We start from the raw sequence: 57,326 nt of genomic DNA, 5'->3' as shown, positions 1-57,326 counted from the left end.
CAAGGAGCAATTAATTCCTGAAGATGGGTGTTGGTCATAGTGTTTCAATTTCCTTACTGATTTGTGGTTCAGGTAAATCTTGTTGAGCATAAATGTCGGCAAGCTGCTGATCTTTAGCAACCCATAGCTCATTCACATAATGTTGAAAATTAACTTTAAATACGTCATCGCTTTGATAGCTGCCCTGCATATTGTCATTAATGGGCGTTACGTCTATTGAAACATAAATAGAATCTAGCTCACCTTTTAGCAAGTTACGACAAACGTGATCTGTCTTACCGCTGTATACTAAACTTGTATTAAGCATGGCATCAAATTGATCGGCTAATACTTCAAGCGCAAAAGCAATGCCACCCGCTTTGGGCTTTAATAAATGCTTAAAAGGACTTTGTTGCAGATTATGTTTGGCTGGCGTATAGCGTGTACCTTCAACAAAATTAATGATGGTAGTAGGATGATGACGAAAATTACGACAGCTACGCTTCGTGCGCTCTACATCCAACCCTTTCAACTTTGGATTTTTAGCAAGCTGCGCTTTGCTTACCCGTTTCATAAACGGCATACCCATAGCCCACGCACCAGTGCCAATAAAAGGCATGTACTTTAACCCGTCTTTTAAAAAGAACTTAGGGGCAGGCAATGCATGTAATGAGCTAAGTACAGTTATATCTAACCAACTCGCGTGGTTACAAATAAGTAAATACCAACTTTTTGAGTTTAAGTCGCCACTTATATCAACCACAATGTTAGGGCAACCTAACCAAAGCCCTAAACGGTTGCCGTTACACCAACCTCGGTAAGCGCTGTGTAATATAGAGTTAACCACAGGCAAAGGCAGTAATAACTTAATAAGGCCCAGTACAAATACTAGCGAGCCAAAAAGTATCATGTTAGAAAACAATACGCAGCCTACAATTAAGCCGTTAAGCCAATTTGGTAACCACTTTTTTAGCATAACTGTAAGCTCATATTTTTACCTTTTACTTATGGGTTTTTTCGAGCGATTGTAGTGTTTGCTCTTTGTTTTCCCATAAGCGGTTTAACTCGCTTTGAAAGCGAACTCTAAATTCAGAATCACCGGTGTAGTCACCAATAAGCTCTTCGCTTACCGGCCTTACTTCCACGTGTACGTTGATATTTTTTACCTTACCACCAGCAAAATCCATAAAAGTAGGAATACCATCTGGGTACTGAATGGTAACGTTAACCACTTTAGTAATTTGCTCGCCCATTGCTTGCATTACAAAAGCAATACCGCCCGCTTTTGGTTTTAATAAATGTGGGAACGGGCTATTTTGGCGCTCATGCTTTTGCGTAGTAAAACGAGTGCCTTCTACAAAGTTAACCACACTTACAGGCATCTCTTTAAATTTTTCGCAGGCTTTACGTGTGGTTTCTAAATCTTTGCCACGCAGCTTTGGATTCTTTTTTAATTGGCTTTTACTCGTGCGAGTCATAAACGGAAAATCAAGCGCCCACCAACATAAACCTAAAATAGGCACGTAAATAAGCTCTTTTTTCAAAAAGAAGTTTAAAAATGGAATTTTACGATTAAACACGCGCTGTAATACTAAAATATCGACCCAGCTTTGGTGATTTGCAATTACTAGGTACCAATCTTTTAATTTAAGGTCTTCAAGGCCAGTTACATTAAGTTTAGTTGGCGTGAATAACGCTTGATTTAAGCTATTAAAGGTAACCCAAATAGTTGCAAATTGCTTAGCTGCCCAGCTCATAAGCTTTTGTAGAGGCTTAATAGGGATAAGCTTTATAAGCCCACAAACAAAAATAGGCACAAACCAAAAAAGTGTGTTTATTGTGTAAAAAATAATACTAAATACACTGCGAATAACTGACATTACTTCCATTCCTTTAAACATTGCGCAGCCACTAATACTGCGCTTTCAGTTGCTTACAAATTAATCTTCAAAATAGGTATAGCCTTCAAGGCCTGCATTAAGCTCAGCCAAATAACCTTCTTTACACTGCGCTGATACATCAAGTTTATTAACTTGGTACGCAAAGTTGTCAGCTAAAATGGCGCTATCATAGTCAACAAACTTTAATACATCCTTAACGCTATCACCTTTTATGGCATTGGTTAACACATAACCTTCATCGTTAAGCTCTACATGCACCGAATCGGTATCGCCAAATAGGTTATGTAAATCACCTAAAATTTCTTGATACGCGCCCACCATAAACATAGCAATATGATATTGCTCGCCATGTTTATATTCAGGGATGGGTAAGCTCGTTTCAATGCCTGCACCTTCAACGTATTCGCGAATTTGCCCGTCAGAGTCACAGGTAATATCTTGAATAATCGCACGCTGAGTTAATGGTTGAGTTAAATTTTCGATTGGCATAACCGGAAACAACTGCTGAATACCCCATACATCAGGTAATGACTGAAATAATGAAAAGTTAACAAACAGTTTATCCGCAAGCTTTTCGTTTAAATCGTCGAGGACTTCACGGTGCGCGCGCGCATTATTACTAAGTGATGCACGTACACGATGTAAAATAGTAAAGTAAAGCTGCTCTATTTTTGCCCACTCTAGCATGCTTACTAAGCCATGCACGTACTGATCGTGCGCTTCGCTAAATAAGTGCATCGCATCGTGATAAATCTCAAGTGCCATACGCGGGTTTAAACGCTGCAAACACTGCCACATTTCATCAAGCACTAATGCGCTATTTTCAAGCGGTGGCTCTGGATTTAAATGATTAGGCGCTTTTTCTACGTCAATTACATCGGTAATTAATACCGCATGGTGAGCTGTTAAAGCACGGCCCGATTCGGTGATAATAGCCGGATGCGTAAGGTTATGTTGGTCACACACTTCTGCAAATGCATTCACTACATTACGTGCATACTCTTCTACGGTGTAGTTCATTGAACACGCGCTACGCGAGCCAGAGCCCTCGTAATCAACGCCTAAACCGCCGCCCACATCTACTGTATTTAGCGGTACATTTAATTGTGTAAGCTCAGCAAAGTGGCGTGCACATTCACGCAAAGCACGGTGAATATCACGAATGTTGGCAATTTGAGAACCAATATGAAAATGCACCATTTGCATTAAATGCAATTTGTTATGTTTTTTAAGTACTTCAACAGCGCTAAGCACTTGCCCAGCAGTTAAACCAAATTTACCTTTTTCGCCGCCCGTGTTTTGCCATTTGCCTTTACCTACTGAATTTAGGCGAATACGAATACCTATAGCAGGCTCAATGCCTAGGTTGTCTATTTCATCTAATAACGTGGTCAGTTCTGAAAGCTTTTCTACCACAATTTTTACATTGTGCCCCATTGCTTGACCAATACACGCTAAGCGTAAAAACTCACTGTCTTTATAACCGTTACACACGATTGTGATTGGCTCTTTTGCTACACCCAAAATGGCCATAAGTTCTGGTTTTGAACCTGCTTCTAGGCCAACAAGCCCACTTGGATGCGCTAATAGCTTACTTACTACAGAGCGTTGCTGATTTACTTTAATAGGGTAAACACAGGTGTATTTACCGTTATATTCACGATTTGCCCGCGCTTGCGTAAACGCGTTAGTAAGGGTGTCTACACGATTTTTTAAAATATCGGTAAAGCGCACTAAAACCGGCAATGTTAAACCTTGTTGTTTAAACTGCTCAGTTAATTGCGTTAAAGAAATGGCCGGTTTTGTTTGGTCGCCATCTGGGTAAGCCACCAGTTCGCCTTGTGCGTTAATATCAAAATAACCATCACTCCAATGAGCAACGTTATAAGTGGCGCGTGCTGTTTCTAAACCCCAGGTCATGGCAACTCTTCTTTAGTCAATTAGGTATAAAGGCGCATTTTAATACGTCACTATCCACTAGGCTAACAAAAATTGAACTTTCACTCACTCCTAACTAACTTTATTCGTCAAATCAGTTAAAATGTCATTGAGCAAAACGCCAAGCACTGGCAGAATTGCCCCTTTTTCATACTCAACCTAAAAAGTGTAATAGTAACTATGGCAAATTTAGATCAAAGTAAGTGGTTTACTGAAATTAGCGACCGTGATGGCAGCGCATTTTCATTACGTATTAATAAAAAGTTAGATGAAAAGCAGTCTCCTTTTCAAAAGGTAGAAATGTTTGAAACCACAGACTTTGGTAATTTAATGATCATCGACGGGTGTACCATGGTGACAACCCGCGAAAACTTCTTTTATCATGAGATGATCAGCCACCCTGCACTTTTAGCGCATCCAAACCCTAAAAACGTGGTTATTATTGGCGGCGGCGACTGCGGTACTTTACGCGAGGTATTAAAACACCCTGGCGTAGAAACTGTAACGCAAATAGATATAGACGAAGTAGTAACGCAAATGTCGTTAAAGTACTTCCCAGAGCTTTGTGAATCTAACAACGACGCCCGTGCAACGGTTATGTTTGACGACGGCATTAAATACATGCGCGAAGCCGCTGGCGAATCTATTGATGTGGTTATTGTTGATGGCACAGATCCGGTAGGCCCAGGTGAAGGTTTATTTAATCATGCGTTTTACACAAGCTGTTTAGATGCACTGCGCCCAGGTGGTATTTTAGTGCAGCAAAGTGAATCGCCACTTATGCATATGCCATTACTAGTTGAAATGCGCGAAGCAATGTTGAGCGTAGGCTTTAACGATTTACAAACACTGCCATTCCCACAACCAATTTACCCAAGTGGTTTGTGGTCGGTAACACTTGCACGTAAAGCAAAAGCATTTGACGGCTTTAGAGAAGACGGCGCAGCACAAATAGCTGAGCAAAGTGAATACTACAATAGCGGTATTCACCATGGTGCACTCGCTACACCTAACTACATGAAACGCGCATTCGATAAAAAATAATACCAATCTGCTTATATATGGGGTCTATTTAACGTTAAGAAAATTACGCTAGAACTAGGCAAAAATTTTTGTATCTAGTTGTTCTAAATAAAAAATTTTTAACGACGTTATAGTGCAATTTAATTCGTTAAATTGATCAAAGATTTATGCAGGTTGGTATAACCTATACCAATTTTATTAAACTAAAAAGGGAGCATGTAAATGCTCCCTTTTTTATACTTTTAAAAACGCCACTGCGCATTTAGCATTATTTGCTGCTGCGAGATTCGTTCATTAAATCCAATTGGCTCTCTATTTTTTGCAACACTTTTAAGTGCAGAACCTTCAACCCCTATTTGTAGTTTATTAGTGAGCTGGTAGCGCCATGTTGCGGTTAAGCCTTCCCCATTACTTGCATTAGGGTCAAACGCGGTTGTGTCGTTGTCAGTAACTTTAAAATAATCATAACGTACTGAAACTCGATGTTTGCCTTCTTTATGGCTCAGCATTAAATAATGGCTATAAAAAGCATTATCAATTAATGCGTTACTGCCCATTTCAGTTTTACCATTAAGTATCTGTGCTATTAAACGTGTTTTACTATTAAACTTATAAAGCCAAGCGGCGCTTGTAAAGCGAGTATCCCAAGCATACTGCCCTGTACTAATATTAAGTGTGGTTGGGTCGCCATTATTGTTGTAATAATAAATTCGAAATTGTGATTTTTTTAAGTAATCCCAATGTACGCCAGCGTAATAGCCAAAACGACCGTCTACTTCTTCAAACGGTAAAACCTGATTAGCCTGCCAACGTAATTCGTATGCATTTAATGCCGCTATAGGCGCAAATTTAATACTTTCGTTAAATGTAGTTTGTCTATCGTGTAATGCAAAACCACGCCACGCAAGTAAAGTACCGGCAGGATCATTGCCTTTAAATGTAGCACCTACAAAACTAAAGCTATGAGCGCTGTTAAAACGTTTTGCTGGGCGCTTAATAGTTACCTCTGCGCCAACAGTGCGTACTTCCTCGCCTATCCAGCTATTAATAGCTGAGTTTGTATAGTTATAAGGAGAAGTCCACCCTATATCAGGATTTTCAAGCGACATAAGTGGGTAAAAACCCCCCACGCGCATGTGCCATTTATAGTTGCTGTTAGATAGCGGCTGATACTTTATATAAGCCTGCGTAAAACCGAGGCCAACGTCAGGATCTTGATTCGCATTTAACACCCCATGAGCCGACCAACTAGATGCTAAATCAACATTAAAATCTAAAATACCTTGGGATAAAATAAGTTCGTCGCTTTTAGTATCGTGCCGATATAGCCCAAGACCGCCCTCTTGGAAGCTACGTATATCGTCCCCCTGCACGGCTCTAATTTGTATCAAGCCTTTTACTTGTGCATACAATGCATTACTAAAACATAAAGCACCGGCTAAAAATGCCAGCCTCATTAAGCGATTAATAGTCATCAAATTCATCCGTAGCAAAGTCAATTTGCTCCGCAATTTCCTGCTTTACTTTATAAGTGATAGGGTTAGTAGCCACAGTAATAGTTTGAGATTCAACCTTACTAATATCACTAAACCCAGAATGCCAAACACTTAACGTGTATTCGCCTGCGTTGGCATTTAAATCAACATTCCCGTTTTCATCAGTAATAGCAAAAATAGTACTGTCTACCACCACAATATAACCTAACATCCAGTCGTGAATGTTACAGCCAAGCTCAACCACACCCGTTTGGTCAAAAGTAATGGGGGCTTTGGGATGCTCTTTATATAGCTTTAATTCGAACGTTTTGGCTTTAGAAAATGAATAAACATGGTGCATGATAGAGTCCGCATTCGGAAACTCCACCTTTGCATTTTTTGGGACAACTAAAATACGCGGCTTAAATTCTCGATTTTGCTGGCTCATAGCATAAGGTGCTTCTGGGGGAATAACGCTAGAGAGGTCTCCTGCAGTTAGCCATACAACAGCGTTGGGTAACGGGTCATTATTAGCATTTTTAATTGTAATGTTTGCTGCAAAAACTCCAGTACTAACACTTAGTAAAAATACACAAAGTAATCTTTTTATCATTTTCCTGACCGCTATTATCAATTTGTTTACATTATAGACCGATTAAGCCACCAAATTCTTTCTATTTTTTAAAACATTGAATACGTATGTAAGCAGTCGTATTAATCACCAACAGTCATTATCCTTAAACGTCACCACCGACTCATCCAAGGACACACCATGAGAATACCAGCACTTGTGCTTTTAGCCTTTGCTAGTAATAGCTACGGACAAACCGTAGAGCTAAAATCGCCAGACACACAAATAACAGTAAGCATCTCTGACGAAAACAACACGCCAAACTACGCAATAAAATTTAAAAACAAAGCGGTTATAAACAAATCTTTACTGGGGTTTGAATTTAAAACACAAGCAGCCTTTAGCAATGGCTTTAAAATAAAAAGCATTGAGCAAAATAGCGTTAATACACAATGGCAACAACCCTGGGGCGAACGCCAAAACGTTGTTGACGAATATAACGAATTAGCCGTTACCTTTACAAAAAATGAGCCAAATAAAGGCACCTATACCATTCGATTTAAAGCATTTGATAGTGGTGTAGGTTTTCGATACGAAGTACCACAACAAGCCGGGTTCGAACATACAGAAATAACCAAAGAGTTGACTGAATTTGCAATAAACAATAGCCATGATGCAACAGCATGGTGGATACCTGCTCGTGGCTGGAACCGCTACGAATATGTTTACAACACTACTCCACTTAACGAAGCTCCACTAGCTCACACACCATTTACGTTTAAAACAAGTGACGGTACTCATATTAGTATTCATGAAGCCGCACTTGTTGATTACGCAGGCATGGTGCTTAATCAACGCCGCTCTGGTACCTTCACTGCCGATTTAACACCGTGGTCAGATGGTGTTGCAGTTAAAAAACAAGGTGCTTTTAAAACACCATGGCGCACCATTCAAATAGCCGACAGCGCTGTTGGCCTAGTTAATTCAGATATAATACTAAACCTAAACGAGCCTAATAAACTCGGTGACGTGTCGTGGGTTAAGCCTGGCAAATACGTGGGTATTTGGTGGGGTATGCATATAAACACGCAAACATGGGGTAGCGGTAAAAAACACGGCGCCACTACGCAAACCACAAAATACTATATGGATTTTGCAGCGCAGTATGGTTTTGATGGCGTACTCGTTGAAGGCTGGAATATTGGTTGGGATGGCGATTGGTATTTTAATGGCGATGTATTTAACTTTACCAAACCGTACGACGACTTTGATATAGCAGCACTGACTCAATACGGCAAAGAAAAAGGCGTACAGCTCATTGGCCACCATGAAACATCAGGCAATGTAAGCAACTACCGTGACCAAATGGAAGATGCTTTTGCCCTTTACGAAAAATCAAACGTAAGCCAAGTAAAAACAGGTTATGTAGCCGATGGCGGAAATATAAAACGTATAGACAAAAACGGTATTGCTCGCCACGAATGGCATGACGGCCAGTTTATGGTTAACGAATACCTTTATAACGTAAAACTTGCGGCTAAGCATAAAATTAGCATTAATACTCACGAGCCAATTAAAGATACAGGCCTGCGCCGTACTTATCCAAACTGGATTGCGCGCGAAGGCGCACGCGGACAAGAGTATAATGCATGGGGTTCACCACCTAACCCACCAGAGCATGTACCAATGCTTGCTTTTACCCGCATGCTTGCAGGACCAATGGACTTTACGCCAGGTATTTTTGATATGAGCTTTAATGGTTTAGGAGGCGATACAAACCGCCCACAAACCACACTAGCCAAACAACTCGCACTTTATGTTGTTTTGTATAGCCCAATTCAAATGGCTGCCGACTTACCTAAAAACTATTTGGCTAAGCCCGATGCGTTTCAATTCATTCAAGACGTACCAACAGATTGGCAGCAAAGTATTGCTATTGATGGTGAAGTAGGCGACTTTATTGTATTCGCTCGTAAAGAACGTAAAAGCACTAAATACTCAGGAAATGATTGGTACCTAGGTGCTGTTACTGACGAAAAGGCTCGTACTATTGAGGTAAAACTCGACTTTTTAGAGCAAGGCAAAAAGTTTGAAGCACAAATTTATAAAGATGGTAAAAGCGCAGAGTGGAAAAACAATCCGTACGATCTAGCTATCGAAAAACGTGTTGTAACTGCAAGCGATAAACTAATGCTTAAATTAGCCACTAGTGGCGGTACAGCTATTCGTTTTAAAGCACTTTAATATAATGGGCCCCCTGAATTTACTATGCAGGGGTTGATACCTTTATTGGCAAGTATACTTGTGCACTTAAACCGCCTTCTGGGCGGTTTTCTAGCTTTACTTTACCGTCGTGCATATCAACAATGCGTTTAATAATAGCAAGGCCTAGGCCACTGCCTTCACTTCCTCGTGCAGCATCGCCTTGTTTAAAAGGCTCAAAAACAGACTCTAATTCGTTTTCAGGAATGCCGGGGCCACTATCGTTTACAGCGATAACTACATATTTTTTGTTTGAATTAAAGTAGCTAAGTACTTCAATATCGCCCTCAGAATAACGCAGCGCATTACCAATCATGTTGGTAATTACACGTTTAATAGCCACAGAGCTTAACGGTATATTGCCTATATTTGGATTACTTTTAAACGTAATAGTACGTTGATGCTGAAGCTCAGAATTGACAACCTCGGCAACTAAAGCATTTATATCTTCGCAGCTTAGCTCATCTGTTTTATGGTGGCGTAAATACTCAATAAACTGATCGATAATCCCGTTCATGTCTTCTATATCGTAAATAATACCTTCACGAAGATAGTCGTCTTCATCAACCATCATTTCGGTGGCTAAACGGATGCGAGTAAGCGGCGTACGTAAATCATGAGACACACCAGCCATTAGTAAACGGCGGTCGTTTTCAAGTGCGGCAATTCCGCGCGACATTTGGTTAAACGCGCGCGTTACTTCTATTACTTCTGTAGATCCTTCTTCTTCTAACTTAGTAGAAAAGTCGCCTTTGCCTACTTTTACTGCGGCTTGTTGCAAAGCTTTTAAAGGCCTATTGAGGTGCCTTGCAAACAGCCATCCACCCAGCACACTCAAAAATCCAATACTTGATAAGTAAAAAGTCAAAAACTCTAAGTTATTCTCTTTAAAACCTTTAAGCGGTACTTTTACCCAATAACCAGGCGCTTGAGGTGCTTCAACCCAATAGATTAACGGATCTGTTTGACTAATACGTACACGAGAATAACCACCAAGTTGCTCAGTCATGCTACGCGATAGCATAGAATACTCGCGGCTTTGCCCAAGCCCTTGACGCATTGCTTCGCGCTGCGTCATTACTTCAATGCCAGTGATTTCAAAAAACTTTGCAGATACTTCGTCGTTTATTTCAACGCCGTCTTCCCAATCAATAAATACCGTTTTAATTTGTTTAGCGAGCATCAAGTTAACTTGCTCAATGGTTGGTTTTACAACGTAAAAACTAACCGTAACATACGACACTATTTGATTGATCAGCAGCAAAGCTGCCACTAAAAATACAGTTTGCCCAAACGCACTACGCGGAAAAAAACCCATATAAATTACTTTTCACCGTCGGGAACAAACACATAACCCAAACCCCAAACGGTTTGAATATAACGCGGATTGGCTGCATCTACTTCGATCATGCGGCGAAGTCGCGACACTTGCACGTCAATACTTCGTTCAAGCGCACTGTAATCACGACCACGCGCTAAGTTCATTAGCTTATCGCGGCTAAGTGGCTCACGCGGATGCGAAACCAGCGCTTTAAGTACTGCAAACTCACCACTAGTAAGTGAAATTGTTTTATCTCCTTCACTCATTTCGCGCGTTGCCAAATTAAGCGTAAATTTACCAAAAGCGATTAAGTTTTCTTCAGCAGCGGGAGCACCAGGTACTTCTTTTGCGCGGCGACGTAAAATTGCTTTAATACGCGCAAGCAATTCTCGAGGATTAAAAGGTTTAGGAATGTAGTCATCAGCGCCAAGCTCAAGACCAATAATACGGTCTACTTCGTCGCCTTTAGCGGTAAGCATTACAATAGGGATTTCGTTTTCTTTTTGACGTAAACGGCGGCAAATAGATAAGCCATCCTCGCCTGGGAGCATTAAATCAAGAACCATTAAGTGAAAGTTTTCACGCTCTAGGAGTCTATCCATTTGCTCCGAATTACCTGCGGTTCTAACAATAAAACCTTGCTCTACTAAGTAACGTTCAAGCAAACTGCGTAAGCGCATATCGTCATCTACAACTAATACTTTTGTGGTTTCGTGTCCCATTATCTCTTTCTTATTTTTATATCCAATTACTAGTTAATATAAATGAAAAACCTAATAATCAAAAATTAATTACCTGCTTAGATTGTTACTGAACATTTCAAAGCTTACTTACGCATACTTTATTACATTTACGCTCGACAAGTTTTGGCAAATTTAATAACGTGCACACCATTAGAGTTAATAAAGAATTCACCATGAAAACAAATTTAATTACCCGCGAAGGTTACTTGCAATTACAACAAGAACACGACCATTTGTGGAATGTTAAGCGCCCTGAAGTCACCAAAATAGTGAGCTGGGCAGCCAGTCTCGGAGACCGCTCTGAAAACGCTGACTATCAGTATAATAAGCGCTTATTACGCCAAATCGACCGCCGGGTACGTTACTTGCGAAAGCGTATTCCTGATTTAAAAATCATCGACTACTCTCCCGTGCAAGATGGGAAAGTATTTTTTGGTGCATGGGTCGAAATAGAAAACGATGAAGGTGATATAAAAAGATTTAAAATTGTAGGCCCAGATGAAATTTATGAGCGCAAAGACTATATATCAATAGATTCGCCGATGGCGCGCGCGCTGATTAAAAAACAAGTAGATGACGATTTTGAAGTACTTACCCCTCAAGGTAAAAAGCAGTGGTATATAAATACTATTGAATATCAAAAATAATTCCTATATCAGTACCTACAAATAAAAACATTGATTCAGATCACATTAACTTTTCATTGTGTAATCTATTTGAGTAGGATATAAGATAGTTAAGCAGGTTATTTTTAACTTGAAATTTTTAAGGTCGTGGTTATGTCAAACGTAGTACAGCGCATATTAAGTAATGCCGTATTGTTTGCACTTTTAATGAGTGTGAGCTTGACGCTGCACGCCCATACCACGCAGGTAAACCTTGATAACGCTAAAATATCTAACCACTTTATTGCTTGCGATACTCCTGACCAAGCGAATCTCGACTTTGACGTCGACTCTCACGCTAATACGATTACCCTTGGGGCGCTTCAACCACTCCCTAATGCCGTACACTCTTTTTACAAGAGCACTAATTTAAACAGACCTTTTAGCACTGCGTACCAACGTGGACCACCTAGCTATTTAATTTAATTCATTATTTTACAATTTAATTAAATTTTATAACTAATAAGGTGACTATTATGTCTAACTTTAAAGAATTACGGACTCAAAATGTATCTCACGGCGTTATTGCAAGCACATTTGCAGATGATCAACCATTAATTGATTTAGCATCTCCTGCATTAAAAATGGTAAACAACTTTACGCAAACAACACCTATTCGCGCTCAGCACGAAACAACAATAACTGAAGCACTTAAACAAGTAAGCGCAAAACAATCAGACTTTGTTTTAGTAACTGACGAGCACCAAAAATTGATTGGTCTAGTTTCTAGTGCTGATTTGCAAAGCTCTAAAATAACTATTATTGCCGAGCGCTTAAATACGCCAAGAGGCGAAGTAAGCTTACGCGATATCATGACACCTATTAGTAAAATCATGGGTGTGAGCATGCAAAGCTTGAGCTACGCATGCATTGGCGATGCGCTACAAACAATGGAGCATCAGGGTACAATGTTCTTATTAGTAACAACGGCAAGCAACGAAATTTGCGGTTTAATTTCAGCACGTCAAATAGCTAAAACATTGCATATCCCTGTAAATATTTCGCCTATTGCTCACTCTTTCAGTGAAGTATTAGAAAACATAGAGCACCCTCACTAGGGCGCTCTTTTAGCTGAATTAATTTACTCCCTGCCCAACCATCTTAAAGCAAGTAAAATAGCTTGCTTTAAGAGCTTTTCATTACTATCTCCTGTGATATTATTCAAGCAATTAACTACGCCAGAAACACGCTTCTGGTCTTATTTTATTGTATAAAAAGGTTTTTGCATGAGCGATATCTCTGCACGTTTAGCCATAGAACTAAACGCACAGCAGCAACAGGTTGTTGCTGCAACAAAGTTACTTGATGAAGGCGCAACTGTTCCTTTTATTGCCCGCTACCGAAAAGAAATTACAGGTGGTTTAGACGACACTCAATTACGCCTTTTAGAACAGCGCTTATCTTACTTACGAGAGCTTGAAGAACGCCGTAGTTTTATTTTATCGACTATCGAATCTCAGAAAAAGTTAACTGCTGAACTAAGTGCCGACATTGCCAATGCACAAAGTAAAACTGAACTCGAAGATTTATACCTACCTTATAAAGCTAAACGCCGCACTAAAGGCCAAATAGCAATTGAAGCAGGTTTAGAGCCACTGGCAGATGCACTATTTAAAGATGCGAATCTTGACCCAGAGCAACAAGCAGCGCAATTTGTGGATGCCGAAAAAGGCTTTGCAGATGTAAAGGCGGTACTTGAAGGCGCTAAATTTATTTTAATGGAGCGCTTTGCAGAAGACGCTAAATTACTCGCTAAATTTAGAAGTCATATTAGCCAAAATGGTGCTATTGAAAGTACAGTGATTAAAGGCCAAGAACAAACAGGTGCAAAATATCGCGATTACTTTGAGCATCAAGAGCTTCTTAAAAAAGTCCCTTCTCACCGTGCACTTGCAATGCTTAGAGCCCGAAATGAAGGCGTGCTTCAGTTAAATGTTAACCCTGAGCCAAGCTCTGAAAACTCAGCGCAACTGTGTGCTCAAATGATTGCCGATCATTATCGTTTAGATATTAAATATAAAGCGGCAAGTCCTTGGTTATTAAATGTTGTGCAATGGGCGTGGAAAATTAAATTAGGCTTACACCTAGAGAATGAATTTTTTGCAGCAATGCGCGAAAAAGCAGAAACTGGCGCCATTGATGTATTTGCTAAAAACTTAAAAGACTTATTAATGGCAGCACCTGCTGGCCCTCGTACTACACTTGGCCTCGATCCTGGTTTACGTACAGGCTGTAAAATTGCCGTTGTTGATAGCACAGGCAAATTGCTAGCGACACAAACTATTTTCCCTCATGCACCACAAAACCACTGGGATAAATCGTTGCGTACGTTAGAGCAACTTTGTCGTCAGCATAAAGTAGAGCTTATTGCGATTGGTAACGGTACAGCATCTCGCGAATCTGATAAGTTAGTTGCTGAACTTATGAAAGCCAATACCGAGCTAAAACTTAATAAAATAATGGTGAGCGAAGCGGGCGCATCAGTTTACTCAGCGTCTGAATTTGCCGCAAATGAATTTCCTGATTTAGATGTTTCTATTCGTGGTGCTGTATCTATTGCACGCCGCCTTCAAGATCCACTTGCTGAACTGGTTAAAATTGAGCCAAAATCAATTGGTGTAGGCCAATATCAACACGATGTATCGCAAAGCCAGTTAGGCCAAAGCCTTATTTCAGTCGTTGAAGACTGTGTAAACTCAGTTGGCGTAGATTTAAACATGGCCTCGGTACCGCTACTTACACGCGTATCGGGTTTAAACAAAACATTAGCGCAAAATATCGTTAATTACCGCGATACTAATGGCGTATTTACCAAGCGTAGTGAGCTTAAAAAGGTTGAGCGTTTAGGACCAAAAGCTTTCGAACAAGCCGCTGGTTTTTTACGTATTAATAATGGCAGCGATCCACTAGATAACTCATCAGTTCACCCTGAAGCCTACCCTATTGTTAAACGTATTTGTGAGCGTAACAGCGTAGATGTAAGCAGCTTAATTGGTAACAGTGACTTTTTAACTAAACTAGCTGCTAACGATTACATTGACGATAAATTTGGTTTACCAACCGTTACCGACATTATTACTGAGCTTGATAAGCCAGGTCGCGATCCGCGTCCTGAATTTAAAACTGCTGAGTTTAAAGCGGGTGTTGAAAAGATTAGCGACTTAAAACCAGGTATGATTTTAGAAGGCGTGGTATCTAACGTTGCTAACTTTGGTGCATTTGTTGATGTAGGTGTACACCAAGATGGCTTAGTACATATTTCAGCAATCACGAATAAATTTATATCAGATCCGCGTGAAGTAGTAAAAGCGGGCGATATTGTAAAAGTGAAAGTAGTTGAAGTAGACGCTGCACGTAAACGCATAAGCTTTACTATGCGTTTAGATGACGATATTGATACAAGCAATAAGTCAGCAGCCCCTGCGACGCAAAAAGCACAAACACGTACTAATAACTCACAATCTCGCGCTGCAAAGCCTAAACGTGACAATGGCAATGCGTTAATGGGTAATGCATTTGCCGATGCGTTCGCTAACGCTAAAACGAAAAAATAAACTTTAATCAAAACTAAAAAAACCGCGTAAGCGGTTTTTTTGTGTTCATTTTACGGAGTTATTAGCCATACGCCGAAAAGCCACTTTCGCTTTGTGGTGAACTCGTCATTTGATAAAAATTAGCAATGCGCCCAGCTCGAGCTTCCACATCGGCATCGCGAGATTCCTCTGTATTCGTATCGCTTTGTGATTCTGCAGTGCTGGTTTCGCTGGCTGAAAGCTTATTACCTTGCTCACCTTCTTCGCTTTGCTCTTCTTCTGGCATCGCAAGCTCAGCTTGAGCCGCTGCTAGCTTTTGCGTAGCATCTGCAGCAATAGAGCGATCAGCTCCCGAAGGCTCTGCAGGCGCTAATGCGGCAGCACGTACGGTTTGCATTTTATCGATAGTGGCTTGCGGATCATTGGGGACTTCAGATACATCAATTTGTACCTCACCACTTACAGCATAGTTGGTGCCATCTGGACCACGTTCATAACCATAGCTCGGCGATCCTGCATGTTGCCCGCCAACAGCAGCATGAGCTTGTTCGTGCACACGTACTTCCGTATCGCGGGTTTTAAGTTCTTTAATTTGCTGTTGTTCTTGTTCGAGTAGTTGCTCTTCTTGCTCAGTATCTTGTTGAGACGCTTCTTGATCGGCACTCTCTGAATTTTCTGAATTGCCTTCGCGCTGCTCAACTGCTTTATCGTCAGCTAGTTTACCGCTGGCATCATAAGTCGATACATCACTATTATTGCCTGGAAGTTTAGCTTTTTCAGCATCGCTTTGTGCTTTGGTTTCAGTATTGCTCGCACTGCTTGAAGCAGGAGCAGGAATAACTTCTCGTAGCTGGTTGTCACGCCGTGCGGTTTCCGTATAAACATTTGCTGTGTTTATATTGATAGACGGAAATGGCGTGACAATATTCATTATTACTAAACTTTAATATCGATTAACGTGCCAAGTACATCATCAGCCGTTTGAATTGATTGCGTGTTTGCCTTAGCGTTAAATTCTTCAACTTTTAAGTTAACAAGCGCTTCATCAACACGAGCTGGTTGTGCTACAGGTGCAGTAATGGCTTCTTCTGGGCGTGCTGCGCTAAGCTGACGTTGCTGCGCTAATTGCGCGTCATCTTGTTGTTCTATACTGGCACGGTTAATCTCAGCACTGGCTTTTTCAATACCTTGGCTAGCCCGATTAAACCCTTCTACACCACTATTAAATACGGATCCGATTGGCATATTAAAATCTCCACCAAATAAACATTGTTTAATTATCGCTCAGGTTATACTCAAAATAAAGCTTTAAACCGCGCTATTATTAGCTCTATTTTAAAGCATTGATTTAACGACAGATAAAAACTCACTTTTATGAGAAATAAATGGCGCATGCGACGCTTTATCTAGCACTTCGTATTCAAACTCAGTATTTAGTGCTGACATTTCACTAATTGCTTTATAAGGCACTAACGCATCAAGTCGGCCAAATACACCTTTAATAGGTACTGGGCAATGTGCAAATAAGTCACGAAGGTCGTCATTTTGTAAAATATCTAAGCCAGCACTTAATGCTTCGCTTTTTGGCGCACTATATTGGTTTAATAATTGTTTAAGTTGCTTTATATCATCACGTGCCGACTCGCTACCCATCGCTTGAATAGCTAAAAAGCGATCTATGGTTTTTTCTCTGTGATTAACTAATTGCTCTTTAAACTGCGTCAATATATTTGCTTTTATTCCAGGCCAATTATCTGCCTCCGCAAAAAAAGGAGTCGATGCAATTAAAATAACTTTTGATACTTTTTCGGGCCAATGCTTTGCAATATAAAGTGCAAATAAACCACCTAACGACCACCCCATTAAAATAGACTGAGGCTTTAACTGCTCACTTAAAATTACTGCGGCATCATGCAAAGTATAAGGGCTTGGGCAAACAAAGCTATTACCAAATCCCGGTAGGTCAAGGCTACTTACATTTCCTGAATATAAAGACTCAAGTTCTGGCTGTACTAATTGCCATACGCCCTGATTCATTCCCCAACCATGTAATAACACTAACTCATTTTGCATATTTGCCTAACCTTTACCAAACTTAGGCTTATCATAACGTTTAAATAGGTGGTTGTAATGCACGGAGTGAATCAATGAAACAAGCCGTTTTAAATTGGTTATTTCCCTCTTATTGCGTGCAATGTCAAAGCCCGATTACGGCTAATTTAGGGTTATGTGATTATTGCCTTGAAGATTTACCGTTATTTGATTTTAGTAAGCATAATAACTTGCTGCATCGGCCCGATATTGTTGAGATGTTTCCTAATTGCGAGTTTGATAAGTTATTTGCCTGCGCTTTTTATCAACCGCCCTTCGAGCATTGGCTTAAACGGCTAAAATTTAATAACCAAATCCATTATAAAAAAGCATTACAGCAAACTATTAAAAAGCAGTTAGCGCAGTTTTTTGAGCAAAGTCCCGTTTTACCAAATATTTTTATTATTTTACCTCTTCATAAAAGCCGGTTCGTAACACGCGGTTTTAATCAGGTCAGCCAAGTATGGCAACCATGCTTAGATAATTACGCGCCACTGAGTAACGTACTTATTCGCAATAAAAAAACACAAGCCCAGTCGGAGCTATCTAAAGCAAAGCGTATTAAAAACTTAAAAAATGCCTTTATTTGTACACAGGATATGGGCGGTAAAACAGTCGCTATTGTTGATGATGTGATGACGACAGGGGCAACATTAAACGCAGCTACTAGTGCACTAAAACAAGCAGGCGCTAAACAAGTGTGGGCTTTTACAACTTGCTTAACGCCTATTTAATTATTAAAAAGTATTATACCAATCCGCAATAATACTTAATCATTTTACGGGGCTAAACGTGTCGCTACCTGAGTTAAAAAATTCTCATTTACGACTGCATGGATGCAGAAGGTAGAGCAATGCAGGAGCAATTGCCGAGAACAACTAAATAGCGAATTTTTTGCCTAGCTATCAACACGTTTTTCCATCCTCAAAATAGATCACTTAATTTAAGCGAATTAGTATTATTCGCCATTTGCACGAAACGTATGGCCAAAAAATAAAGCGTTGCTTAGTAGTCGACTAGTCCCATACCAGTAACCTCTAAATACAGGGTCATCGGTCATGCCTATTACTGTACCTCGTCCGTATGAGTGAGCAATTAAGCCTGCGCCGCCAGCAACTTGCTCAACATTAACGGCATCGGTAAAGCCTGCCAATAATGGATTTTTAGTGTAGGTAAGTACATTTACGAACGGAGCATCGGAAGCTTCTAGCAACCAAGTACTGTTTTTGAATACGGGCAATGTATTACGCTTAAGTGAAAATGTAAGCGGATGAGTTAAATCTACATTAGTATTAAAAATAGCACCTGCAATGCGTTGACGTCCTGCTAAATGATCTTTATCGCCATAACTTAAATCTGTCGTTTTAAATGCACTTGCTACATCTTGTCGTGATAGATAGCTTGCTTTGAGTAATTGCTGATCAGCTAAAAATTTAGCGCCGCCTTTGTGACCCCAAATAACGCCGCCTTTTCTTACCCAGCTTTTAATAGCCACTTTGTCGGCATCAGATAAGCTATTGTAATTGCCATGAGCAAGCACAATATGACTGTAGTCACTTAACTCGAGTGAACTAAAGCGATTCATTTCAACAATTGTTGGTGCAACACCTACAAAGCGATCTAGGTAATACCACACTTCGCCGACTTCGTACTGGCTTGCGCCTTGCCCGCCAATAAGCAGTGCTTTTGGAGCACTAACAACCGCCATTGATCGCGACCCTAAATCGGCTCCTTTGCTTGTTAAACCTGATGTAATAGGTTTGATTGCAATACCAAACTCATTTTGTGCTTTATTTAGCAAGGTAATCCAATCTGTATTTGTTTGTAGTCCAGCCGGTATAATAATACTTCCAGGTTTAAAATTAATTTCTCCTGATGTTGATTTAGCCGTTAATGCTTTTAGCGCTACACGTGCTTTTATACCTTGCTGTAATAAGCTATTTAACATTTTAGGTGCTAAATAATCATCCCACGAAAAACCAAATGCGTAACCTTCGGTGAGTGAAGAAAATGATGGGGTTGCTACTTTTTCCCATGCTTTATCAGCAACCTTTAATCCCCAACTACTTTTAACTTTAGAAAATGGCAAATTAAACGCATGCGCTAATGTCCAGCCAGATACATCGTAAAAAGTATTATCGGCAAAGTTTTTTTGCTCACTAAAAATCGCTTTTACCAAACGATATTGTGGTTGTGCTAATGGTACAAAATAGCTATGTGTACTGAAATTCTTACCATCTGCTTTTAATGATTTAGTAAGTGGGTAAGCGTTAATTTGATGCTGCTTTAACAATTCTAAAAAGTGCATAATACGGGTGTTGTCGCTTGCACCTTCAACAACATAACCTTCAAAGCTTTCATCGCTGGCTAAATCAGTAGCTTGATTGTAAAACTTAGCCTGGTAATCAAGTAATGCTTGGCGGTTATCAACTGCTGCCTTAAAGGTAGATAAACTCGTTAACAGTTGATTTTTAATAGTGAAAGGAAAGCTCAAAGGTCCATTTATGGTGTCTTGAATATGTCCGCGAGAACTTGCTTGTTCAAATAAAATGCCTATGCCGCCATTTACATCTGGGTAAGTTGAGCCTTTCCCATAGTAAAAATCGTCAAAGCTTTCTTCTGTAAAATAAAGTGCATTGTTTTCATCTAAGGTTTTTGCATGATAGTTGGCAATTGTCTTTGTTAAGGTAACATTTTCATCAGGTGTTATAGGGTGCTTACGACTTGGAATACCTGGTTGAAAAAAGTAACTGCTGTTTGGACCCATCTCATGAAAGTCAGTTAAAATATTTGGTTTCCACTGATGAAATTTAGCAATACGTGCACGCGATTCAGGATGCTGTAGCAGTAGCCAATCGCGATTTAAATCAAACCAATAGTGGTTAGTACGGCTGCTAGGCCAGTTTTCAACATGCTCACGGGTTTTAGGGTCACTTGATAAATTCATGCCTCGGTTACTGTTGGCCCAATTAGCAAAACGAGCAAGCCCGTCAGGATTAAGTGAAGGGTCGAGTAAAATAACCGTGTTATTTAATAGCTCATCTATTTCAGTACCTTGTGCAGCAGCTAAATAATAAGCCACCAGCAATGATGAGTTACTACCTGATGACTCATTACCATGAACGCTATAACCCATCCATACAACGGCAGGATCGTCTTGTGCTTTACTACTGTTATTACTTAAGTGTGCTAAGTGAGCTTGGCGTGTCTGCTCTATGCTTGATAACTTATCAGCAGCAGTAATTGTTAGCATTACTAACGGGCGTTGTTCATGCGTGCGGCCAATCACCTCAAAATTTATACGGTCGCTTTTATCAGCAAGTATTTCCATATAACGTACGAGCTGATCGTGTCTCACGTGCCACTCTCCTACTTCATAACCGAGTACTTGCTCAGGAGTAGGAATTGAAGGGTCAAATTTTACATCTTGTTCAAAATAATACGAAAGTGGCTTAGCTACACTTGAAAAGCTAAGCAACACCACCATTAATGTTAATACCAAACGCATATAAATCACTCAAAAAATGTTCGTTGTTTGCACGCTACCATTGCTTAAAATAGATGCCAACTTTTTACGCTCAACACTAGCCGCAACACGATGAGCGGAGTATGATACGCAGTATCCGAGTAATTTAGTCAAGTATAGATGGTTTTATGATTTCTATTTCCGAAACAGCGCAAGCGCATTTTGCTAAACTATTAGCAGATCAATCACAACAAACCAATATTCGTGTGTTTGTTGTAAACCCTGGTTCATCACAAGCGGAATGTGGTGTGTCTTATTGTCCAGAAGACGCTGTAGAAGCGAGCGATATTCGCCTAAACTTTAACGGTTTTGATGCCGTTGTAGATGCTGAAAGTGCTCCATTTTTAGAAGAAGCTGAAATCGATTTTGTTACCGACAAAATGGGTACTCAGTTAACGCTAAAAGCACCAAATGCAAAGGCGCGTAAAATAGGTAACGATGCATCGTTAAACGAACGTGTACAGCACATGCTAGAAACCGAAGTAAATCCACAACTTGCTAACCACGGTGGCCAAGTAAGCCTTGTTGAAATTACAGCTGCAGGTATTGCTATACTTCAGTTTGGTGGTGGTTGTAACGGTTGTTCTATGATCGATGTAACGCTAAAAGAAGGCATTGAAAAAGAAATGATAGCTAAGTTTGAAGAAATCACCGGTGTTGCTGATATAACAGAGCACGAAGCGGGCGATCACTCTTACTATTAGGCCTTCTAAATGCTAAAGCAGCTTATTTATCGCTTAGGGAGCAACCCTAAGCTGAGCTTAAAGCGCTTTTTTCGCGGCTTAGCACTGTTTGTGCTAGCCGTGATATTCATATCTATTGGGTATTACACTCACTACAGCTTACAAATAATTGGCGTTATAATTTTACTCCCCGCATTATTTTTTGCCGGTTGGGGCTACTGCGGTATTTTTGCTAATCGTTTTTCACAAGTTTTAAAAGATATGGGCCCTAAACACCACGACCCCGATCTCTGGAAATAAACCATTTATTTATACCAACCTCCATATATATTTGGGCAATTTATCGAATTAAATCACTCTATAACGTTGTTAAAAATTTTTTATTTAGAACAACTAGATACAAAAATTTTTGCCTAGTTCTAGCGCAATTTCCTTATCGTTAAATAGACCCCATATATAAGCAGATTAGTATTAGTTTAATCCAGTAGCTGATTATTTATTTTTAAGTGGTGATATTTAATTATTAATGTAACCCCGCGCATTAACATAAAACAGCTCATAGCCAGCCATAACCCGTTATTTTGCAAGTCTATAAACACCCAAAACACACCAAAAAAGCCAACTCCAGCTGAAAGTATCATACTGTTACGCATGTTCTTTGCTCGCGTAAGCCCTACAAAAACACCATCAAACAAAAAGCAACTCATGGCCAAAATAGGCAACACTATTAGCCATGGTAAATAGTGTGTTGCCTCTTGAATAACCTCTGGCACATTGGTTAAAAGCTTGATTATACCGCTGCCGAATAATGCAAAAAAAGCGCTATATAAGACGCCAAAAAGCATGCCCCAAAATACACTTATTTTAACCCAAAGCTCTATATTTTTAACGCTTCCTTGGCCTTTAGCTTGCCCTACTTTTGCCTCAGACGCGTAAGCAACGCCATCAAGAGCAAAACTCACCAACATTAGAAAGTTAAGTAAAACAGCATTAGCAGCTAATGTGGTTTCGCCTATACGCGCTGCGTAAAACGTCATAAAACTAAAGCATAATTGCAGTATTAAAGAGCGAATAAATATATCTCTATTCAAACTCAATAATTCAGCCATTTTGCTAATACTCAACCAATTCGGTACATTTAGATCAATGTCTTGTTTTTTAGCTAGTTTAACCACTAAAAACAGTGCAAATACTAAAGCCGTATAATCAGCAATAAGTGAAGCCCACGCAGCGCCTGCAACTGCCCAATCTAAATAAACAACAAAATAAATATCGAGTACTATATTAACGATATTAGTGACGAGTAATAAATAAAATGGGCCTCGACCATAATGCACACCAAGCATCCAACCCAGTAACACTAAATTACACAATGCTGCTGGAGCACTAAAAATACGAATGCTAAAATACTGATACGCTTGGATAAGTACATCGCTATTGGCGGCGGAGAGGTAAGCAATAGCGTGCTTTATTAATGGGGATAACACAATTAATAGCACAGCCACTGCGCTTGCAAGCAATAAGCTTCGTTTAAGTAGAGCGGCAAGTTGGGTTAAATCGTTTTTTCCATATGCTTGTGCCACGAGCCCCGTGGTGCTCATTCTTAAAAAACCAGCCAGCCAAAATAAAATAGATATAACTGCAGAGCCAAGGGCAATACCCGCTAAGTAATGAGCGCTTCCTAAGTGCCCAATTACAGCGGTATCAACAATTCCTAACAACGGCACTGTGATATTTGATAGTATCATCGGACCCGCTAACAACAGCAAGCTTTTATGGTGTGCCTTATTATGTATAAGAAATTGTTTCATTTAGTATTATTTATCCTCATTAGTGTATCTGTGCGGGCTCAAGCAGCCGTTATTTTACAGTATCATCATGTTAGTGAAACCCTACCCGCTGTAACGAGCGTTAGCGCCAATACATTCACTAAACATTTGAGCTATTTAAAAGAGCACAACTTTAACGTTATTCCTCTTAATGAGTTAATAAGCGCACTTCAGCAAGGTGAAACCTTACCTGATAAAACTGTCGCCATCACCTTTGATGATGGTTATAACAATAACTATGAACAAGCCGCGCCTATTTTAGAAAAGTTTGGCTACCCGTACACTATCTTTGTAAATCCTAAATTAATAGACGAGAGCATGAGCTACGTAATGGGGTGGGATAAGCTCAAAGAATTATCTAAAAAAGGGGCATTAATAGCCAATCATAGCGGACAACATGATTACTTACACCTTAAGCTTGAAAACGAAACCGATGCACAATGGCAATCACGTATTAAGCAAGATATTATTAGCTCTCAAAAGCGTATAAAAGAAGAAATAGGCCACGACTATAAATACTTAGCATACCCGTATGGTGAGTTTAATAACGAGCTGCAAGCACTTGTGACAGAGCTTGGTTTTGTGGGTATTGGTCAGCACTCCGGCGCTGTAAATAAAGACTCTAATTTTAGCCGCTTACCGCGTTTTCCTGCATCAGGCTTTTACAGCAAACTAGAAACTCTTATTACTAAGCTTAACTCACGCGCATTTAATATCACCAATTTAACTTATCAAGATAGCGTTACACAACAAAATCCACCCACGCTCACAATTGAATTTAAAATGGGTGACTTTCATAAAAGCCAATTTGCCTGTTACGTATCAAGCGTAGGCCAAGCAGATTTAAAATGGGTAAATAAAAATACAGTCGAAATAACCTCACCAAAGGTGCTTAATAAAGGGCGATCTCGTTTTAATTGTACGGCCCCTTCTATTTCTAGCCCTGGTGATTATTTTTGGTTTTCGCAGCCTTGGGTAATTGAAGCGCCTAAACCTTAACTGCCTGATGTAATAGTCGCTGGGTTATTTTATCCAGCGCAACTATCTCGTCCGTTGCATTTAACTCAGCGGCAGCCTTAGGCATACCCCATACCACCGATGAGTACTCATCTTGAGCCAAGGTATACGCACCGTTTTGTTTTAGTGCAAGTAATCCTTTTGCGCCATCACTCCCCATCCCTGTTAGTATGGCTGCAACTACGTTTTTAGCTCCTGTCTCAACTAATGAGTTAAACAGCACATCTACCGCAGGTTTATGTCTGTTAACCGGCTCGCCATCATCAAGCTGGCAATACAAGCTAACACCTCGCTTTTTAATACTTAAATGAAAACCACCTGGTGCTATATAAGCCCAGCCAGTGCTAAGCTTATCGCCATGTTCAGCCTCTTTCACATTTATCGTGCATGTACGATTCATTCGCTCAGCAAATGAGGCGCTAAACACAGGAGGAATATGCTGAGTAATTACAATGGGCGGGCAATTTTGTGGCATTTTAATAAGTACTTCTTTGATAGCCTCAGTACCACCCGTTGAAGCACCTATCGCAATTACTTTATTAAGTAAAAATTGAGAATGGGTATTAATAGGCTCATTTGTGACGACCGTTTTTTTATAGCTTCTTACTCTTGCTCCAGCAGCTATTCGCACCTTTTGTTGAACAAGTGATGCATATTGGCTCAATTGCTCTCTTACGTTATTAGTAGGCTTAGCTATAAAATCAACAGCCCCTAATTCGAGTGCCTCGAGTGTAATAGGAGAGCCTTTTTGGGTCAGTGTTGAAATCATCACTACTGGCATTGGTCTTAATCGCATTAAGTTTTTTAAAAAACTAATGCCATCCATTTTTGGCATTTCTACGTCGAGCGTTAATACATCAGGATTTAACTTTTTTATCATTTCGCGAGCTTCGTAGGGATCCTCAGCGCTCCCCACTACCGTAATATCTTTAGCTTGCTGTAATATTTCAGTGAGTAAACGCCTAATTAAGGGGGAGTCGTCAATTATTAATACTTTAATCATGCATACTCCTAAAACAGCTCTATATCAGTTACTACTTCTTGCTTTTTAAGGTTTTGTAAGTAACGGACTTCGCGTTTTTCAATCGTATTATTATGTAGGTTTTTAAGTTTTTTCATATGAACTTTACCGGTGTTCGGATGAAAAAATATTTTTCGTGGCCATGGTCCACCCATATCGTGGGCAACTAGATTTAATGCCTCTTCTTTAATATACGCCGCTGCAAAACTAATATTACCCAGCCCTATATCAGTCATCGCACTAATAATTTTACCCCCACCAAAAAGTTTTACTTTTAGGTTACGGCGAGATGCACCATTTTTTAAAACTTCGTTTATAAGATACTCCATAGCCCAATTGCCATACCGACAACTTAAACTATGCGCATTCTTAAGTTCTACTCCCTTTTGAATTGGTAACATAAAGTGATTCATGCCCCCAATCCCTAGTACTTCATCGTAAACACAAGCCGCAATACACGAACCCAGAACTGTAGAGATCAGCTCATTATTTTTAGAAACATAAAACTCACCCGGAAGCACTTTAGCAACAACGCTACCTCGGCCCGAGTCCCAATATCGTTTAATATGTTCAAAGTTAGGTAATACCGGCCTAAACTCTGCGTGCATTTTGTCCCTTTTGGTACATAGTTTTCCCTAAATTTTTAAATTGCGTATGCTCTTTTCCCATACTTTCTGAGTGACCTAAAAACAAATAACCTTGTTCATTTAATATATTGGCGTAACGCTTAAAAAGCTGATCTTTTGTTTCTTTATCAAAGTAAATAACAACATTACGACATAAAATAAGATCAAATGATCCTTTCATTGGCCAATCTTGCAATAAGTTTAAACGCTTGAATGAAATAGACTCTTTTAGCCTATCTTTAACTTTATAGTTTTCACCGTCTTTACTTTTTAAAAACCAACGCTTAAGTTGCACGTCATCTAAGCCGTTAACATTCGCTGCGGTGTAAATACCCTTTTGTGCTTTTGCCAATACATTAGAATCTAAATCGGTTGCTAGTATTTTTACATCCCAATTGCTCGGAAATGCATTATTTAAAGTCATCGCCAAACTGTAGGGCTCTTCTCCTGTTGAGCAACCTGCAGACCAGATTCTTACTCGCTTACTATTTTTATTTGCCTTTAAGAGAGCAGGTACAAGCTCAGATTCTATAAATTCAAAGTGGTGTATTTCACGAAAAAAAGACGTTAAGTTAGTTGTTATTGCATTAATAAAGGCATCAAACTCCTGATCTTTATGGCTATTTAAATACTCTAAATAGGCTTTAAAGTCAGTTAGTTTTCGCTCTCTAATACGTCTTGCTAAGCGTGAATAAACCATCTCTCGCTTATGCTCACCTAATACAATTCCACATGCGCTATAAACTAAACTGGCAATTTCTTTAAAGTCGCGGTCGGTACACAAAAACTCTTTCATTGTTCGCTCTCAATTTAGCCTGCCAAATAATACCTCGCTGTGATTATGTATTCAGCGAGGTATATAAGAAGATTGGTTGTTAAAATTCTTCCCATTCATCAGCAGAGTCTACAAAGTTATCGCCTTTGGGTTTATTACTTACAAAACTGCTTTGCGACTTATGAGATAATTTAGGTGTGCGCATAGTCGGCGAAATCATCGCCATCTCTTGCTGACCTATTGAGAAAAAGTTGAGTAGTTGGCGCATCTCATTAGCTTGCTCAGCCATAGACTCGCCAGCGGCAGAGGCTTGCTCTACTAAGGCGGCATTTTGTTGCGTCATTTCGTCCATCTGTGAGATGGCGGTATTAACTTGTTCAATACCCGCACTTTGTTCCTCAGATGCCTCTGTAATATCAGAAATCATTTGCGTCACTCTTTGTACCGATACAACAATCTCTTTAAGTGTAGCGCCCGACTCATTAACTAATTGAGAGCCATCAGCTACTTTGCCTACACTATCTCTTATTAACTCTTTAATTTCTTTCGCTGCGCCTGCAGAGCGCTGTGCTAAATTACGAACTTCACCTGCAACAACCGCAAAGCCTCGACCTTGTTCACCAGCCCTTGCAGCCTCTACTGCAGCATTAAGCGCTAATAAGTTAGTTTGAAATGCTATTTCGTCAATGACACCAATAATATCTGCAATTTTCTTGCTCGACTCATTAATTGCCGACATGCTCGTAACTGCTCTATTTACAACCTCACCACCTTGAATCGCCTTTTCGCATGTTTCTTCTGCTAAATCGTTTGCCACTTTTGCGTTATCAGCATTTTGGCGAACGGTGCTAGTCATCTCTTCCATGCTCGACGCTGTTTCTTCAAGTGACGAGGCTTGCTCTTCTGTACGTTGGCTTAAATCAGCATTACCTTGAGAGATTTCCTCTGCACCACTGGCTACAAGCGTTGCCGATGAATTAATGCGATTAATCACTTCCGTTAACTTATCTGCCGTAGCATTAGCATCGCGTTTGAGTTTATCAAATGAGCCTTTATATTCTTTTTCAACTCGTTTTGATAAATCACCATTTGCCATCGCATCGAGCATACTGCCCGTGTCAGCAACTGCATCATCAACTATTTTAACTAAGCTATTTAGCCCTTGAGCCAAACGTAAAAAGAATCCTTCCTTGCCTTCTTCCGCGACTCTTATATCTAATTCGCCATTACCAGCAGCGCTAATAAGTTCGGCTATTTCTTTTTCAAGCGCAACCTCATTGGTCCTATCTTCCCACTCAACAATGGTGCCTAAATGCTTTCCATCTTGGCTAATCCAAGGTGAAGCAATCAAGGTGAAAGTGACACCCGCTAAAAGTAATTCGGCTTTATGAGGCTTATCGAGATTTTTTAATAAATCGCGCTGATGATTAGGGTGCTTATGAAAATCATCAACACAGGTGCCAATTAAATTATCAACAGAAAAGCTTGGTAATACAGTTTGTAATTCTTTTTCGCGGACTTTTAGCATTTGCTGAACACGATCGTTCACAAATACTATATTAAGGTCTTCATCAGCAATCATTACGTTCGCTTGGCAAACTTTAAGCGCATTTGCTAAATCGGCTGCTTTGCGAGATGCTTTTTCAAGCTCTTTTTGTTCAGTAATATCAGATGCGTATTTAATCACTTTAAACGGCTTGCCGTTCATATCATAAATTGGGTTATAAGATGCTTGAATCCAAACCTCCTGACCCTGCTTCCCTATTCTTAAATATTCCCCTGAATCAAATTCACCATGACCTAGTTTGGCCCAAAATTCTTTATATTCGATACTATTTGCATGTTCGGGTTCAATAAAAAGCCTATGGTGCTGACCTTTAATCTCGCTAAGTTGATAACCAAGTGCATTTAAAAAGTTATCATTGGCATCAATAATAGTGCCATCTAAATTAAACTCGATAACCGCTTGAGATTTACTTATAGCACTAATTTGCCCTGAAGCTTCTGCTGCTATTAACTTTTGCTCGGTCACGTCGGTGGCAAACTTAACTACTTTTAATACTTGCCCTTGCTCATCAACAATTGGGTTATAAGTTGCTTGGATCCATACCTCAGCTCCACCTTTTGCATTACGCTTAAACTCATCTGAGATAAACTCGCCATTACGCAGGCGTTGCCAAAAGTTCTTATAATCGTTGCCCTGAGCTTCATCTGGGTCAACAAACATAGAGTGATGCTGGCCTTGAACCTCTTCAAGGCGATAGCCCATCGCGTTTAGAAAATTCATATTTGCAGTAATTATTTTTCCGTTAGGTTCAAACTCAATCACCGCTAATGATTTATTCAATGCGTCTACAATTAAATCATTACTTGATTTTGACTGCTTTGGATTACTAAACCATCCCATGCTCATCACCACCTTTAAGTTTATTATTCATTTAGTTTCTATTTGCTAAATATTCATTGTTTTTTGCAGGTCAATTAGCGCTACCATTTTTTCACCAACATTCACCAACCCAGCTACATATTCACAATTATTCGACTCAGATAAACTAGGAACCGCTTTCGCATCTTGCTCCGCAATACTGTAAACATCAGAAACGGCATCAACAGCAACACCTATAATTTTACTACCTAGTTCAAATTCTATTTTAACAACGATAACCACCGTTAATGGCCCATAGTCGACACTTGGTAATCCAAAGCGCAACCGTAAATCAATAATTGGCACTATTGTTCCACGTAAATTAATAACGCCTTTTACAAATTCAGGCGCATTGGGCAGTACTGTAATTTCTTCCCAACTGCGAATTTCTTGTACTGTTAAAATATCAACGCCGTATTCTTCATCAGCCATAATAAAAGTTAAAAACTGTTTTACACCTTGCTGTTGCTGAAGATTTAATTGATTACTTAACTGGCTTTGCTCTGAGCTCATAACGCCTCCAAAGTGGCTTGCGTTTCAATCGTTAATTCTTGGCTACCTGGTTTTTTTAAACCTGAGAGCTTTATTAAGCCGCTAATGTCCACAATCAGCGATACACGCCCATCGCCTAAAATAGTGGCTCCCGATACGCCATCCACCTTATGGTAGTTTGCCTCTAAACTTTTAATAACAACCTGTTGTTGAGACAGTAAATCATCAACTAATAAACCCACCTTTTGGTTATCTGTTTCTACAACAACAAGCAGCGTTTTATCGAGTGATTCAATGGCATTTTTATGATTAAAAATATCGTAGAGCCTTAAAATAGGAATGTATTCGTCCCGAAGCCTCAATACATCAAGGCTTTTACCCACTCGACTCACTTTAGCAATATCAATTTGCAGAGATTCCACAATAGAAATGAGCGGGATAATATAAGTATGCTGAGCCACCTTAACTAATTGCCCATCTAAAATAGCGAGAGTAAGTGGTAATCTAATAGTAAACGTAGAACCAACACCGGCCGCTGAGGTTACTTCTACTGAGCCATTTAATGATTGAATATTTCGCTTAACTACATCCATCCCAACTCCACGACCAGATAAGTCACTTACCTCATCTACTGTCGAAAAGCCGGGCATAAAAATAAGCTCATTTATTTCATCGTCACTGAGATGGTTATCAGCTGAGATTAATTCGTTAGTGATGGCTTTTTCTTTTATTTTTTTTGTATTTAACCCCTGCCCATCATCCATTATTTCAATAACAATGTTTCCACCCTGATGAAATGCATTTAAGGTTACTGTGCCAACGGGATCTTTACCTGCCGCCAGTCTTTGCTCAACAGTTTCTAATCCATGATCAAGTGAGTTCCTCACTAAATGCACCATAGGATCGGATATTTTTTCCATTACTGTTTTATCAAGCTCGGTTTGCTCTCCAATCAACTTTAGCTCAACTTGCTTATTTAGTTTTTGCGCTATATCTCGCACTAATCGAGGAAAACGACTAAATACAAAGTTTATTGGCAGCATACGAATGCGCATCACATTTTCTTGTAAATCACGCGTATTATGGGCAAGTTGCGCTAGACCTTCTTGTAGTAAAGTGATTGTGGCTGGTGTGATTTCTTGTTCGCTAAGCTGATTGAGCATCGCTTGTGTAATAACAAGTTCACCTACCATATTTATTAACGAATCAACTTTATCAATACCAACTCGAATGGAGGTAGACTCTGGTATACTTGCAGGTTTTTTATCTTTATTAGCAGCGGGTTGCTTTGGCTTACTAGGTAGCTCAGCTACTTTTATTAAATCGGATGTTTCAAGCTCAACAGCTTTAGATATCTCACCTTGATTAGGTTGTATTTGCTCATCATTGCCAAATAAGCCTCCGCATAATTCAATTTTTATGTCGGCATCGTCTTCTACCCATTCAAATACTTCTTTTATGGCTTTTTCATCATGGCTAGTATCTAAAAAAATGCGCCAATGTAAAAAGCATTCATCACTACTTAAATCGGTGATTTCTGGAACTTCATCGTAAAATACTGTGGTTTCTAACTCACCTAGCTCTTCAAGCTCACTGATCATATACAGTGGCTCGTTTCCTGTTTTAAATAAATGATGATGGGGTTTAAAGTCTATTTGATAGGTGTTACTACTTGTTTGCTCTTCACAGCTTTGAGGTTTATTCTCTTGTGTTTCGTTTTTCATTCCAAGTACATGTTCAAATTGTACTTTTAACAAATCTGCCTCAGTTAAATCTGGCTCTTGCTCACCTTGAAGTGCAGCAAGTAAAGCGCGCAAGCAATCCACAGCTTTGAGTAATAAATTGACATGCTCGGTACTAAGCTCTCGTTCACCTTGGCGAATTTGATCCAGTAGTGTTTCAAGTACATGAGTAAAGTCAGCAACGGAGCTAAAGCCAAAAGTGCCACTGCCTCCTTTTATTGAGTGAGCAGCTCTAAAAATAGTGTTGATAGTTTCTAAATCTTCCTCACCTGGCACTAAGTTTAATAGCTCAGCCTCCATGGTATCTAGGCCTTCAAAACTCTCTTCAAAGAAAACTTCAAAAAATTGACTTAAATCTATACTCACACTGCGCTCCTTAGCGAATAACTTTTTTAATTACCGCTAGTAGCTGATCGGGATTAAATGGTTTTACAATCCAGCCTGTTGCACCAGCAGCTTTACCCTCTATCTTTTTTTCTAAGCCCGACTCTGTAGTAAGCATTAGTAATGGTGTAAATTTATAACTCGGTAAAGTACGCAGCTCTCGTATTAATGTAATTCCATCCATTATTGGCATGTTTACATCTGAGATCACGGCATCAAAATCTTGTTGCTTGGCAATAGCGAGAGCTTCACTGCCATCTTTAGCTTCGGTTACATCAAACCCGGCAGTTTTTAATGTAAAGCTCACCATTTGACGCATCGATGCTGAATCATCAACCGCTAAAATTCTTTTCATATATACCCCTAACTTTTACTTTCGGTTGTTAAGTATTGGCTTAAGCCAAGTTTATTAATTGTATGCGTTAAGGCCTCGCTACTGCCTACCCATATTATTTTGTGCTGTATAGTAAGTAGGTGTTTTTGTAAGGCGCATAAAAGTTGAATTGAGGCAGTATCAGCAGAAATCACATCGTTAATATCAAGACAGATATCATCGTTGCTATTGAGTTCGTGTAGTAAGTCTTGATGTAGTGTTTCAACTTGCGTAATAGCAAGTTCGCTCGGAAGTTTTAGCATTTAGTAAGTGCATTCCCTGTCAATTCAATTCATAACAAAAGCTTAGCCCTAGTTATTAAAATTGCCATAAAATGCTTAATTAAATTTAACCTGTCGTTAAAATACAAAAAAAGGAGCCTAAAGCTCCTTTAAAATTGGTAAAAAGTAAAAAACTAGTTTTTATAGTAATCAGCTATTTTTTTAAACTCTTCGGTTAAAGTCGTCGCATTAATTAATGGCACACTACCTTGTTTAAATTCTGGTTTAAAAATAGCTCTAACGGCTCCATTTTGATCAACCATAGCGACCGAGGCACTATGATCAACAGCATATTCTGATTCACTACTATCGCTAATGGCGTAAATTAAACCAAGCTCTCGAACAACAGGAAAAAGGTGTTTATGTTCCCCTGATACAGCTAAAAAGTCTGGGTTAAAGTAATCTATATATTGCTTTCGTTTAGCTGGTGTATCGCGTTTTGGATCGACCGATAAAAACCAAATTTGCAGCGGATAATCTGCTTGTAAGTTTTTATAAACAGCATTTAACTTAGCAAGTGTTAATGGACAAATATCTGGACAGCTTGTATAGCCTAAAAATACTAAATTCCACTGTCCTACAAATTGTTGCTTAGTCACTAATTCACCGCGCTGATCGTTTAGCGTAAAATCAGACAGTGGCTTTGCATTTTCGTAAACTAATGCATCTACATCTGGTGGACTATTTTCATTTGAACATGCTGATAAAAACGAAACTAAAATAACAATTAATCCAAGCCATAACTGCTTCATAAAGGGAGCCATTTATCTATAAATAAGATTACAAAGAGTACCATTAAATGAATAATCGAAAAACGAAATAAGTCCATTGCAGTCTCATCATTTCCAGCAATTTTTAAATTGACCGCCTTATATATAAACACGGCATTTAATACACATGCACCTATCAAATAGATTAATCCAGACATACCGATTAAATAAGGTAATACGCAAACAACAGCGAGTAAAACAGAGTAAGCAACGACGCACGTTTTACAAAAATCGATACCATGGGTTACTGGTAACATAGGGATTTTAGCGCGTTCATAATCACTTTTTCGTGCTATAGCCAGCGCCCAAAAGTGTGGTGGGGTCCAGGTAAATATTATCATTACGAGTAACCAAGGGGCTGCTGCCATTTGGTTTGTTTCTGACACCCAACCTAATAATGGAGGCATTGCGCCAGCCAACCCACCTATAACAATATTTTGCGGCGTTGCACGCTTTAAAAATGATGTATAAACAAATGCATAACCTACCAATGCAAATAACGTTAATATAGCGGTTAAGGTATTAGCCCACACCATCAGCATAATAAAACCCGCAACCCCAATAACAGCTGCAAAACTAAGCGCATGTGTTTTACTTAAACGCCCTTTAGCCACAGGGCGATGACGAGTCCGCGCCATTTTTGAGTCTATCTCGCTATCAACCACATGATTAATAACCGCTGCAGCAGCAGAAAGTAGCCCTATACCTAACAAGCTAATAAACTGTACGACCATACCGCGCCCTACATCGGGAGCCAGCGCTAAACCAACCCAAGCTGTTAGCACCAGCATGGCTACCACTTTAAATTTACTAATTGCTAAGTAGTCTTGCAGCAAACTATGAGTACGCGAAATTAGCGATTGAGTATTAACGGGTAGCAGTATTTTTTTATCAATTATAAGTGCCATCATATTTCCCCTTTATGTGCGTGATTTTAGGTAATAACACAACCTAACCATGCTTAATAACAGTATGGCTGCCATCAAGTTATGCGCCAGTGCAACTCCCAACGGAATATGCCAATGTACTAAAATAAGCCCTAAGCTAATTTGGCAAAGCAGAACAAGTAATACACTCACAACGCAATTTTTAATTTTTTTAGAGTACGCTTGGCTGTATATTTTCCACATAATTAACGCCAGAACAATGCAAGTAACGAGTGCCCAAATGCGATGTAATAAATGAATAGACATACGCGCTTGCTGCGATAACACACCAAACTCATAATTACTGTGCTCAAGTGGTAATTGAAATACGCTACTCAATGAAAACGGTTGTGCGTAATTACACAATGGCAAACCACTACAATGTGGAGCGGCGTAATTTGCAGCCAGCCAACCACCAAGTGCAATTTGGATAATTAATACACTGAGCGCTACTAAACTTAAACCGAAATAGCGTTTTGCGCCGCTATCGCCACCCATAATAGGTTTTGCGGTTAGCCGTAAATATAAAAGCGTTATAAGTGACAAAATACTAAAGCCACCTAATAAGTGGCCCATTACAATAAGCGGCTGAAGGTTCATGGTTACTGTCCACATACCAAGAGCAGCCTGAAACACCACTAGTAGAAGTAAAGCCAAAGGCAATTTAACTGGCGTAGTTGGATATTGGCGTTTTAAAAAAGCCAACACAAATAAACCTAAAATAAGTAAGCCTAAAGCACCTGCAAAGTAGCGATGAATCATTTCTTTCCACGCTTTTGCGGTTTCGAACATCATATCGGGGTAGCTTTGAGTTGCTAAGGCTATGTCAGCCTCATGCTTAGGTACCGTTAAAAAACCATAACAACCAGGCCAATCGGGGCACCCTAAACCTGCATCACTTAAGCGGGTGTACGCACCTAAAGCAACTACAATCAAAGCGAGTAATCCTGTTATTAATACTAAGTTTTTATAATTTTTATACATCAGATACTCCAACTTAAGCTCAACTTAGTTAGCTAGAACGAGAATAGTTAAGTAATTTTTTTAGATCTTTTAATAACCCTTTTTGTACTAAACGGTTTTCTTGTGGCTCGACCTTAAAGGGATATTCAAGTACCACTAACCCCATATGATCAATCAAATACAAACTTGCAGGATTTAAACTCTGTTGCTCGGTAATAATTTTCCATGGTAGGTTTTTATTGTCGGGACTTCCCATTACAGCCATATCAACCTTGCCTTGGTTTTTACCAAGTGCCACATATAAATTATTAAGTGCATTGAGTTGTTCGCTGCATGGGGTGTTACATTCGTTTGAATAATTAAGTGCGATAGTCCATTGCTTGGGATTATTTTGCGGCCAATTTTTAAGTTTTATTTCTTGGCTTAAAAACTCGCCATTATTAGTAATTGCAGTAGGCAACCAATCAAACTTTAATGCGCCATATGCCAAAATTAATGGGATAGCGCAGCAGCCCACAAACAACACAAGGGGGTTATTTTTCATTATGTGTCCTTTTTTTACTCGCAAAAATAGCCACAACAGCACATGCAATAGCAATTAAAAACCATTGCACAGCGTAGGCATTATGCTTTTGAGGGCTCATAACAACTGCCTCATAATGAGGTGTTGCAATCTCATCACCAGTACCTTGTCTGTAAGCCATAAAATTAATTAATGATTGCTGGCTTTGAGTGTTCAGCATATTCAAGTCGATAGATTGGATTCTTGTAGGTAAGTCGTTATTTATAGTTTTATCTTCAAGCGTAAAGCTACTTAGGTTATTTTCTTTTATTTGCGCTTTAAGAATAAAAACACCTGTAGGCAGAGTAACCTTTGGCAGTGTATCTCTAGATATAGGCGCTTTTACCCATCCTAAATTAACTAAAATCACTTTTTCTTCGCTGGCTGGCTTTAGTAAAGCAAGTAGGTCGTACCCTACTTGTCCGTTATAAACTTGATTATCTAAAAGCCAATATTGGTTTTGTACAAACCGCCCTTTTAACTCAACCAATACACCTGTTTTGTTCCAGCTATCAGGCAGGTTATGTAATTGAGACCAACTCATCACACCACGAGTCTGTTGCTTAGCAATAGCGGTTAGTTGCTGCTGTTTTTGCTCACCCCGCTCCAACTGCCAAAATCCTAGTCGCACACACACAAGTACAACAACCACAACCATACAAAGTGTGATTAGTGAACTAAGCTTTTGTTTGTGCCATAAAACTAACTGCATAAAGGGTCAACTCAGTGATTATTAAAATTATTATCGTACTGTTGTTAATATTTATACTTTTTAACTTATTTAGAGCATTGTTTATTATGGTGTCAGGGAAAACTGGGGGACGACCTATGTCTCACTTTTTAGGTCGTCGCGTATTGTTTTCGGTCGTTGTTTTAGTTGTTGTTATTGCAGCGCTTAAACTTGGTTTTATTAAAGCAAATAATTCGCCAATAAACGCTACAGCACATATACAAATACAAACAAACACAGCCACACCACATCAACAAAGTGCCAATACCAAGCAGCTGCTTGAAAAGCAAAATGCTTATCTTTAGTAAAGTGCCCTTTTAATATCCGTAAAAATATTACAAATAAAAGTACGGTTCCTAACGTTACATGCATGCCATGAAAACCAGTCAATAAAAAGAACGTATTACCGTAAATGCCCGCATCTAGCGTTAGGTTAAGGTCATTATATGCATGCATGTACTCCTCAACTTGCAGCCCTAAAAAGCAAACGCCCAATAAAATAGTAGCGCCTAAAAAAACTTTAAGTGGAGTGCGTTTATTGTTTTCCATCGCTACGTGGGCAAAATGTAAAGTAACTGAGGAAGTAAGCAGTATTAAGGTATTTATAAGCGGTAAGCCTTGCCAGCCCATAGCTTGAGTAGTTTCACCAGCAGGTGTTGAAACTAGCGGCCAAACAGCTTCGAAAGTTGGCCATAAAACCTCGTTAGTCATTGCATTATTGCCTGCGCCTCCAAGCCAAGGTACCGACAATACGCGTGCATAAAAAAGCGCACCAAAAAAGGCCATAAAAAACATAACTTCAGAAAAAATAAACCAGCTCATACCTTGTCTAAAAGAGCGATCCATTTGTGCTGAGTACAAACCTTGGTCCGATTCATTAATTACATTTTTAAACCAGCTAAACAACATATACACAAGTACAGCAATACCGGCATAAAGCAGATAAACCCCGCTACCACCTTCTTTACCTACACTCATAACAGTCAAGCCTGCCCCTACTGCAATAAAAAACAATGCAACAGCACCTACAATAGGCCATGGGCTTTGCTCAGGTACGTAATAATGCTCATATTCTTGATTCATTTTATTTACTCCTAGTTTCACACTAGTTTAAAAAGCTAGTTGTTACTTGCCACCAGCTGTTCACTAATATCAAATACGGTATAAGATAAAGTTAATTCTTCAATATCGCTCGGCAGTGCGGTATCAACATAAAAAAGTAATTTAAATTCAAGTTCTTCCCCTGCTTTTAGAGGTTGCTGATCAAAGCAAAAACAGGCTATTTTGTGTAAATACTTTGCCGCTTTACCTGGCGAGACTGATGGTACAGCCTGCATTACTTTATCTAGGTTGCTGTTATTTTTAGCACTAAACATTACTTCACGCATTGCACCGGGTTTTACCACTACACTGTATTCTTTTGATTTAACTTCAAACGGTGCACCACTTTGTGCGTGAGTAGTAAAGCTAACGCCGACTTCTCGGTTTTGTACTATTTGTGTACTTTGCTCTGCTTGCTCAAGCGAAGGTTTTCCATTAAGCCCTGTTACATCACAAAACACGTCATACAAAGGTACTAAAGCAAAGGCAAAGGCAAACATGCCTATGCAAATAAGTACCAAACGTTTGAGTAGCGGTGCGTGTGTCATTACTTAATTACCGGCGGCGTAGAAAAAGTATGATATGGCGCTGGAGAGTCAACTTCCCACTCAAGCCCTTCTGCCCCTTCCCATACTTTTGCAGGCACTTTATCACCGCCACGCGCGCATTTAATTACCACAGCTACAAACAACAATTGCGATAAACCAAAGGCAAATCCACCAATACTTATGATTGCGTTAAAGTCGGCAAATTGAAGTGCATAATCGGGAATTCGACGCGGCATACCGGCAAGCCCTACAAAATGCATAGGAAAAAACAGTACGTTCACACTCACCAGCGATAGCCAAAAATGCCATTTAGCTAGCGTGATATTAAACATGTTGCCTGTCCATTTGGGTAGCCAATAATAAGCACCTGCCATTATCGAAAACACAGCCCCTGTTACTAATACATAATGAAAATGCGCCACTACAAAATAAGTATCGTGGTACTGAAAGTCAGCAGGTGTAATTGCCAGCATCAAACCCGAAAAGCCACCTAAGGTAAACAGCACAATAAACGCAATACTAAAAAGCATTGGCACTTCAAAAGTTATTGAGCCTTTCCACATTGTGGCAACCCAATTAAATACTTTTACTCCTGTAGGTACCGATATAAGCATGGTCGCGTACATAAAAAACAACTCGCCAGCGACCGGCATCCCAGTGGTAAACATATGATGAGCCCATACAATAAAGCTCAATAGTGCTATGGAGGATGTGGCGTATACCATTGAGGCATAGCCAAAAAGTTTTTTACGAGAAAAGGTAGGTACTATTGTAGATATAATGCCAAAGGCAGGAAGAATCATTATGTATACTTCGGGATGACCAAAAAACCAAAAAATGTGTTGGAACATCACCGGGTCGCCACCGCCTGCGGCATCAAAAAAGCTGGTCGCAAAATACTTATCGGTAAGTACCATAGTGACAGCTCCTGCAAGCACTGGCATTACCGCTATTAATAAAAAGGCAGTAATTAACCACGTCCATACAAATAAGGGCAACTTCATCCATGTCATGCCTGGGGCACGTAAGTTCACTATGGTTACAATCACATTGATTGCGCCCATTATTGAACTAATCCCCATAATATGTACGGCAAATACAAACAATGCAGTATTATCATTACTGTATGTTGTAGACAGTGGTGCATAAAAAGTCCAACCAAATGCAGGACCCCCACCAGGCATAAATAACGATGCCAATAGGATTAAAAACGCAAACGGTAAAATCCAAAAGCTCCAGTTATTCATTCTTGGCAATGCCATATCTGGCGCGCCAATCATGAGTGGTATCATCCAGTTAGCAAGGCCTGTAAAGGCCGGCATAACCGCACCAAACACCATAATTAAACCATGCACTGTGGTCATTTGATTAAAAAAGTGAGGATCGACCAACTGTAAACCTGGTTGAAATAATTCAGCTCTGATCACCATGGCCATTCCACCACCAATTAAGAACATGGTCAGCGAAAAAATTAAATATAAACTACCTATATCTTTATGATTAGTTGTGTAAAGCCAGCGTTTAAAACCTTTAGCTGGGTGATGAGCATGATGAGCTTCATTGGCGTTAGATTGTTCTACTATGCTACTCATTAGTTCGCCTCCACTTTGGCATCAAGTGCTGCCTGTATTTGACTCGGTTGAATAACATCACCCGTATCATTACCCCACGCATTACGTTTATAAGTAATAACCGCTGCTAATTGCTTTATAGATAACTGTTTGGCAAATGCTTGCATTGCCGTACCGGGTCGCCCATGGATAACTACATCAATGTGATCTTTTATATCGCCAAGCACTATAGGGCTGCCTTTAAGTGCAGGAAATACACCCGGTAACCCCATGCCAGTAGGCTGATGACATGCAGCACAATTGGCCATATATACTTGTTCGCCTAAAGTCATTAATTCTTCTTTTGGGAGGGTTTTATCAAGTAATGCGGCATCTGCTAATGCTGCTTTTTGTTTAGCTTGCTTTGCATCTGCAAGCCACGTTTTAAAATCAGCCTCAGATTTAGCGACCACCACAACGGGCATAAAGCCATGATCTTTACCACACAACTCAGCACATTGGCCTCGGTAAGTACCTTCTTCGTTTATGTTCGTCCATGTTTCGTTTATAAAGCCGGGATTCGCATCTTTTTTAACTGCAAAATCAGGTACCCACCAAGAGTGAATAACATCGTCAGAAGTCATTAAAAATCGTACTTTTTGATTTATTGGCAGTACGAGAGGTTTATCAACCTCAAGTAAGTAGTTAGGATTTTTATCTGCAAGATTCGCTATTTCATCTTGCGGGGTAGATAAAATAGAGTAGAACTCTACATCTTCACCCATATATTCATAATGCCATTTCCATTGCGAGCCTGTAATTTTAATAGTGAGATCAGCTTTGCTGGCATCTTCCATTGCAATTAGGGTTTTAGTGGCTGGTACTGCCATAGCAATTAAAATAACAAACGGGATTGCAGTCCAAAGTATTTCTACTTTAGTGCTTTCGTGAAATTGGGCAGGTACAGCCCCTTTAGATTTACGGTGATGAATAAGTGCCCAAAACATAATTGCGAACACTATCACCCCAATCACACAACATATTATAAATATGGTCATGTGCAGCTGATATACATTATTGCTTATATCGGTTACGCCTTTGCGCATATTGTATTGGCTGTTAGCCAAAACTGGGTGCGAAAAAACACATAATATAAGCCACAAGGTAGAGGTCAGTTTACCCATGTGACGGCTCCTTTGATGCTATTGCGAATGCAAAGCGAAGAGGCATACGGCTTAAACGCCAATTCGTTATTTTTATTTTTTTAGTCAATCTCATTTAATATTGATTGGTTTTGCTGCGCCAACAACGGGTTTGTGTATATTGTGTGTTCTCAAAACTAAAAAGCTGTGAGTTATTATTAGCTCAGCACATTAATAATTAGCTAAAAAATGAACAACAAGCAAGTTTTAGTATAAAAAACAATCAGGTGATATTGAGTAATTAATAAAAAATCAGTAACCAACTAGGTAACAGGAAGTTCAAAAGATGAGCAAAACAAAGGGGTTTAACGCATTCGGAGGGGGAAAATATAAGTGCAAAAAAGTTTACAGCTTAAATTGTCAGTGAGCTATTTATGCCCTATTTTTAGTGCGAATTTAAAACAGAAAATGCGTACTAATTAGTGCGAATTTAAAACAGAAAATGCGTACTAATTAGTACGCATTTATAAAACTGCTTGTTTAAAAGCTATTTTTAAAGTCACATCCAATCAGCGTTTCTTATAACGCCAACGGCTAAGCCTTCAATATTAAAAGACTCATTCTCAAGATCTACTTCAATAGATTCAAAATCGTCGTTTTCAGCATGAAGTAATACTTTACGACCCGCTTTCTCAAGACGTTTTACAGTTACGTCTTCGTCTAGGCGGGCAACAACAACTTGCCCGTTTTCAGCGGTTTGAGTACGATGTACAGCAAGTAAATCACCATCCATAATACCAATATCTTTCATGCTCATACCGTTAACGCGTAGTAAAAAATCTGCAGCCGGTTTAAACATTAATGGATCGATTTTGCAGTGACTTTCAACGTGCTCTTGCGCCAAAATAGGTGAACCAGCAGCAACACGCCCTATAAGCGGTAAACCTAATTGTTCTGGCTCTTCTTCTTCAATTAACTGAATACCACGGCTTGCACCTGGTTTCATTTTAATTGCGCCTTTTTTAGCAAGTGCTTTTAAATGTTCTTCAGCAGCATTGGCACTTTTAAAACCTAATGTTTGCGCTATTTCAGCACGTGTAGGAGGCATACCAGTGTCTTTAATAAAAACTTTAATTAGTTCGAGTATTTGAGCTTGGCGGTTCGTTAATGGTCGCATACAACTGGTTTTCCATACAGTACATTTAACTGTGAGTATATACAGTTAAATAAAAATCGCAAATTTAAATTAAGCCTTAAAATAGCCAAAGTAATTTCACTTGTGTACATTTTAGGGATATAACTAACGCTAGGTTTATAAATGATTAAAAAAGCAAAGGAGTCATTATGAGTATTTGGTACCAGCCCATCACTTTAGAGCTGTGCAAGCAGTTAGAACAAGGCATTGATGGCCAAGGAACATTAATGAAAACCATGGGAATAGAAGTCACTGAAATTGGTGATGATTACTTAGTAGCCACTATGCCGGCAATTCCTGAGCATCATAACCCAATGGGAATGGTTCACGGCGGTGCTAACGTTGTACTTGCCGAAACAGTTGCCAGCTATGCAGCTAACTTTGTTGTCGATTTTACAAAATTTTACTGCGTGGGGCAGGAAATTAGCGCAAGTCATTTAAAAGCATCTCGCAACGGCACTTTAACAGCAACGGCAAGAGCGTTTCATATTGGCAAACGTAGTTCAGTGTGGGAAATAAAAATTACAAATAGCCGCAATGAGCTGTGCTGCGTATCAAAAATGACCGCAGCAGTCGTAGAGCGAAGATAGTTACTTTTCGATTGGGTAAATTGTAATTTCCATACCCGCACCAATCGCAGATATACGTAGTAATGTATCTGCATCTAAGGCTTGATTAAAGCACTTAGGGGAAGTGCCTGATTCAAAACCAATATCAAACGTTCTACGTGAACAGCTTAACCATTGCTTTAGCGCGTTACGCGAACACGATTCAATAAGCTCACATATATGGTTTATTGCTTTGTCAGGCGTGTTTACTACACCTGTTGCTTCAATACGCGCTAATTGACGGTATTCGTCTTTGTCATAATGTAAAATCGTCGCGACTTTTTTCAAGTCTGCCACTAGCAAACTAATATCTTGCTTTGATTCAAGCTCAAGATCTACATTTAAAAATTGAATTTCCGACATCGTTTCGTATTTATCCTCTAATAATTTCATTGCAAACTTTAACGCAGTTTTACCGTTATACCAAATCAACTATGCTCTATTAACCACTTTATATAGATATTTCGCAGCTTTTAAGTATTTTTTAGCGTTTAAAGCTAGCTGGATATCAAACACTCAGCTCAATTAAACAAATAAGTCATGTTAGCAATTTAAGTGTAATCTTTTTTATTTTTAAATGATTACAGTAAGCTATAGTTTAAACTGCGACAAAATGTCGCAGTAACTAATCCCATTAATGTAATAAACTAGCCTCTAAAAATAATAAGACTAAAACATGAATAAAAAAATATTTAAGTATGCTCGCAAGTTACATAAATGGCTCGGTTATTTGCTCACATTACAAATTTTAGCTTGGCTATTAGGCGGTTTAGTCATGAGCGCTATTCCTCTTGATAAAGTTCATGGGGAGCATCTTGCAACACGTACTCTTAATAACCCATTTACGCAGGCTGATTATGTTGCCTCCCTTAACGATATTGCATCTCAGGTGGTTAATCCAACACAAATAATTTTTGAGAACTTTTTAACCACACCTATAATTACAGTAATAAATAAAGATGAACAGCAAAGCTTTAACGGTATAACAGGCCGGCCTTTTGAGCCGCCAACTAAAATACAAATTACCGCAAATGCTAAAGCACACCTACTTATTGATGCTCAAGTGACAAGCGCTGTACTGCTAAAGCAAGGTATGCGAGAAGTTGGATATAAAACCAATGTTTGGCAGGTACAATTTGACGACACATTTAACACAACACTGTACTTGTCAGAAAATAACGGCAGAGTTGTCACCGTTCGCAGCACACTATGGCGAATTTTCGACTTTTTTTGGATGTTACATATTATGGATTACGATGAGCGAGAGGATTTTAATAATCCGCTGCTTATTAGTTTTGCAGCAACCAGCGTACTTTTTTGCCTAAGTGGAATATTACTACTTATGCAAAACATACGACTAAAACGATTTATCCGAATTAAAAGTAAGAATAAATCAAAGTAGTCATATTGATTTTTAAGAACTAGCGCACTCTCACCAAAGAGTAAATAAGCCCTAGGAAGTACCCAAGGGCAGATTTTATTCCAAGTGTTTAAATCGACTCAAATGTCGCTTTAACATTTCGTTTTCGAAAATCAACTCATCACGCTCATCCAGCAATTGTAAAACTAAAGCTATTGCCGACCAATCTAACGAAAAGTCATGTTGAATACGGGCCGCTTTTTTAACTAAGGTCACTGCAGATACCGTAAATTGCCACTGCGTAACATGCTTCCCCTCAATTGGAACCGCAATATTGTGCTCAACTAGCTCATATAAAATTGCTTCGCTAATATCACTACTCAAACATAGCTCTTTGCTAGTAAGTAAATCATCTTTTTGTGTCACGATAATTTGCATTATGGCTTGCTCCAGTTATTACGGGGATCAAAGTGAGCTTTTTCGGCTAATTCTTCCCACAGTTTTTTACTGGTATCATCAACAGATGTTGGATTAACAATTTTAAGCACAGCAAATAAATCACCTTTGGCTTTTTTACTCATTAATCCCTTGCCTTTAATACGCAAGCGTTGGCCAGACTGACTATTAGATGGAATAGTTAATTGGATTTTGCCTGCCAACGTAGGTAAATTTATTTTTGTACCAAGAGCCGCTTCCCATGGTGCAAGAGGGACGACTATATTTAGGTTATGACCTTCAACATCAAATAATGGGTGGGGCACTAAACTAATTTGTAAGTACAAGTCGCCATTTTGCCCGTTCGCTGACCCTAATCCGCCTTGCCCTTTTAGTCGAATTCGTTCGCCATTTACTGAGCCTGCGGGAATTTTCACTTTAAGTGATTTTTTAATTTCAGAGACACGACCACTACTATCTCGCTGCGGTAACATAAACTCAACAGGCTTAACGGTATCAACTAAAGTCTCTTCAAGAAAAATCGGGAACTCTATTTCCACATCTTGTCCTTTTTGCGCGCGAGCAGCGTTACTTCTGCTCTGCCCTGAACGATCAAACCCACCGCCTCCGCCAAACATTGAATTAATAAAGTCAGAAAATTCTTGATCGGTTTGAGGATCACTTTGCTGGTAATTACCTTGTGTAGAACCAGCGCTACCGCGATAATTTGTTTGCTGCTGATGAGCACGATTTTGTTGATGGCGACGTAGCTCGTCGTATTTTTTACGTTCATCTTTATTATGGATGACTTCGTAAGCTTCTGCTATTTCTTTAAATTTATCTTCTGCTTGAGGCTCTTTGCTTACATCTGGGTGATATTTTCTGGCTAACTTTTTATAAGCTACTTTAACCGCTTTATCGTCTGCATCAGGCGATATCCCAAGTACTGAATAATAATCAACAAATTTCATTTGCAATCCAAATCCCCATATTGAGTAAGCTTTAAGCATACTCCTTAACTTATAATCTTGTGTAGCTAAAGTACAATAAATAGTAAGAAATAAATGAATAGTAAAATAACTTTGAAGAAAAAATTAATTAGACACTTTTTAGTAATATAAGTGCAGGCCTTAAGTTAACTTTATCTTTTATCTTCAGGGCTTTAAACTAGGCATTCCTGTAGTTCACATTTGTGATGGATATGACTCGATTTATTCTGGCCTTATTGGCTTGTTGTGTGTGCGTTTCGGTATCGGCCGAACAATTCACCCGCTTTTCAACCGCTAAAAGACATCTAATTAAAACCCTACCTGACAACGCTAAAAGCATTTACTGCGGCTGTGATATTAAAAAAGAAGGTAAAAAACTAACTCCCGATCCGACTAACTGTGGTTACATTCCTCGAAATACACTTACCCGCTCAGGCAAAGTAAATGTACGAGCACTACGTATTGAATGGGAACATATTGTTCCGGCGTGGGAATTTGGTCATCAGCTACAATGTTGGCAAGATGGCGGACGTAAAAACTGCCGTAAAGTAAGTGCTAAATTTAGAAAAATGGAAGCTGATATAAATAACTTAGCGCCAGCTATTGGCGAAATTAATGCCGATCGCTCTAATTATCGTTTTGGCATGCTTAGCGAAAACGCCACACAGTATGGTCGCTGCGAAGTAAAAGTAAACTTTAAGCAACGTGTAGTTGAACCGCCTGTCTATGCACGTAAACGTATAGCCGACACTTACGCTTACATGCAGAAAACATACGGTTTAAAAATCTCTGATAAACAGCAAAAGTTATTTAATGCGTGGAAAAAGCAAGCATTTGCAGATACAAGTAGTGCGAGCAAGCTCTAAGCTTTAACACTCATTTACATAAATCAAAGTTATAAATGTTGAATAAACGAGCGAGTGTTGTAATATTTTAAACAACTTATTTACAGAAAGTCCTTAACTATGTTTAAAAATAATAAAACCTCGCTTGCCATTTTTGCAGCACTTTCGGGCTTTGCTTTAACGGGTTGTGGCGGCGGAGGCGGTATCGACTCTGCTCCTGTAGTTACAACACCTGTTAGTAGCAGCCCAACATGGACAGCGGCGGTATTTGAGCCCTCTAACGATTTAAAAAACTTTTGCGAAACCCCTCGTACGGATAACGATCCCTTTAATAACAACAACCCCTACCCAGATCAAGCGGGTTCTGCCCTTTATGAAAAGCTCTGGCTTCGCTCTTGGAGCGACGAAACCTACCTTTGGTATGATGAGATTGCCGATAACGACCCTGAAAGCTTTACAACAGTAGCCGATTACTTCGCTCAATTAAAAACAGAGCAGCTTACCGACTCAGGGGCAAAAAAAGATAACTTTCATTTTTCAGAGCCTTCTGAAGATTACTTTCAAGAAGCGCAATCGGGCGTTACTTCTGGTTACGGTATAAATTGGGCGTTTATTGGCGATACAGCCGACCGTATTTTACGCGTCGCTTATCTTGAAGATGATTCACCTGCAAGCCAAATAGGCTTTCAACGTGGTGATACTGTACTTTCAGTTGACGGTGTTAGCATTAATACCAATACAGAGTCGGGTGTAGATACGCTTAACGAAGGTTTATTTAGTCCTACTAACGGCGACTCACATACTATTGTTGTACGCAGTAACGATGGCGCCGAAAAAACATTTAATGTAACCGCTGGTAATATTGAACAAACACCTGTTCAAAATGTTAAAACGATTACAACCGCAAATGGTTCAAGCGTGGGTTACATGCAATTTAATAGCCATATAAGCATTGCCCAAGAAGGACTTATTGATGCGGTAAATAAGTTTAAAACCGATGGTATTGATGAGCTTGTAATCGACTTTAGATATAACGGTGGTGGTTTATTAGCACTGTCGGCACAATTAGCTTATATGGTTGCCGGTAATGCCAACGTTAACAACCGCTTTTATTATCAAACTCAACAAAACGATAAACAACCTGTTGATTCGCCTTTTCCATTTATTGATGAAGAAATAGATTACTCTACTTTTTTTAGCACAGGTGAAAACCTACCTGATTTAAACCTATCAAAGGTTTATGTATTAAGCACATCAGGCACCTGTTCGGCATCAGAAGCTTTTATTAATGGTTTAAAAGGTATAGACGCAGAAGTTATTTTAATTGGCGACACAACCTGCGGTAAGCCCTATGGCTTTACCCCAACTCATAACTGCGCAACAACCTATTACACTATTCAGTTTAGTGGCGTAAATAGCAAAGGATTTGGCGAATACGCTGCGGGTTTTACACCAACCCCTACTCCACAATTTGATGCTGATGTTCAAGGTTGTGAAATTGAGGACGACTTTGATCATCAGTTAGGCGACAGTGACGAGGCCGTTTTAGCCACCGCATTATTTCATGTTGAAAATGGCAGTTGTCCAGTTAGAACGGCTGCTGCAAAAGCAGAACCAGCTAATTTTTCAAGCTCTCGTGAATCTCTCATTCCTTTAAATATGCCGGTACAATTTACCCAGCGTAATATGGACTTAACTTGGCCAACGCTGGGTGAGGAAAGGTAATGGCTAAATTATTACTCCCATTAGCCACCTTGCTCGCTTTAGGCGGATGCCAAAGTGTAGATAGTGAGCCTGCTAAACCCGCTATATTAACGAGCGTTAATCCCAGCGTTATTACAACACTACAACAGGCAATTCAACAAGCTAAGGGAGGCACATTAGTAACACTTGCCGATTCGGTATTTACTAAACGTAGCGAACTGCTAATTGATCATGCAATGAGTAAAGGGTCTGATGGCAGAGTAATTATGGGCGCGCATAATATAAAATCTGAGAAGTTTATTTTGCAACTACGTAATAACCAATGCGAGCTTTACTATCCTAAAAAAGAGCTTACTACAGTACTTGAAGGTGTTACCTGTAAAGAGTTATAAGGCACTTTATTAATGTTTATAAATTAATAAAAAAGGCGCGCAGCATATCGCTGCGCGCCTTTTTCTATTTTAAAGCGTTATTACAAGTCTTGATGCGGACCAAACACTTCATAATGAATCTGCTCGTTTTTAACACCTAATTCAAGTAACTGGTTTTTTATAAATGCCATAAAACCGGCAGGACCACATAAGTAAAAGTCACCATTACTCAATGGTAGCTGTGCTTGTACTGCGTTTAGGTTCATTAACCCAGTAAAGTCAGCGCCCTCTGTCGCTTGGTTAAACCACGTCATTGTTTGTAAACGGTTATAAACTGCATTTAACTCATTTAAATATTTTGAAAACGAATGCTGCTGAGTATTTTCGCAGGCATGTAAATACATAATCTCTTGATTAGAGTTGTCACTTAATAACGTTTCAAGCATAGCCAGCATTGGCGTTTGCCCAACACCTGCTGAAATGAGTACCGCTGGGTTTGTGTTATTGCGTAAAAAGAAGTCTCCTGCCGGCGGGTATAACTCAACAATAGTGCCTTGCTCTAATGAGTGTAAATAATTAGACACCATGCCAGGCTTTGGCTGTAGCTCTTTTTTAACACTAATACGGTAGTTTTTAGCGTTACTTTTTTGCGAAATAGAATACTGGCGAATTTCTTCATATTCAGCGCCCTCTGGCTTAACTTTAATACCTAAATACTGCCCTGGTTTATGTGTAATAACAGCTTCGCCATCAACTGGCGTAAGTGTAAAGCTCGTTACTAGTTCTGATTCAGCCTGTTTGTTGGTTATTTCAAATTGGCGAGTTCCCGCCCAACCACCGTGTTTATTTTTACTGTGCTCATACAAAGCAGCTTCTTCGGTTATACAAATATCAGCAAGTACGCCGTAAGCTTCGCGCCAAGCGTATTCAACATCGGGAGTAAATTGCTCAGGAATAAGCTCTTTTAAAGTACCAATTAAATGCGCACCTACAATAGGGTAATGCTCAGGTAAAATATTCAAGCTTGTATGCTTATGATTAATACGTGTTAGCGCTTCTTTTAATACGGCTAAATTATCAATATTTTGTGCATACGCAGCCAATGCATTAAAAAGTGCAAATTGCTGACGACCTGTATCTTGATTCGCCATATTAAAAATATTTTTAAGCTCAGGATTATGGCTAAATAAACGCTTATAAAAATGATCGGTAACAACCGTACCCGCCTGCGCTAATAACGGAACTGTGCTTTTTACAATCTCAATGGTTTTATCAGATAACATATGTGTTTCCTATGGATGAACTAACCACGACGCCCATCAACACGACGCCGCGTTAATATAGGTGTGCAGTGAATTAAAAATAATGAAAAAGCCACTAACCACAGCAAAGCACTTATTTGCCAAGCAAGGTGAGGCCCAATAATAAAAGGGAGTAATGAACGAGTAATAGCGGCCACAAGCAAAAACGCAAAAGCAACAGCCATGTAATGAGGAATAGCGAGTGTCCGCCCTGTATGACCATGTGATACACGCGTCATCATTGCTAAAATCATCATACCTATTGTGCCAATAGTGATTAAGTGCAGCGCATCTTTAAATTGTATTGCACTGCTATAAAAGCTAAATGCAACCATCATTAACCCTACGCCTAACGCTAAGTAGGAAAAATGTAAAGACCATAACAACGGCACTCTCAATACCTTGCTATCCCACCAAAAACCTGCCCTGACCAGGTGAAGCGCAGCAACAGTTGCAACAACTAACGCAGGATTAATCGTGTTCAAAAACAACTTGTTGATGAAAAATAAAGTGATAGCCAAAATAGATAAATACATCACCGCTTTATCTATTTTAGGAGTGCGAACTTGTGCGGTTAAACCTAGACCTTTAGCGGTAAAAAATGGTAAAACGCGACCCGCAACAATGCCAACTAGTAAAGTAATGACCAGTACTGCGGTATCAACCACACCAAGTGCAAGCTGCATGTTTTGTTTTAAAACAAGTATTAAATACAATACATTGAGCCCACAAAGCACAGCTAAAATAGCTAAAAACGGATAGTTACTTTTGCTATTGGCTTTTAATAACATATTAGCCAGTACTGCTATGGCGCCTAGCCACCAAATAACTTGTAATGTAAGTGCAGCATATAAATTAAAATGAGCAATATCAGGCAATATCACAAAAAAGGCTAAGCGCGCTGCAAGCCATATAAACGTAAGCCACATAAGGGCTTTCCCACTTATGCTCGGTACGCCTGTCCATGTTTGTGCAGCGGTAAGTAAAAAGCCAACAGCTACAACTCCTGCAAAGCCAAACAGCATTTCGTGCGCGTGCCATAATGTCGCAGGTATCGATGAGTGCCAACTTGCATGGCCTGTTAAAATAAGTAGCCAATACCCCACCGAAAAAAATGCCAATAAGCCACCGCCTAAAAAGAAAGGTCTAAAAGCGAGCATCCATAATGGCCATTGAGATACTTGATGAATAGCAACGCGGGCTGGCATTGGCTCAGTTAAGTTTATAGGGCGCATTATCGTACCTCTTGCCCTAAACCATGTTGTGCAACACAGCGCAGTACGTAACTTACTTTTAAAATAGCAGCAATAACAATAGTGCCAATATGAGCTGATACTTGCACCGCCATGGAAAAGTACTCAGCAAACGGGTAGCTAATTAAAATACTTGCCGTAATACACACTAAACTCACAGCTAATGCAGTATTGGCAGCAAATAATACTGTTTCGTATAGTGAACTAAACTGTGTTTGATTATTTAAATTATTCAGCATTAGTGTGTTCATGGCGATCTCTGTAACTAACTACGTTACTTAGCTATTACACATACTGTGCCAATAATTTTATTCATTTAAATTCAATAAGTTAAATTAAATCACTTTACACTATGAGTCTTTATGACCTACTATAAATTAACTCACAAAAACACAAACAGGTCATTTTGACATGAACCAGCAATTCAACCTTACCCAAGTTGCTCTAGAGCTTGCTCAAAGTACACTGCACGAGCATAGTTTTGATCAATTACTAGCAACGGTTGAGCGGGTGATTCCTAGTGATGCAAGTGCGTTATTAGTGCTTCAGGGCGAGCAATTAAAACCACTGGCAATTAAAGGGTTAATGTCCGACAGCCTTGGCAGACGATTTAAAATAGTAGAGCACCCTCGCCTAGAAGCTATTTGCAAAAGCACACTCGCGCTACAATTTGCGCACGACTGCCCACTACCCGATCCATACGACGGATTGCTATTAGCTAAAACCGGCGACATACCGGTACATGCATGTTTAGGTTTACCCCTTTATGATAAAAACGCACTACTTGGCGTACTTACGTTTGATAGCCTTAACGCCAATGCATTTAACAGCATAAGCGCTGATACACTCAATACCTTACAAACGCTGTGTAGTGCGCACTTTAAAACAGCTTTAGAGCTTGCCCATTACAAACAGCATGCACAGCACTCAAGTGCATTAGTGCAAGAACTAAATCGTGAAGCGTTAACACGGGACGGCGGTGAAATTATTGGTCAAAGTCCGCTAATGCAAACACTTAAAAACGAAATTAAACTCGTTGCAGCATCTAACTTTAGCGTGCTTATATTAGGTGAAACAGGGGTAGGGAAAGAGCTTGTAGCGCGTAATATTCACTTAAATTCAGCTCGAAAAGATCAACCGCTTATTCACTTAAATTGTGCATCACTTCCTGAGAACCTTGCTGAAAGTGAATTTTTTGGTCATGCGAAAGGGGCTTTTACAGGCGCACAAAATTCGCGCCAGGGTAAATTTCAATTAGCTGATGGCGGCACGTTATTTTTAGATGAAATAGGCGAACTGCCCCTGGCCATGCAAAGTAAACTATTACGAGTGCTACAAAGTGGCGAAATACAAACGGTAGGGGAAGACACGCCAAAGTACGTAGATGTACGCGTCGTTGCTGCAACCAACAGAAACTTAAAAGAAGAAGTAGCTCAAGGTCGCTTTAGAGCCGATTTATACCATCGCCTCAGTGTCTACCCTATTACTGTGCCACCACTTAGTAAACGCGAGCACGACATAACACTCTTAGCTGGTTATTTTATTGAGCAAACAGCCCGTAAATTAGGGATAAAACAATTAAAACTAAGCCCTGAAGCGCAAGTACTGCTTAATCAGTACAACTGGCCAGGTAACGTTCGCGAGCTTGAACATGTCATTAGCCGCAGCGCCCTAAAAGCAAAACAAAGCCAATGGCAAAATCCAATAATAACCATTACAAGCGAGCACTGTGATTTAACCCCAAGTGCGCCACAAAACTCTCTAGTAGCAAGCCAAAGTACAACCAACACCTTGATCAACCAACCTTTAAAGCAAGCTGTAGAATCGTTGCAATACAACGTAATTACCGAGCAATTAAAGAAGCATAACTACAACTGGTCAGCAGCAGCAAGAGTACTTGAATTAGATAGAGCTAACTTAGTACGCTTGGCTAAACGCCTAGGCATAGAAGTAAAAAAAACACTATAATCATTTAAAACACAGCTAAAATGCTGCTAAAACTATTGATTAGCAGCTAACTTACTAAAGTGTGTTTTTAACAACCCTGCAAAAGCTTGTACTTTAGCAGTGCGATGTACTAGGTGATGCGTGACTAACCATACATCAGTAGGCCAGCTTAACTCACTGTGTAATATAGGTACTAAATCAGAATATTGCGCCGCTACGTCATGCTGTAATCCGCCAATGCCTAGCCCTTTAATTATTGCACGAGTCGCTTCTGCGGTTTCAGATACTCGCAGCTTAATTTGCGATGCAGGAATATGTTCATCAGCCCATGCAAAATAAGGCACGCGGGCATTAAAACCCGCTACACCCGATACAAAATTATGTTGCTGTAAATCACTTAATAATTTAGGCATGCCGTACTTATTAATGTAACGCTTATTAGCATACAAGCCAGACGAAAGCTGCGCCAAATGCTGAGCAATATAATCGCCCTCATCAGGTCTTGGGCCTGCACGCACTGCAATATGCGCTTGTCCGTGATCGAGCCTTAACCTTTTTTGTTCTAAAATAACTTCTAACTGCACTTGCGGATGTAGCGCCTGAAATTGCTCACATACATCACCAAGTACATCCATAAAACCACTTACCGTCGTTAGTAATAAACTCCCTCTAAGGGTGCTATCGGCTGCTGCTATATCGTTATGTAACTGCTCTAAGGAGCTATGAATAGTTTGCGCCGTTGCAAATAACTTGGTGCCAATTTCAGTAACCTTGTAACCACGGGCATGGCGATGAAAAAGCCGTGCATTTAAGTTTTTTTCAAGATTATTAATTCGTCTAAGCACTGTGCTGTGGTGCACATTAAGCTCTTCTGCGGCCGCCGTTAACGTACCTAAACGCGCCACTTCAAACGCCACTTTAACGTCTTGCCAATCTTCAAATTTAATCGCCATTCTGCTTACCTTATACTTATGTGCATTTACGCACACAAGTGTTGCGTTTATTGGGGTTTTCTACAAGCAAAATTTTGCTACATTAGCGTTGTAAGTTTAAACACTAAAAGGTCACTAGCATGTCAGCACCAAAAATTATCGCCCTAGCAGGAAGTCTTCGACAAGAAAGCTTTAATCAAAAAATTATTAATGAGGCAGCACGTTTTGCTCTACAAACAGGTGCTGAAGTAGAAGTAATAAAACTAAACGAATTAAACATCCCACTATTTAACGAAGATATTGAAGCGCAAGGTACACCAAGCGATGTACAGCTTTTAAAAGATAAACTACGTGCAGCTGATGGTATTTTACTAGCAAGTCCTGAGTACAACGGTTCCATTACCGCTGCACTTAAAAATGCTATTGATTGGGCCTCACGTACAGAGCAAGGTGCGGTTCCAGCTTTTCGCAATAAAGTAGTCGCTTTATTTTCAGCATCCCCAGGCGGGCTTGGCGGGTTACGCGGTTTAAATCATGTACGTGATATATTAAGTGGTATTGGGTCGTTAGTACTTGCAGATCAACTTGCAATACCCGCTGTACACACGTTGCTTGATGAAAATGGCCAAATTAATGAACCTGTTACAGCTGAAAAAGTATCAGCACTTGCTCATCAGTTAGTAAGCGTAGCAAGTAAATTAAAATAATTTAGTACGCCTTACCAAATAACTAATTACTTTGTCGCCGCTATTTTTGCGGCGATAAAGTCTGTATGCGTTACATATAAAAGCCCAGCTACTTTACGTATTACATAGTCTTCTTGCGGATCTATTTCGCCATCAGCATAGGCCAAGCGCCATAGTAGTTCTATTATTTCAATGCGCTGAACTGCACTACAATGCTCATTAATTTGTTTTGAAAACTGAAAGTAGTCAATAGCGCCTTCTAAACTACTTGCTGCGTTAGTGGTTAGCTCTTCAACTTCTGAATCTGTTAAATTAAAGTATTTTTTTAAGGTTACAGTCAGGGTTTGTTGTTCATTATGGTCAAGCTTAGTATCAGCACGCATAACCTCTATAAGCAATGCCGCAACTGCTGTTTTTAAATCATGCTGCTTTATACTAGGTTCCTGATCATCGAATACAGCAAAAAGCTGCTTTATTTGTTTGAACATCACATTATCCCTTTTTGGGTGTTAGACTAAAGATAAAGAAATCGAACTTGTATGAGTAGTTAATGGGTATTAAGTTCGCAAATTAAAGGATACATTTTTATGAAAGGATTAAATACACCACGCTTAGTTATTGGCAGCGCATTGGTGGCCCTTTCGAGCGTCGGCACTGTATTTGCCGAAACTGTCGAAAAAGAAAAATCATACGACTTTGATAATAAAGTACATTACTACCAAACTAAAATTGGCGAAGACAACTATAAAATAGAAATACAGTCAGACGATTACAAACACTTCGCTAATCAAAGTATGTTTTTACTGCGCCATGCAGATAGGTTATGTCGTGGCAGAACCTTTATGTTAAAGGTCCTAGAAGGCGTGCAAGAATACGAACGCTTTCCAACTAAACCACGAGCCTACCAACCAGCCTTAAATGTTTTACTACAATGCGAAACTAAAGAAGATACAAACAAGGGTAAGTAACCTTAGTCTTTATAACCCCAAGGTGCTGATGGTGGAGTAATCGGTTTCGTTAAATCAAAATCCACCTTAAACTCACGTCCTTGGCGAATTAATCGATAAGTAAATACTTCTGGGTAAATATACATTTGCCATGTATTACCTACAGACTGTGCAATGCCTTGTTTTACAAATAACTCTTTAGAGTATTGGTCTGCTGGAAACGACTGTATTTGCGCAGACCCTGCATCAAGCGTATGGCCACCATACATGGTTGATGCGTCGTCAGTTCCATCTTTATGACGATGATCGTGCTTTAAACTTAAGCCACTCCCCGTTTTAGTTATGATCCACGTACGTGATGCATCGTCTCCTACATGAAACGGCACTTGTAACTCAGTCTCGCTACATTTACGTACATGCATAACCAGCTTTTTATCTGTAAATGAGCTTGGCCCTTTCGCGTTATCTACCGCTACTTCACCTTCAAAAGCTTTACCGCAATGCGCTGCAATACTATTAAAAAAGGCATTATGAGTAGGAATAGACACTAACGGTGCAGGGCGTGCAAAAGCTGTCGATGAAGCAACTATTAAGGTTGCTGCAGTTAATAATTTCATATGTTTCTCGTTATAGTTATTTTAAAACACCTGTAATAGTACAGTTTTCTTAAGTACTTTATTAGAAGTATCTATATAAAATTTAGAACAAGACAACTAGGTAAAACTACTAAATAGCGATTAACGACTAAATATCTCAGCCTTCATTAACAATCCTACTTTTATAAATATTAATTACACACCTCAACTAGCCACTGGCCAATTATTTAATCACCATTTGTGATGCCTGCTTAATTGGCCCGAAAGTTCAGCTTTTAGCTGTGTCACATGCTACTAATCCAGCAAAAAGGCTTAGTAAGAAAACTTTGCAGCGCCTATCGCGTTAGCCAATAACGCATGGGTTGGCACAGGTGTAATTATTTTAGAGGGTGTGAGTATTGGTGAAAACAGTATTGTGGGTGCGGGTGCTGTCGTTACTAAAAATGTAATGCCTAATACCCCAGTAGCGGATAATCCAGATCGTGAAATAAGAACACTGTAGTTATTCTCGATGTGATTTTAACGTTGGGAGTCGCTACGCTCGCATCAGCGAGCACTTTAACTCGTTAAATTAAGTGAATTATTCACTAAGAGACACTCCGCTATAGAGGAATACCTGAATCACTTTTTCTACAAGCATAAAAAAGCCCGAATCGTTAGATTCGGGCTTTCTACAATGTGAAGCTTGTGTAATGTCATAGTGCCCACAGCAGTAGAAAGTCACGTAGCAAATGCTAATTTATTGGCCGACTGGGGTATTGAGGATTCTTGTTGTGATTTTAACGTCGGGAGTCGCTATGCTTGCCCGCCCTGCGGGCTAGGTGTTGATGTGAGTGCGCATTAATTGCACGCATTTTACTTTTCTTCAGACGTAAAAAAGCCCGAATCGTTAGATTCGGGCTTTCTACAATTTGAAGCCTGGTAATGTCCTACTTTCACATAGCAAATGCTACACTATCATCGGCGCTGTTTCGTTTCACTACTGAGTTCGGCATGGAGTCAGGTGGGTCCAAAACGCTATTGTCACCAAGCAAATTTGGGCGTTAATTCGTATCGCTACAAACTAACTGAATTTGGAAAATATCTGATAATATTTTTTAAGTCTTTCAGTAAATATCTACTTTAGTCATATTAACTTCTGTCTAAACTGTCGCATAAAACGCGTTTGGCGTTGTATGGTTAAGCCTCA

59 protein-coding genes, 1 rRNA gene and 1 pseudogene (1 of these 61 running past the window's edge) are annotated in these 57,326 nt (G+C 39.6%); 20 read left to right on the top strand and 41 right to left on the bottom strand.

The genetic code is table 11. The annotated features are described in order from the left end of the window. The 4 genes in view from I6F50_RS15805 to speA are tightly spaced (at most 60 nt apart) and all read right to left on the bottom strand, a layout consistent with a single transcriptional unit that may run on beyond the window. Window positions 1-38: the start of a mechanosensitive ion channel family protein gene (locus tag I6F50_RS15805; protein WP_024594278.1), read on the bottom strand. The gene continues 1,222 nt to the left of window position 1, outside the view; the window shows 38 of its 1,260 coding nt (coding positions 1-38); it begins with the start codon at window positions 36-38; its stop codon lies beyond the left edge, outside the window. Next, window positions 35-955 (bottom strand): acetyltransferase, encoded by a 921-nt coding sequence (locus I6F50_RS15800; protein ID WP_024591377.1) that lies wholly within the window; start codon window positions 953-955, stop codon window positions 35-37. The genes I6F50_RS15805 and I6F50_RS15800 overlap by 4 nt, the downstream gene beginning before the upstream one ends. A gap of 25 nt (window positions 956-980) precedes the next feature. Beyond that, a complete protein-coding gene (locus I6F50_RS15795; RefSeq protein WP_024594279.1) occupies window positions 981-1,859 on the bottom strand; it encodes an acyltransferase in 879 nt (292 codons plus the stop codon). 60 nt (window positions 1,860-1,919) lie between these two features. Then, window positions 1,920-3,800: a biosynthetic arginine decarboxylase gene (speA, locus tag I6F50_RS15790; RefSeq protein ID WP_197176681.1), complete on the bottom strand. Its 1,881-nt coding sequence runs from the start codon at window positions 3,798-3,800 to the stop codon at window positions 1,920-1,922. A gap of 198 nt (window positions 3,801-3,998) precedes the next feature. Here speA and speE point away from each other — a divergent pair, with 198 nt between their 5' ends. Next, window positions 3,999-4,862 carry a polyamine aminopropyltransferase gene (gene speE, locus I6F50_RS15785; protein WP_197176678.1) on the top strand — a complete coding sequence of 288 codons (864 nt, stop codon included), beginning with the start codon at window positions 3,999-4,001 and terminating at the stop codon, window positions 4,860-4,862. A gap of 221 nt (window positions 4,863-5,083) precedes the next feature. Here speE and I6F50_RS15780 read toward each other — a convergent pair whose 3' ends face one another. Both I6F50_RS15780 and I6F50_RS15775 read right to left on the bottom strand, forming a co-directional pair. Beyond that, complete coding sequence (locus I6F50_RS15780) at window positions 5,084-6,316, bottom strand: hypothetical protein (RefSeq protein ID WP_197176677.1); 1,233 nt, start codon at window positions 6,314-6,316, stop codon at window positions 5,084-5,086. Next, the gene (locus tag I6F50_RS15775; RefSeq protein WP_197176675.1) at window positions 6,306-6,929 is read right to left on the bottom strand and encodes a methylamine utilization protein; all 624 of its coding nucleotides are present in this window, start codon (window positions 6,927-6,929) and stop codon (window positions 6,306-6,308) included. The genes I6F50_RS15780 and I6F50_RS15775 overlap by 11 nt, the downstream gene beginning before the upstream one ends. Window positions 6,930-7,088: 159 nt before the next feature. On the opposite strand from I6F50_RS15775, the gene I6F50_RS15770 reads away from it, so the two are divergent. Further along, window positions 7,089-9,131, top strand: coding sequence for a glycoside hydrolase family 97 protein (locus I6F50_RS15770; RefSeq protein WP_197176673.1), 2,043 nt, complete (start codon window positions 7,089-7,091; stop codon window positions 9,129-9,131). Between the two features lie 22 nt (window positions 9,132-9,153). On the opposite strand, the gene envZ is transcribed toward I6F50_RS15770, so the two are convergent. Continuing rightward, complete coding sequence (gene envZ / locus I6F50_RS15765) at window positions 9,154-10,467, bottom strand: two-component system sensor histidine kinase EnvZ (RefSeq protein ID WP_197142449.1); 1,314 nt, start codon at window positions 10,465-10,467, stop codon at window positions 9,154-9,156. Window positions 10,468-10,472: 5 nt separating this feature from the next. Further along, window positions 10,473-11,192, bottom strand: coding sequence for a two-component system response regulator OmpR (ompR, locus tag I6F50_RS15760; RefSeq protein ID WP_002959552.1), 720 nt, complete (start codon window positions 11,190-11,192; stop codon window positions 10,473-10,475). Window positions 11,193-11,386: 194 nt separating this feature from the next. Here ompR and greB point away from each other — a divergent pair, with 194 nt between their 5' ends. The 4 genes from greB to I6F50_RS15740 all read left to right on the top strand — a co-directional run bounded on the left by greB (window position 11,387) and on the right by I6F50_RS15740 (window position 15,432). After that, on the top strand, window positions 11,387-11,860 hold the full coding sequence (gene greB / locus I6F50_RS15755; protein WP_166420603.1) for a transcription elongation factor GreB: 474 nt from the start codon (window positions 11,387-11,389) through the stop codon (window positions 11,858-11,860). 132 nt (window positions 11,861-11,992) lie between these two features. Further along, a complete protein-coding gene (locus I6F50_RS15750; protein ID WP_166420602.1) occupies window positions 11,993-12,304 on the top strand; it encodes a hypothetical protein in 312 nt (103 codons plus the stop codon). A gap of 50 nt (window positions 12,305-12,354) precedes the next feature. After that, window positions 12,355-12,936 (top strand): CBS domain-containing protein, encoded by a 582-nt coding sequence (locus I6F50_RS15745; protein ID WP_197176671.1) that lies wholly within the window; start codon window positions 12,355-12,357, stop codon window positions 12,934-12,936. A gap of 168 nt (window positions 12,937-13,104) precedes the next feature. Beyond that, window positions 13,105-15,432, top strand: a complete 2,328-nt coding sequence (locus tag I6F50_RS15740) for a Tex family protein (protein ID WP_197176667.1) — start codon at window positions 13,105-13,107, stop codon at window positions 15,430-15,432. Window positions 15,433-15,493: 61 nt separating this feature from the next. Here I6F50_RS15740 and I6F50_RS15735 read toward each other — a convergent pair whose 3' ends face one another. From I6F50_RS15735 to bioH, 3 genes are all read right to left on the bottom strand, one after another. Continuing rightward, window positions 15,494-16,342, bottom strand: coding sequence for a putative metalloprotease CJM1_0395 family protein (locus I6F50_RS15735; protein ID WP_197176665.1), 849 nt, complete (start codon window positions 16,340-16,342; stop codon window positions 15,494-15,496). A gap of 5 nt (window positions 16,343-16,347) precedes the next feature. Then, window positions 16,348-16,656, bottom strand: a complete 309-nt coding sequence (locus I6F50_RS15730; protein WP_149594701.1) for a hypothetical protein — start codon at window positions 16,654-16,656, stop codon at window positions 16,348-16,350. Between the two features lie 90 nt (window positions 16,657-16,746). Continuing rightward, on the bottom strand, window positions 16,747-17,484 hold the full coding sequence (bioH, locus tag I6F50_RS15725; RefSeq protein ID WP_166420597.1) for a pimeloyl-ACP methyl ester esterase BioH: 738 nt from the start codon (window positions 17,482-17,484) through the stop codon (window positions 16,747-16,749). A 74-nt stretch (window positions 17,485-17,558) separates the two neighbouring features. On the opposite strand from bioH, the gene I6F50_RS15720 reads away from it, so the two are divergent. Next, complete coding sequence (locus I6F50_RS15720) at window positions 17,559-18,236, top strand: ComF family protein (protein ID WP_166420596.1); 678 nt, start codon at window positions 17,559-17,561, stop codon at window positions 18,234-18,236. Between the two features lie 224 nt (window positions 18,237-18,460). Here I6F50_RS15720 and I6F50_RS15715 read toward each other — a convergent pair whose 3' ends face one another. Then, on the bottom strand, window positions 18,461-21,010 hold the full coding sequence (locus tag I6F50_RS15715) for a M14 family zinc carboxypeptidase (protein WP_165739369.1): 2,550 nt from the start codon (window positions 21,008-21,010) through the stop codon (window positions 18,461-18,463). Between the two features lie 146 nt (window positions 21,011-21,156). Here I6F50_RS15715 and nfuA point away from each other — a divergent pair, with 146 nt between their 5' ends. Together nfuA and I6F50_RS15705 are read left to right on the top strand one after the other, a co-directional pair. Then, a complete protein-coding gene (gene nfuA / locus I6F50_RS15710; RefSeq protein ID WP_007584966.1) occupies window positions 21,157-21,732 on the top strand; it encodes a Fe-S biogenesis protein NfuA in 576 nt (191 codons plus the stop codon). Window positions 21,733-21,741: 9 nt separating this feature from the next. Continuing rightward, on the top strand, window positions 21,742-22,011 hold the full coding sequence (locus I6F50_RS15705; protein WP_002959572.1) for a hypothetical protein: 270 nt from the start codon (window positions 21,742-21,744) through the stop codon (window positions 22,009-22,011). A 176-nt stretch (window positions 22,012-22,187) separates the two neighbouring features. Here I6F50_RS15705 and I6F50_RS15700 read toward each other — a convergent pair whose 3' ends face one another. Further along, window positions 22,188-23,459, bottom strand: coding sequence for an MATE family efflux transporter (locus I6F50_RS15700; protein ID WP_024591683.1), 1,272 nt, complete (start codon window positions 23,457-23,459; stop codon window positions 22,188-22,190). A gap of 42 nt (window positions 23,460-23,501) precedes the next feature. Between I6F50_RS15700 and I6F50_RS15695 the strand changes: the two genes are divergently transcribed. Continuing rightward, window positions 23,502-24,539: a polysaccharide deacetylase family protein gene (locus I6F50_RS15695; protein ID WP_165729074.1), complete on the top strand. Its 1,038-nt coding sequence runs from the start codon at window positions 23,502-23,504 to the stop codon at window positions 24,537-24,539. Here the strand turns inward: I6F50_RS15695 and I6F50_RS15690 are convergent. The 13 genes from I6F50_RS15690 to I6F50_RS15630 form a co-directional block, all read right to left on the bottom strand. Beyond that, a complete protein-coding gene (locus tag I6F50_RS15690) occupies window positions 24,529-25,560 on the bottom strand; it encodes a chemotaxis response regulator protein-glutamate methylesterase (RefSeq protein WP_165740891.1) in 1,032 nt (343 codons plus the stop codon). The genes I6F50_RS15695 and I6F50_RS15690 overlap by 11 nt on opposite strands. A gap of 8 nt (window positions 25,561-25,568) precedes the next feature. Then, window positions 25,569-26,186 (bottom strand): chemoreceptor glutamine deamidase CheD, encoded by a 618-nt coding sequence (gene cheD / locus I6F50_RS15685; RefSeq protein ID WP_007584962.1) that lies wholly within the window; start codon window positions 26,184-26,186, stop codon window positions 25,569-25,571. Next, entirely contained in the window at window positions 26,170-27,000 is an 831-nt protein-coding gene (locus tag I6F50_RS15680; RefSeq protein WP_165740890.1) for a protein-glutamate O-methyltransferase CheR, read from the bottom strand. The genes cheD and I6F50_RS15680 overlap by 17 nt, the downstream gene beginning before the upstream one ends. Window positions 27,001-27,079: 79 nt before the next feature. Then, window positions 27,080-29,386, bottom strand: coding sequence for a methyl-accepting chemotaxis protein (locus tag I6F50_RS15675; RefSeq protein WP_197176663.1), 2,307 nt, complete (start codon window positions 29,384-29,386; stop codon window positions 27,080-27,082). A gap of 45 nt (window positions 29,387-29,431) precedes the next feature. Continuing rightward, window positions 29,432-29,917: a chemotaxis protein CheW gene (locus I6F50_RS15670; RefSeq protein WP_007584959.1), complete on the bottom strand. Its 486-nt coding sequence runs from the start codon at window positions 29,915-29,917 to the stop codon at window positions 29,432-29,434. Further along, window positions 29,914-32,004 carry a chemotaxis protein CheA gene (locus tag I6F50_RS15665; protein ID WP_197176661.1) on the bottom strand — a complete coding sequence of 697 codons (2,091 nt, stop codon included), beginning with the start codon at window positions 32,002-32,004 and terminating at the stop codon, window positions 29,914-29,916. The genes I6F50_RS15670 and I6F50_RS15665 overlap by 4 nt, the downstream gene beginning before the upstream one ends. Before the next feature lie 10 nt (window positions 32,005-32,014). After that, complete coding sequence (locus tag I6F50_RS15660) at window positions 32,015-32,377, bottom strand: response regulator (protein WP_007584956.1); 363 nt, start codon at window positions 32,375-32,377, stop codon at window positions 32,015-32,017. An 8-nt stretch (window positions 32,378-32,385) separates the two neighbouring features. After that, on the bottom strand, window positions 32,386-32,658 hold the full coding sequence (locus I6F50_RS15655; protein WP_002959595.1) for an STAS domain-containing protein: 273 nt from the start codon (window positions 32,656-32,658) through the stop codon (window positions 32,386-32,388). Window positions 32,659-32,810: 152 nt separating this feature from the next. Beyond that, window positions 32,811-33,428, bottom strand: a complete 618-nt coding sequence (locus I6F50_RS15650) for an SCO family protein (protein ID WP_165729070.1) — start codon at window positions 33,426-33,428, stop codon at window positions 32,811-32,813. Next, window positions 33,425-34,354 (bottom strand): heme o synthase, encoded by a 930-nt coding sequence (gene cyoE, locus I6F50_RS15645; protein ID WP_002959598.1) that lies wholly within the window; start codon window positions 34,352-34,354, stop codon window positions 33,425-33,427. The genes I6F50_RS15650 and cyoE overlap by 4 nt, the downstream gene beginning before the upstream one ends. 12 nt (window positions 34,355-34,366) lie before the next feature. After that, window positions 34,367-35,356, bottom strand: a complete 990-nt coding sequence (locus I6F50_RS15640; RefSeq protein WP_007584952.1) for a heme A synthase — start codon at window positions 35,354-35,356, stop codon at window positions 34,367-34,369. A gap of 28 nt (window positions 35,357-35,384) precedes the next feature. Next, window positions 35,385-35,879, bottom strand: a complete 495-nt coding sequence (locus I6F50_RS15635; protein WP_007584950.1) for a hypothetical protein — start codon at window positions 35,877-35,879, stop codon at window positions 35,385-35,387. Then, window positions 35,869-36,609: an SURF1 family protein gene (locus tag I6F50_RS15630; protein ID WP_165741167.1), complete on the bottom strand. Its 741-nt coding sequence runs from the start codon at window positions 36,607-36,609 to the stop codon at window positions 35,869-35,871. The genes I6F50_RS15635 and I6F50_RS15630 overlap by 11 nt, the downstream gene beginning before the upstream one ends. Window positions 36,610-36,623: 14 nt before the next feature. Here I6F50_RS15630 and I6F50_RS20500 point away from each other — a divergent pair, with 14 nt between their 5' ends. After that, window positions 36,624-36,932 carry a DUF2909 family protein gene (locus I6F50_RS20500; protein WP_076916441.1) on the top strand — a complete coding sequence of 103 codons (309 nt, stop codon included), beginning with the start codon at window positions 36,624-36,626 and terminating at the stop codon, window positions 36,930-36,932. Here the strand turns inward: I6F50_RS20500 and I6F50_RS15620 are convergent. The 5 genes from I6F50_RS15620 to lexA all read right to left on the bottom strand — a co-directional run bounded on the left by I6F50_RS15620 (window position 36,835) and on the right by lexA (window position 42,145). Continuing rightward, a complete protein-coding gene (locus tag I6F50_RS15620) occupies window positions 36,835-37,710 on the bottom strand; it encodes a cytochrome c oxidase subunit 3 (RefSeq protein ID WP_024594298.1) in 876 nt (291 codons plus the stop codon). The genes I6F50_RS20500 and I6F50_RS15620 overlap by 98 nt on opposite strands. A gap of 35 nt (window positions 37,711-37,745) precedes the next feature. Continuing rightward, window positions 37,746-38,276, bottom strand: coding sequence for a cytochrome c oxidase assembly protein (locus I6F50_RS15615; RefSeq protein WP_002959612.1), 531 nt, complete (start codon window positions 38,274-38,276; stop codon window positions 37,746-37,748). Then, window positions 38,276-39,868: a cytochrome c oxidase subunit I gene (gene ctaD / locus I6F50_RS15610; protein WP_165729067.1), complete on the bottom strand. Its 1,593-nt coding sequence runs from the start codon at window positions 39,866-39,868 to the stop codon at window positions 38,276-38,278. The genes I6F50_RS15615 and ctaD overlap by 1 nt, the downstream gene beginning before the upstream one ends. Beyond that, entirely contained in the window at window positions 39,868-41,010 is a 1,143-nt protein-coding gene (coxB, locus tag I6F50_RS15605) for a cytochrome c oxidase subunit II (RefSeq protein WP_024594300.1), read from the bottom strand. The genes ctaD and coxB overlap by 1 nt, the downstream gene beginning before the upstream one ends. A 517-nt stretch (window positions 41,011-41,527) precedes the next feature. Then, window positions 41,528-42,145 carry a transcriptional repressor LexA gene (gene lexA, locus I6F50_RS15600; RefSeq protein WP_007584941.1) on the bottom strand — a complete coding sequence of 206 codons (618 nt, stop codon included), beginning with the start codon at window positions 42,143-42,145 and terminating at the stop codon, window positions 41,528-41,530. A 167-nt stretch (window positions 42,146-42,312) separates the two neighbouring features. On the opposite strand from lexA, the gene I6F50_RS15595 reads away from it, so the two are divergent. Continuing rightward, window positions 42,313-42,753 carry a PaaI family thioesterase gene (locus I6F50_RS15595; protein ID WP_007584940.1) on the top strand — a complete coding sequence of 147 codons (441 nt, stop codon included), beginning with the start codon at window positions 42,313-42,315 and terminating at the stop codon, window positions 42,751-42,753. On the opposite strand, the gene I6F50_RS15590 is transcribed toward I6F50_RS15595, so the two are convergent. After that, window positions 42,754-43,134 (bottom strand): hypothetical protein, encoded by a 381-nt coding sequence (locus tag I6F50_RS15590; protein WP_008138697.1) that lies wholly within the window; start codon window positions 43,132-43,134, stop codon window positions 42,754-42,756. It lies immediately after the preceding gene. Between the two features lie 313 nt (window positions 43,135-43,447). Between I6F50_RS15590 and I6F50_RS15585 the strand changes: the two genes are divergently transcribed. Next, window positions 43,448-44,173, top strand: a complete 726-nt coding sequence (locus tag I6F50_RS15585) for a membrane protein (protein ID WP_024591693.1) — start codon at window positions 43,448-43,450, stop codon at window positions 44,171-44,173. Between the two features lie 75 nt (window positions 44,174-44,248). Here the strand turns inward: I6F50_RS15585 and I6F50_RS15580 are convergent, their stop codons facing one another. Next, window positions 44,249-44,569, bottom strand: a complete 321-nt coding sequence (locus I6F50_RS15580; RefSeq protein WP_007584937.1) for a chaperone modulator CbpM — start codon at window positions 44,567-44,569, stop codon at window positions 44,249-44,251. Then, on the bottom strand, window positions 44,569-45,537 hold the full coding sequence (locus I6F50_RS15575; protein ID WP_197176660.1) for a DnaJ C-terminal domain-containing protein: 969 nt from the start codon (window positions 45,535-45,537) through the stop codon (window positions 44,569-44,571). Before I6F50_RS15575 ends, I6F50_RS15580 begins: the two co-directional genes overlap by 1 nt. Before the next feature lie 230 nt (window positions 45,538-45,767). Here I6F50_RS15575 and I6F50_RS15570 point away from each other — a divergent pair, with 230 nt between their 5' ends. The 3 genes from I6F50_RS15570 (at window position 45,768) to I6F50_RS15560 (ending at window position 48,496) form a co-directional block, all read left to right on the top strand. After that, window positions 45,768-46,421 (top strand): endonuclease, encoded by a 654-nt coding sequence (locus I6F50_RS15570; RefSeq protein WP_149594727.1) that lies wholly within the window; start codon window positions 45,768-45,770, stop codon window positions 46,419-46,421. A gap of 99 nt (window positions 46,422-46,520) precedes the next feature. Then, a complete protein-coding gene (locus tag I6F50_RS15565) occupies window positions 46,521-48,125 on the top strand; it encodes a S41 family peptidase (RefSeq protein WP_197176658.1) in 1,605 nt (534 codons plus the stop codon). Continuing rightward, the gene (locus I6F50_RS15560; RefSeq protein ID WP_002959634.1) at window positions 48,125-48,496 is read left to right on the top strand and encodes a hypothetical protein; all 372 of its coding nucleotides are present in this window, start codon (window positions 48,125-48,127) and stop codon (window positions 48,494-48,496) included. The genes I6F50_RS15565 and I6F50_RS15560 overlap by 1 nt, the downstream gene beginning before the upstream one ends. A gap of 80 nt (window positions 48,497-48,576) precedes the next feature. Here the strand turns inward: I6F50_RS15560 and hmpA are convergent, their stop codons facing one another. The 3 genes from hmpA to I6F50_RS15545 are packed head-to-tail and all read right to left on the bottom strand — an operon-like array spanning window position 48,577 to window position 51,280. Next, window positions 48,577-49,758, bottom strand: a complete 1,182-nt coding sequence (gene hmpA / locus I6F50_RS15555; protein ID WP_165729063.1) for an NO-inducible flavohemoprotein — start codon at window positions 49,756-49,758, stop codon at window positions 48,577-48,579. Window positions 49,759-49,778: 20 nt separating this feature from the next. After that, window positions 49,779-51,011: an NnrS family protein gene (locus I6F50_RS15550; RefSeq protein ID WP_165741126.1), complete on the bottom strand. Its 1,233-nt coding sequence runs from the start codon at window positions 51,009-51,011 to the stop codon at window positions 49,779-49,781. Continuing rightward, window positions 51,011-51,280, bottom strand: coding sequence for a hypothetical protein (locus I6F50_RS15545; RefSeq protein WP_007584928.1), 270 nt, complete (start codon window positions 51,278-51,280; stop codon window positions 51,011-51,013). Before I6F50_RS15545 ends, I6F50_RS15550 begins: the two co-directional genes overlap by 1 nt. 160 nt (window positions 51,281-51,440) lie before the next feature. Between I6F50_RS15545 and norR the strand changes: the two genes are divergently transcribed. Continuing rightward, a complete protein-coding gene (norR, locus tag I6F50_RS15540) occupies window positions 51,441-52,997 on the top strand; it encodes a nitric oxide reductase transcriptional regulator NorR (protein WP_008138686.1) in 1,557 nt (518 codons plus the stop codon). Window positions 52,998-53,029: 32 nt separating this feature from the next. Here the strand turns inward: norR and I6F50_RS15535 are convergent, their stop codons facing one another. Continuing rightward, window positions 53,030-53,929 (bottom strand): LysR family transcriptional regulator, encoded by a 900-nt coding sequence (locus I6F50_RS15535; protein ID WP_165741125.1) that lies wholly within the window; start codon window positions 53,927-53,929, stop codon window positions 53,030-53,032. 119 nt (window positions 53,930-54,048) lie between these two features. Here I6F50_RS15535 and I6F50_RS15530 point away from each other — a divergent pair, with 119 nt between their 5' ends. Then, complete coding sequence (locus I6F50_RS15530; protein ID WP_165741124.1) at window positions 54,049-54,615, top strand: NADPH-dependent FMN reductase; 567 nt, start codon at window positions 54,049-54,051, stop codon at window positions 54,613-54,615. Window positions 54,616-54,641: 26 nt separating this feature from the next. Here the strand turns inward: I6F50_RS15530 and I6F50_RS15525 are convergent, their stop codons facing one another. Further along, the gene (locus I6F50_RS15525; protein ID WP_165741123.1) at window positions 54,642-55,082 is read right to left on the bottom strand and encodes a TerB family tellurite resistance protein; all 441 of its coding nucleotides are present in this window, start codon (window positions 55,080-55,082) and stop codon (window positions 54,642-54,644) included. Between the two features lie 99 nt (window positions 55,083-55,181). On the opposite strand from I6F50_RS15525, the gene I6F50_RS15520 reads away from it, so the two are divergent. Then, window positions 55,182-55,562, top strand: coding sequence for a hypothetical protein (locus tag I6F50_RS15520; RefSeq protein WP_165741122.1), 381 nt, complete (start codon window positions 55,182-55,184; stop codon window positions 55,560-55,562). A gap of 2 nt (window positions 55,563-55,564) precedes the next feature. On the opposite strand, the gene I6F50_RS15515 is transcribed toward I6F50_RS15520, so the two are convergent. Beyond that, window positions 55,565-56,158, bottom strand: a complete 594-nt coding sequence (locus I6F50_RS15515) for a hypothetical protein (RefSeq protein ID WP_197142722.1) — start codon at window positions 56,156-56,158, stop codon at window positions 55,565-55,567. Between the two features lie 145 nt (window positions 56,159-56,303). Here I6F50_RS15515 and I6F50_RS15510 point away from each other — a divergent pair. Beyond that, window positions 56,304-56,639 (top strand): annotated as a pseudogene (locus I6F50_RS15510) (sugar O-acetyltransferase); the annotation flags it as partial. A 414-nt stretch (window positions 56,640-57,053) separates the two neighbouring features. Here I6F50_RS15510 and rrf read toward each other — a convergent pair. After that, window positions 57,054-57,168, bottom strand: a 5S ribosomal RNA gene (rrf, locus tag I6F50_RS15505). Window positions 57,169-57,326: the final 158 nt, after the last annotated feature.

It is taken from the genome of Pseudoalteromonas sp. NZS127_1, assembly GCF_015864295.1.
Classification (GTDB): domain Bacteria; phylum Pseudomonadota; class Gammaproteobacteria; order Enterobacterales; family Alteromonadaceae; genus Pseudoalteromonas; species Pseudoalteromonas arctica.
This window is presented reverse-complemented; position numbering and strand designations above follow the sequence as displayed.

Coding starts and splice junctions, on each gene's coding strand:
- I6F50_RS15700 (WP_024591683.1), bottom strand. CDS start 23,459: ATGATACTATCAAATATCACAGTGCCGTTGTTAGGAATTGTTGATACC.
- I6F50_RS15670 (WP_007584959.1), bottom strand. CDS start 29,917: ATGAGCTCAGAGCAAAGCCAGTTAAGTAATCAATTAAATCTTCAGCAA.
- I6F50_RS15735 (WP_197176665.1), bottom strand. CDS start 16,342: ATGAATATTGTCACGCCATTTCCGTCTATCAATATAAACACAGCAAAT.
- I6F50_RS15660 (WP_007584956.1), bottom strand. CDS start 32,377: ATGAAAAGAATTTTAGCGGTTGATGATTCAGCATCGATGCGTCAAATG.
- I6F50_RS15525 (WP_165741123.1), bottom strand. CDS start 55,082: ATGTTCAAACAAATAAAGCAGCTTTTTGCTGTATTCGATGATCAGGAA.
- I6F50_RS15655 (WP_002959595.1), bottom strand. CDS start 32,658: ATGCTAAAACTTCCGAGCGAACTTGCTATTACGCAAGTTGAAACACTA.
- I6F50_RS15530 (WP_165741124.1), top strand. CDS start 54,049: ATGTCAGCACCAAAAATTATCGCCCTAGCAGGAAGTCTTCGACAAGAA.
- I6F50_RS15640 (WP_007584952.1), bottom strand. CDS start 35,356: ATGTATAAAAATTATAAAAACTTAGTATTAATAACAGGATTACTCGCT.
- envZ (WP_197142449.1), bottom strand. CDS start 10,467: ATGGGTTTTTTTCCGCGTAGTGCGTTTGGGCAAACTGTATTTTTAGTG.
- coxB (WP_024594300.1), bottom strand. CDS start 41,010: ATGGGTAAACTGACCTCTACCTTGTGGCTTATATTATGTGTTTTTTCG.
- I6F50_RS15520 (WP_165741122.1), top strand. CDS start 55,182: ATGAAAGGATTAAATACACCACGCTTAGTTATTGGCAGCGCATTGGTG.
- I6F50_RS15595 (WP_007584940.1), top strand. CDS start 42,313: ATGAGTATTTGGTACCAGCCCATCACTTTAGAGCTGTGCAAGCAGTTA.
- I6F50_RS15675 (WP_197176663.1), bottom strand. CDS start 29,386: ATGGGATGGTTTAGTAATCCAAAGCAGTCAAAATCAAGTAATGATTTA.
- nfuA (WP_007584966.1), top strand. CDS start 21,157: ATGATTTCTATTTCCGAAACAGCGCAAGCGCATTTTGCTAAACTATTA.
- I6F50_RS15535 (WP_165741125.1), bottom strand. CDS start 53,929: ATGGCGATTAAATTTGAAGATTGGCAAGACGTTAAAGTGGCGTTTGAA.
- greB (WP_166420603.1), top strand. CDS start 11,387: ATGAAAACAAATTTAATTACCCGCGAAGGTTACTTGCAATTACAACAA.
- I6F50_RS15745 (WP_197176671.1), top strand. CDS start 12,355: ATGTCTAACTTTAAAGAATTACGGACTCAAAATGTATCTCACGGCGTT.
- I6F50_RS15720 (WP_166420596.1), top strand. CDS start 17,559: ATGAAACAAGCCGTTTTAAATTGGTTATTTCCCTCTTATTGCGTGCAA.
- I6F50_RS15515 (WP_197142722.1), bottom strand. CDS start 56,158: ATGAAATTATTAACTGCAGCAACCTTAATAGTTGCTTCATCGACAGCT.
- speA (WP_197176681.1), bottom strand. CDS start 3,800: ATGACCTGGGGTTTAGAAACAGCACGCGCCACTTATAACGTTGCTCAT.
- hmpA (WP_165729063.1), bottom strand. CDS start 49,758: ATGTTATCTGATAAAACCATTGAGATTGTAAAAAGCACAGTTCCGTTA.
- I6F50_RS15590 (WP_008138697.1), bottom strand. CDS start 43,134: ATGTCGGAAATTCAATTTTTAAATGTAGATCTTGAGCTTGAATCAAAG.
- I6F50_RS15575 (WP_197176660.1), bottom strand. CDS start 45,537: ATGAAATTTGTTGATTATTATTCAGTACTTGGGATATCGCCTGATGCA.
- I6F50_RS15615 (WP_002959612.1), bottom strand. CDS start 38,276: ATGACACACGCACCGCTACTCAAACGTTTGGTACTTATTTGCATAGGC.
- cyoE (WP_002959598.1), bottom strand. CDS start 34,354: ATGGCACTTATAATTGATAAAAAAATACTGCTACCCGTTAATACTCAA.
- I6F50_RS15690 (WP_165740891.1), bottom strand. CDS start 25,560: ATGATTAAAGTATTAATAATTGACGACTCCCCCTTAATTAGGCGTTTA.
- I6F50_RS15635 (WP_007584950.1), bottom strand. CDS start 35,879: ATGAAAAATAACCCCCTTGTGTTGTTTGTGGGCTGCTGCGCTATCCCA.
- I6F50_RS15650 (WP_165729070.1), bottom strand. CDS start 33,428: ATGAAGCAGTTATGGCTTGGATTAATTGTTATTTTAGTTTCGTTTTTA.
- I6F50_RS15695 (WP_165729074.1), top strand. CDS start 23,502: ATGTATAAGAAATTGTTTCATTTAGTATTATTTATCCTCATTAGTGTA.
- I6F50_RS15780 (WP_197176677.1), bottom strand. CDS start 6,316: ATGACTATTAATCGCTTAATGAGGCTGGCATTTTTAGCCGGTGCTTTA.
- I6F50_RS15795 (WP_024594279.1), bottom strand. CDS start 1,859: ATGTCAGTTATTCGCAGTGTATTTAGTATTATTTTTTACACAATAAAC.
- I6F50_RS15800 (WP_024591377.1), bottom strand. CDS start 955: ATGCTAAAAAAGTGGTTACCAAATTGGCTTAACGGCTTAATTGTAGGC.
- bioH (WP_166420597.1), bottom strand. CDS start 17,484: ATGCAAAATGAGTTAGTGTTATTACATGGTTGGGGAATGAATCAGGGC.
- I6F50_RS15550 (WP_165741126.1), bottom strand. CDS start 51,011: ATGCGCCCTATAAACTTAACTGAGCCAATGCCAGCCCGCGTTGCTATT.
- I6F50_RS15580 (WP_007584937.1), bottom strand. CDS start 44,569: ATGCAAATTATCGTGACACAAAAAGATGATTTACTTACTAGCAAAGAG.
- I6F50_RS15775 (WP_197176675.1), bottom strand. CDS start 6,929: ATGATAAAAAGATTACTTTGTGTATTTTTACTAAGTGTTAGTACTGGA.
- ctaD (WP_165729067.1), bottom strand. CDS start 39,868: ATGAGTAGCATAGTAGAACAATCTAACGCCAATGAAGCTCATCATGCT.
- I6F50_RS15750 (WP_166420602.1), top strand. CDS start 11,993: ATGTCAAACGTAGTACAGCGCATATTAAGTAATGCCGTATTGTTTGCA.
- I6F50_RS15620 (WP_024594298.1), bottom strand. CDS start 37,710: ATGAATCAAGAATATGAGCATTATTACGTACCTGAGCAAAGCCCATGG.
- norR (WP_008138686.1), top strand. CDS start 51,441: ATGAACCAGCAATTCAACCTTACCCAAGTTGCTCTAGAGCTTGCTCAA.
- I6F50_RS15680 (WP_165740890.1), bottom strand. CDS start 27,000: ATGAAAGAGTTTTTGTGTACCGACCGCGACTTTAAAGAAATTGCCAGT.
- I6F50_RS15585 (WP_024591693.1), top strand. CDS start 43,448: ATGAATAAAAAAATATTTAAGTATGCTCGCAAGTTACATAAATGGCTC.
- speE (WP_197176678.1), top strand. CDS start 3,999: ATGGCAAATTTAGATCAAAGTAAGTGGTTTACTGAAATTAGCGACCGT.
- I6F50_RS15705 (WP_002959572.1), top strand. CDS start 21,742: ATGCTAAAGCAGCTTATTTATCGCTTAGGGAGCAACCCTAAGCTGAGC.
- I6F50_RS15740 (WP_197176667.1), top strand. CDS start 13,105: ATGAGCGATATCTCTGCACGTTTAGCCATAGAACTAAACGCACAGCAG.
- cheD (WP_007584962.1), bottom strand. CDS start 26,186: ATGCACGCAGAGTTTAGGCCGGTATTACCTAACTTTGAACATATTAAA.
- I6F50_RS15730 (WP_149594701.1), bottom strand. CDS start 16,656: ATGCCAATCGGATCCGTATTTAATAGTGGTGTAGAAGGGTTTAATCGG.
- ompR (WP_002959552.1), bottom strand. CDS start 11,192: ATGGGACACGAAACCACAAAAGTATTAGTTGTAGATGACGATATGCGC.
- lexA (WP_007584941.1), bottom strand. CDS start 42,145: ATGCGACCATTAACGAACCGCCAAGCTCAAATACTCGAACTAATTAAA.
- I6F50_RS15630 (WP_165741167.1), bottom strand. CDS start 36,609: ATGCAGTTAGTTTTATGGCACAAACAAAAGCTTAGTTCACTAATCACA.
- I6F50_RS15565 (WP_197176658.1), top strand. CDS start 46,521: ATGTTTAAAAATAATAAAACCTCGCTTGCCATTTTTGCAGCACTTTCG.
- I6F50_RS15560 (WP_002959634.1), top strand. CDS start 48,125: ATGGCTAAATTATTACTCCCATTAGCCACCTTGCTCGCTTTAGGCGGA.
- I6F50_RS15570 (WP_149594727.1), top strand. CDS start 45,768: ATGACTCGATTTATTCTGGCCTTATTGGCTTGTTGTGTGTGCGTTTCG.
- I6F50_RS15770 (WP_197176673.1), top strand. CDS start 7,089: ATGAGAATACCAGCACTTGTGCTTTTAGCCTTTGCTAGTAATAGCTAC.
- I6F50_RS15715 (WP_165739369.1), bottom strand. CDS start 21,010: ATGCGTTTGGTATTAACATTAATGGTGGTGTTGCTTAGCTTTTCAAGT.
- I6F50_RS15545 (WP_007584928.1), bottom strand. CDS start 51,280: ATGAACACACTAATGCTGAATAATTTAAATAATCAAACACAGTTTAGT.